Below are 57,671 nucleotides of genomic sequence, written 5' to 3'. Positions count from 1 at the left end.
TGGCATAGTCAAAAGCATTCGAAAAATTTTGACCAAGCGCGGTAAGAAACTTGCGATTATAAGTCTTGAAGATTCGACAGGAGCGATAGATGCAGTTGCTTTTTCAGAATTATTTGAAGAAAAACAAGCTAGCATTCAAACAGGTGCGGTTCTAGTCATTGAAGGAGAAATCAGTCATGATGACTATTCAGGAGGCGTAAAAATGTTGGCAAATGTGCTCATGTACTTAGATGAGGCAAGAGAGCGATTTGCTAAATGTCTTGGATTAAAATTAGTGCCTGAAGATGCCAAACTGTTGTCGACTTTACAATCGGTTTTAAAAGCCAACAAAGGCGGATGTGTGGTGCAGATTGAATATTCTAATAAAGCCGCATCGGGCTTGTTGAATTTAGGTGCGCAGTGGCGCATTAAACCCAGCGATGAGCTCTTAACAATATTAGGTGAATTATTGGATAAAACCCGAGTACAATTGCATTATTAACAAACCCTTAGCGATGCGTTACTATATATCCTTAATTCGTAGTCTACTGAGTTAAAACAAAGGATTGAGCATGATCATTGTTCGTGACGCCATTATAGTGATAGCTATCTTATTTTTGGCGTTGACGTACGCTCACGCCAAAGAAACGAGTGATGATTATTATCGCAACTTTTGGAGTCCTAAATATCACGCCGAGCTATTAGATTATTGCTCTTTTGATAAAACCAAGTGTGGCATGGATATAGCCAACCGCTACTGTCAAATGATGGGATATAAAAAAGCGAATAAAGCCATCATTGCAAACAACGTTGGTTTAACTCATTTTCTTGGAACAAAAGGTGGGTGTAAAGGGTGGGAATGCGATGGATTCAAGTTGATTCGTTGCGAAGGAAGGTTCTCAGATGAGCCGCCAAAGCCCTACTCTTATCGTTACCGTCGTTTTGTTTATCCTCGCTTTGATCATTACCGTATCGATTGGTGCTATGAAACAGATAAACAGTGCGGAAGACGTGCTGCCTATTCTTATTGTCGTCGTTTAGGTTATTTGGAAGTAAAAGAGTTTAAAAAAGAAGAGCACGTCCCTGCGACAAAGGCCTTAGGTAACCAAAAACTTTGTTTCGGTCACCATTGTGCTGGTTTTAAGTACATTACTTGTTTCCGATAGAGTATTTTTATTAAGCATAAACAATTCCTTATCTTGTTCTAGCTGTACAATATTTGACATGTAACCTTCGTCTAACCGATAATTTAGGTAATGCCATATCGAACGGGATGGAGCATGAATGGCCCGAGTACTGTGTTAGAACGAAGCTTAGTTGGAATGAGCGAAGGAATAAAAAAAGTACGACAGCTCGTGGTACAAGTTGCTTCAACGGATGCAACCGTTCTTATTCTCGGAGAGACTGGCACAGGGAAAGAGGTTGTTGCTCAAAATATCCATGCGTTATCCTCCCGTGCTCATAAACCATTTGTCCCTATTAACTGCGGTGCCATTCCTAGTGATCTTTTAGAAAGTGAGTTGTTTGGTCATGAAAAAGGTGCATTTACTGGGGCACTTGCATCTCGGCAAGGCCGCTTTGAATTAGCGGATGAAGGAACAATTTTTTTAGATGAAATTGGTGATATGCCTTTGCCAATGCAAGTTAAATTGCTGCGGGTATTACAAGAGCGCCAATTTGAGCGTATAGGCAGTAATAAAACGCATGCCGTGAATCTCAGAGTAATCGCAGCAACCCATCAGAATTTAGAATCGGCTATTGAAGAAGGGGGGTTTCGGAAAGATTTGTATTATCGTTTGAATATTTTTCCACTGGAAATTCCACCTTTAAGAGAACGTCCTGACGACATTCATTTAATTTTTGAAGTATTTTGTGAAAAGCTAAAGGCTCAAGGCCTCCCTGGGGTTACTTTAGAAGATGAGGCCATTGAAGTTTTAAAACGGTATAGTTGGCCGGGTAATGTGCGAGAGCTTGCTAATTTAGTCGAGCGTTTAACGATTTTATATCCAAATAGCAAGGTGCACGCTTCGGATATCCCAGAACGGTTTAAACGAGAAATAAATGGTATAAGTAAGAGCTTTGATCAAACCTATCTTGAACGAGAAGCCATTCACGCAGCATTTATTGAAGAAGAACCTCATCGGGTTAATCAGGGTATCGATCTTAAAGAATATCTACTGAATATTGAAATCCAACTCATTAAAGAAGCCTTAGATATGAGCGGTTGGACGGTGGCTCATGCAGCGAAATTATTATCCATACAGCGAACTACTTTAGTGGAGAAAATGAAAAAATATGGCATTAAACGTTTTGAGTCAGAAAACCAATCCTAACTCCCCCAAGCTCTGACAGACAACTTAAATTGGTTAGAGCGCGGTATAAAGCAGTAGTTGTTGTCAAAATAGGTAATTTCTTATAAATACTCACTGACTTCCATTCCAAAATTGTTCGCGATATAGTGAGATTAGACCGGTTAAGAAAAGCGGTCTAGGATTTTCTGCTTGATTAGGAATGGAGTCGTCTTATGACCAGCGAAATAGAAGGATACTTAGAAAGTGAATCTGAAATTGCAGCTCGATTAGGGGTGCATTTAATAGAAGCAATAGAGAAAAGAAGTCGACACGCCTTTCTTTATGCATTTAATGCGCTTCGAACCTCAAAAGCCTCTATTATCTATAAAGCATTAAGTTCTGTTTCTATTCATAGTTCTACTCCATTAATGTTAGCAGCCAAATTCTCGGAATCGTTTTTGCGTTATCTCTTTCTTCTCCTTGAACAGTTAAGTCAAAAAGAACAAGCTGAAATTTTAATGCATAGTAATCATCACGGGGATAATGCGTTACTGCTCACAATAAAACACAATTCATCTGTATTTTTTGAATTATTATCAAAAATTGAAACGTTAGATAAATCATATCAACATAAGATTATTCAACAACTTAACGAGCGAGGCGACAGCGCATTAGAATTAGCGATGTCTTATTATCCACTGGCGGTTTCGAAATTACTTTCAATGACGTTGGAAATGGACGAATCAGAACGCAATAAGATTCTTTCTTCTACTGCGGGATACGACTTGTTATGGTTAGTCGTGAGGTATTGTCCTAGTGATTTTTTTAAACTAAAACCCATGCTGCAAAGAGTCGCAACACTTGACAAAATGCTCTTACAGTCCTCATCAAATGGGTGGAATAGTTTAATGATAGCTTTAAACTATAATCGTCATGCGCTATTGTGGCTTTTGCCTATGATTGAAGCGTTAGATAACCCAGATAGGGCTCAAATTCTTAAACAAAAAAATGATGACGGTGAAACGCCCTTATTTCTTGCCTTTGAGGTCTGTCCTGAAGAAGTGCCTACATTAGAGCAACTCATTAGAACGTTAGACAGCGAAGATAGAATCGAACTTTATGGGCAAGTGTTGAATGCGACATTAGAACAAAATCCCCAGGCGCTAGTGACTCGCTTTAAGGTATTCAAACATTGGGAAAAAGATAAATTGGGACTTGCCTTACGCCCTATTGATAGAAGTGACGTTCTAATATTATCTGAGATAATAAGAAATCAACCAAAGGATCTTGTTCATATACTTTCAATGACCAAGCTCTTAAGTGAAGAAGATCAGGCGACCTACATGATGCCGATTAATCCGGGAGAAGACAATGCATTACTTCTTGCTGCTTCATGCCAACCACGCCTCGTTCCACATTTACTTGAAGTGGTAAACGGGCTATCTCTTGAAGTTCGAAAACGTGTGTTTGACTCTATGACAACGTTAGATAAAGCAAAACCTCAAAATAAAGAACACAAAAGTGCTCTCCAAAGCATTAAAGATGCCCGCAAACAGTGTAATAAAGAATATGATAGAACTTTAAATAAAAGCAGAAAGTCAAACCATAGAGGATTTTTCAGTCGGGGAAAAGGACCTGAGAAGACGGTTAAAGGGAGAACATATACATTAATCAATAACGACGACTGCAATGAAAACCAAGAAAATCGCATCTAATAGCATCAAATAAAATCAAAATTCTTACGTTGCATCGTCATCTCCTGCTGTGGCTTTGACCGCAGCACCTATCGGCATTAGGGTTCCTAGCATGGATGCTGTGCTTAAAGCACAGCAGGTAGGGGGTTCTGGTTTGAGTCCTATTGCCCAACATAAACCAACGTGCTTTGGCTTGACCCAAGCATCCACTTCGATGCTGGTGCATCACTGGATAACTCGTGCTGTGACTTTAACCGCAGCACCCATCAGTGTTGAGGCTCCTAGCATGGATGCTGTGCTTAAAGCACAACAGGTAGGGGTTCTGGTTTGAGTCCTATTGCCCAACATAAACCAACGTGCTTTGGCTTGACCCAAGCATCCACTTCGATGCTGGTGCATCACTGGATAACTCGTGCTGTGACTTTAACCGCAGCACCCATCAGAGTTGAGGTTCCTAGCATGGATGCTGTGCTTAAAGCACAGCAGGTAGGGGGGCTGGTTTGAGTCCTATTGCCCAACATAAACCAACGTGCTTTGGCTTGACCAAAGTATCCACTTCGATGCTGGTACATCACTGGATAACTCGTGCTGTGACTTTAACCGCAGCACCCATCAGTGTTGAGGTTCCTAGCATGGATGCTGTGCTTAAAGCACAGCAGGTAGGGGGGGCTGGTTTGAGTCCTATCGCCCAACATAAACCAACGTGCTTTGGCTTGACCAAAGCATCCACTTCGATGGTTTTGAGGCTCTTAGCAATGCCGTGCTATAGCAATCTAGGCGTTCTAGTATTCTCTTCTAGATTGCTATATGGCCGTAATGGTTTGTACTGATGGGACAATGTTGGTGAGCTCTTACAGAAGTTATTCTGGTTTGTCTTCTGTTTCTTGTTTTTTTTCTACTTCAATTGATTCTTCTGGAGCTGGTTCTACTGCTGCTGGATTCACCTCTGGTTCTGGTTTAACTTCGGCTTTCGGTGCCTCCGTTGCAGGTGTTTTAGCTTTTGCTGGTTCAGCCGTGGTCGGTTGCTCAGGTTTGGCTTCCTGTTCCTTGGCTTCTGATTCTCTCTTCTCTTTATAATCTTTAATAATTTCAGAGACACTGGTTTTTAAATCTTTAAATAATTTGCCAGTCATGGATCCCAATTCTTTTAGATCAGGCAATTTAGATTTAAAATCATTCATTGTTCCACTCCATCCTAAATTAATATGTCAGGGAAGTTCCCTAGGCACTGTTGACCTTAATATAAGTATATACATTTATTGAAATTTTGCGAGATTTAAAGACCGTTTAGTTTATCCCCATGGATGAAGAATACTCATTGCGGGCTTTAGTATTTTCTCTGCCAAACTTTGCTTGCCATGTATTTTAATTGAATAAACGTTAAACTCATTGAGCTTATCCATAATATATTCATCACTGGTTTTCAATAGATCGACTAAGCGAAGCTCAAATGCATCTTGCGCAAGCCAGTGCTCTCCTGTGGCAACTTTTTCGATATCTAGTTGTTGGCGATTGTCGAGTACGTAATCACGAAATGATTGATGAATAACTTCAAGCTCTTGTTGAAATTTTTTACGCCCTTTTTCTGTATTTTCCGCAAAAAGAGTCAGGGTTCGTTTATATTCTCCTGCTGTCATTAATTCAATATCGATGTCTCTTTTCTTTAGCCACCGATAAAAGTTGGGGATTTGGGCGACTACACCTATCGATCCAATGATAGCAAAAGGTGCTGCAACAATGCGATTGGCCACACAAGCCATTAAATACCCGCCGCTGGCGGCTACTTTATCAATGCAAATCGTAAGAGGAATATTACGATCGCGGATCCGGTGCAACTGAGAAGCAGCAAGACCATAACCATTCACAGCTCCTCCCGGACTCTCTAAGCGAACCACGACTTCATCGCCATCTTCTGCAACAGACAAGACGGCTGAAATCTCTTCCCGAAACTGTTCGACTTGTGAGGCTTTAATATCACCTGCGAAATCGAGAACATAAAGAGCAGGTTGTGTTTTTTTCTCTTTCTTTTGTTTTGATTTAGTTTTTTTAGGTTTTTCATGCAAAATTTCTTTTTGCATGGTCTCTTTAATGTCTTTCCAATGTTTATTGAGAGATTTAATTTCTAATTTTGGCCGGGGTTTTCGCCCCATTGACAAAATACCTGCTATCAGCAATAAAATTGCAATCACAACGGTGAATAGTTCTAATGCAAATAAGCCATATTGAGCAAGAAATTCCATTATTTACCTTCATTTATTTAAAACACTCATTATCGCTAGCAATATCACGCCATGCAAGCCCACTTAAAAAATGATAAACTCGAAACCCAAGAACTCGTTTTTTAAATTTTGCTCCATGCTTGAAGTATATAATCTCGATTTTGACTATCCCGATAAAACAGTTTTAAGAACGATTCAATTCTCTGTTCCTGCAGGTTCTTTATTGCATTTACGTGGCGAAAATGGCAGTGGAAAATCGACCTTATTAAAATTGCTGGCCGGTTTATTATATCCAGATCAAGGTCAAATTCTGTATCATGAGAAAGATATCCACGCCGATAGAGCCACTTATCAGCAGCACATCTGTTATGTGGGGCACAAACCAGGGATTAGCCTTGGACTCACAGTCGCAGAAAATTGCCGTTTTGATTTATATTATCCGTCTTCTACTAACAAATCTATTGAAGCCCTTATCGCGAACTTTGGGTTGCAAGGAATGGAAAATAAGCTTTGCGGTCTATTATCAGCAGGGCAACGTCGGCGAGTGGGACTTATAAAACTCCTCTTTTCTCGTAAAGCCCTGTGGCTTCTGGATGAACCATTCGTATCGCTTGATCAATCAGCAATTTTTTTATTGACTGATTGCCTGATTCAACATTTGAATCAGGGAGGAGCTATTATTATGACGTCGCATCAAGCTATCCCTTTATCAGGTATCCCTCATCAGGAGTATACCTTACAATGAATTTAACGACTTTATTTTTTCGCCAAGTTAAACGGGAATCGCTCGTATTAATTAGGCAGTTTCGCTATGTGATTAATTCCAGTTTAATTTTTTTAATGATTATGATTTTTTTTCCCTTAACCATGCCACCTGATCCAGAGTTATTAAGACGAATGGCGCCTGGATTAGCTTGGATAGCTTTGCTCATGGTTATGCTAATCTCAGCGGATCGTTTATTTCAACAAGATTATGAAGATGGGATTATTGAACAATGGCTGGTTTCAGGGCAACCAGTTAGTGTGTTGGTGCTTGCTAAAACTCTGGTGCATTGGGTAATAAGTCTAGTACCTATCATGGCGTTAACTCCTTTTTTATCCATGCTATTTGGGTTGAATGGTTATGAAACAATCACGTTAATGCAAAGCTTAGCTTGTGGCTCACCTGCGATATTATTTCTTTGTGCTTTGGCGGCTGTTTTTAGTGGCGGATTGAAGCAACAAGGAGTTTTTATGGCACTAATTTTATTGCCTTTAACGATTCCGGTGATGATTTTCGGTAGTGGGGCTGTGGCGATCGCAATGCAAGGAATGCCCGTTATAGGGTATCTTGCTTTATTAATGGCAATGTCGCTGATGACTATTGGATGTTTGCCCTTTGCAATTGCCGCGATGATGCGTATTAGCTTAGTAGACTAAGTCTAAAGACATCCGCTTAAATGCGTGTTAAAATTTTCGTCTTTTTGGGTTAAATTGCTTCCTATGTGGAAATTATTATATCAATTGGCTTCGCCAAAATTATTTTATAAGTTATCTGGTCGATTGATTCCTTGGTTTGCAAGCGGTGCGCTCGTATTTCTTGGCTTAGGGCTTGTTTGGGGATTAGTATTTGCACCTGCTGATTATCAACAAGGCGATGCATTTCGTATCATCTACATCCATGTACCTGCAGCCTTTTTATCCATGGCTCTCTATAGCTGGATGGGCTTTTTAGCTATTTTACTTTTAGTTTGGCGCATTAAGATCGCGGGCATTATGCTTAAGTCCATTGCAGAGATCGGCGCGTGCATGGCATTTTTAGCCTTAGTAACAGGCAGTATTTGGGGTAAACCCATGTGGGGAACCTGGTGGGTTTGGGATGCACGACTGACCTCTGAATTAATTTTACTATTCCTATATGGTGCAATTCTTGCCACAGGTCATGCCTTTCAAAATAAAGACCAAGGCGATAAGGTTCTCGCCATTTTAACCTTAGTGGGCTTAGTCGACCTGCCTATTATTCATTATTCTGTTTATTGGTGGAATACCTTACACCAAGGGGCTACGTTATCCGCGTTTGCAAAACCTAAAATACATTCAAGCATGTTGTATCCCTTGTTATTGACCTTGGTTGGTTTTTTTCTCTACGCAGGGTTTATTATTGTTTCTAAAGCGCGCTATGAATTATTACTTCGAGAGCGGCGTCAGAGTTGGGTGCAAGGTGTTGTAGAAGGGAGTAACGTATGAATTCGCTGCTGCACTGGTTTTCTATGGGAGGCTACGGAGTCTATGTTTGGGCGGCTTATGGGCTTGCCGCAAGCGTTTTGCTTGGCAATCTCATTGTTTGTCAGAGAAAAAAAGTAGAGACGCACAAACGATTGCATCAATGGCTTAAGGGAAGCCAACAATGAATGCAATAAGACGTCGTAAATTGATTGGTGTGTTGTCCGTGGTATTGGTTCTAATGCTTGTTAGCTTTTTGGTTTTGTATGCATTAAGACAAAACCTAAGCTTATTTTATTCTCCAACTCAAATCTCTGAAGGACAAGCACCATATCATCACGCCATTCGAGTTGGAGGAATGGTGGTTAAAGACAGCGTGAAGCGAACCGGTGAGGGTTTATTCGTTCAGTTTCAAATCACGGATTTTAAACATACGTTATCGATTGAATATAAAGGAATTTTACCGGACTTATTTCGTGAAGGGCAGGGCATTGTGGCGCAGGGCATACTCGAGAAAGCCGGTCATTTTAAAGCACTTGAAGTGCTGGCAAAGCATGATGAGAATTATATGCCACCTGAAGTCAGAGATTCCTTGGCTAAACAATAACATTTTTTTTTATAAAAACTCGGAACGTTGTATAGTATATGATTGCTGAAATTGGTTTATTTTCTTTAATCCTGGCTGGTATGTTCGCGCTACTTCTTGCCATTATCCCAGCACTAGGAGTCTTAAAGCAGAATCTTGCATGGCAAGCGGCAGCAAATGTGTATGTTTATGGCCAATTCTTCTTCGTTTCATTAGCCTATCTTTGCCTTACGGTTTGTTTTTTACAAAATGATTTCTCAGTGACTTATGTACTGGCTAACTCCAGCGTTCTTCTCCCTTGGTATTATAAGCTCTGTGCTGTATGGGGAGGGCATGAAGGGTCGATGCTCTTGTGGGTTGCTATTTTAACTGTATGGATGATGGCCGTCGCCTTTTTCAGCAATAGTCTACCTCTCGCCATGCGTGCTCGAGTTTTAGCAGTATTAGGCTGGTTAAGTGTTGGTTTTATTTTCTTTTTGCTCATAGCTTCGAACCCTTTTGTGCGGCAATTTCAACTATTAACCACACAAGGGCGCGATCTAAATCCACTGTTACAAGATTTAGGATTTTTATTTCATCCCCCTATGTTGTATATGGGATATGTTGGATTTTCCGTGGCGTTTGCTTTTGCGATAGCAGCGCTTTGGGCCGGTCGAATTGAGTCAGGGTGGTCAAAATGGACAAGACCTTGGACGCTTGCGGCTTGGTGTTGTTTGACTACGGGAATTACCTTAGGGAGCTGGTGGGCATATCGTGAATTAGGTTGGGGTGGATGGTGGTTTTGGGATCCCGTCGAAAATGCATCCTTTATGCCTTGGCTAGTGGGTACAGCATTACTGCACTCATTGGCGGTAAGTGAAAAGCGACAGCAGTTTAAAGCCTGGACTATCTTATTAGCCATTACTGCCTTTTCATTAAGTCTTATTGGAACGTTTCTAGTGCGCTCAGGGGTATTAACCTCAGTGCATGCATTTGCCGTGGACCCACAACGAGGTCTTTATATTTTGTGCTTTTTACTTGTGGTCATTGGTGGGTCACTTCTGTTGTTTTCGTTTCGCGCCCAAACGTTACAAAACGCCACTTATCCCTCTCCAATCTCACGCGAAAGCGTTTTGCTGCTGAATAATGTCTTTTTATCTGTGATCATGCTTACGGTGCTGATGGGTACAGTATATCCTTTACTCATTGATGGATTGGGTCTTGGTAAGCTATCGGTCGGTGCACCTTATTTTAATGCCGTGTTTGTGCCTTTGATGGTTCCGGTGCTGGTTTTAATGGGAATTGGCATACATTTGCGCTGGCAAAAAGATAGCTTCTCACGCATTGCAAAAACTCTAACAACACCTTTATTGCTTAGCCTTATCTCATCATGTGGTTTGATTTGGATAACAAAATCTTCGTTACAATTTCCTGTGCTTTTAGGACTTATCTTAGCAGCTTGGATTGTGTTTAGTACCTTAAAATCTTGCGTTTTAAAATTACACGAAAGAGGCTTCTCTGGGATTGCTCAATCGTATTGGGGTATGGTTGTGGCACATCTTGGTGTAGCCGTTACCGTGATAGGGATTGTGATTTCAAATGGTTATGGACTCCAAGAAGATGTAAAAATGGCGCCAGGTGAGGAAGCTAAACTTTCAAGCTATACGATTCGATTTATTGGTGAGTCTTCTTTAACTGGCCCAAATTATCATGGTGCACGCGCGCATTTTCAAGTGGAAAATCAAGGTCGTATAGCGAATATCTATCCTGAAAAAAGAATCTATGATATTGCAAATATGCCCATGACAGATTCTGCTATCGATGTGACTCCTTTTCGCGACATTTATATTGCTTTAGGTGAACCGCTGGACCATCATGCTTGGTCGGTCCGATTGTATTTTAAACCCTTCGTTCGTTGGATTTGGGGCGGTGGCTTTTTCATATTAATCGGAGGCTTATTAGCTATGACTGACCGCAGATACTATAAACAACGACAAAAACATTCCTTGCACTTTAAGGAGCTTAAGGCATGAGGGTTCGGATCATTAAATTATTACCCTTATTATTGTTTGCGTTATTGGTGCTATTCTTTTGGCGCGGGCTTTCTCTAGATCCCCACAAACTTCCTTCCACGATGATAGAAAAGCCTTTGCCTGATTTTTCCTTGCCTGAGTTAAGTCATCGTGATCGATTATTTACTCCTAAAGATTTAAACCATGAAATCTCTTTGTTAAATGTATGGGCTAGTTGGTGTGATGCGTGTGCACAAGAGCAAGTATTTTTAATGCAATTGGCTACCGAGGGCGTACCGATTTTTGGCTTAAATTATAAAGATAACCCAAACGATGCGAAGCAGTGGCTTTCAGAATGGGGAAATCCTTATAAACTTATTGGCGAGGATAAGGATGGACGCGCTGCGATTGATTTGGGAGTTTATGGCACTCCAGAAACATTTTTGATTGATAAAAAGGGACGGATCCGATATCGCCATACGGGCCCAATGACGCCTCTGGTTTGGGAGCAAGCTTTTATTCCCCGCTGGAAAGAACTCGAGGAGACCGAATGAAGGGATTGCGTTTTTTAGTGGGTTTAAGCTTAAGCTTATTTGTTCTAACCGTTTTAGCAAAGCCTTTGTATTCTTTTGACTCTCCAAAACAAGAAGCGCAATTTAATCATCTTTTGCGAGAACTGCGCTGTCTTGTTTGCCAAAATCAAGATTTATCCGACTCAAACGCGCCTTTGGCAAAAGATTTGCGTGGTGAGGTGTATGCGTTAGTAACTGCAGGGAAAAGCGATCATGACATCACGAATTATCTTTCCGAGCGGTATGGTGATTTTATTTTATTTAAGCCGCCTGTAAAGGGAATTACCTTATTTTTATGGTTTGGGCCAATGCTCTTTTTGGGTATTGGGTTTGGAATTTTCTGGAAAACCTGTTTTAAGCGACAAGCACATGAGTAATTGGCTAACGATTAGTATTGGTATTTTTCTTATAACCATCGCGTTAAGCTTGGTTTTCTATCCCTTACGTTTAAAGAAATCTTGGGTTATTAGCATCACACCGTTGTTCATTATTTTAATTACTACTGCTTATTGGCAGTGGGGTGGTTGGGTCCATTGGCAAGCTTATTTGGGTGAACAAAAAAAACAACGTCAGGTCCAGGAGGTTTTAAAGTCAATTAAAAGCCCACAGGAATTAATTTTGAAACTTAAAACTCGCGTGGATAATAATCCTTTGGATCCACGTGGTTGGTACTTATTAGGGCGATTGTACACAACTCAAGAAGCATGGGATGATGCCAACCAAGCGTTTAAAACGGCTTACGCATTGAATTCTGATGATATTCAAATTGCTGTTAATTACGCTCAAAGTCAATGGCAATTAAATCACCATCAATTTAATGATTCGATTCGAGGTTTATTTTTTTCGGTATTACAAAAGCAGCCTAATCAACCTGATGCTTTGGCAATGCTTGCTATGGATTCATTCATCAGCCATGATTATGGACAGGCCATTCAATATTGGCAACAATTATTAAGCTTGGTACATCCCGACTCGGAAGATGCCCAGGCCATCCGAAAAGCCATCGCTAAGGCCCAAAGCCTTACTCAGAAAAAGAAAGGAGATCAAGAATAATGGATAAAGTGTATCAAGTTATAGAACTCGTCGGAACATCCCAAAAAGGCATTGAAGATGCTATTAATGCTGCAATTATGAAAGCATCTAATGATTTTGGAAAATTAAATTGGTTTGAAGTGGTCGAAACTCGTGGGTTTATTGAAGACGATAAAACGAAGTATTATCAAGTGAAAGTTAAAATTGGGTATCAGTCTTAAAATTTAGTTCCTAGCATGGGTACTGCGGCCAAGCCGCAGTACGTTGTCTTTTTTAAATCGCTCAAGCCATTTCTTCCGTTTGAGCAGCAATCGCTCGAATAAACACTTCTCCATACAAATCCAGCTTATATTTTCCCACCCCAGAAATCATAATAAACTCATCTAGTGTTTTCGGTTTACGTTCGGCCATTTCAAATAAGGTGGCATCGCTGAAAATCATGAAAGGAGGTTTGCCTTCTTCATTTGCAATGGTTCTTCTTAACAGGCTTAGCGTATTAAACATAGGACTTTTAGTACGACTAAATGTCTCTCGTTCCTTTTTCTCTTTGGAAGGACTAGGCTTAGGAGGTACGCATAATTGTATTTGCTCTTCCCCTTTAAGAATAGGAATGGCTTTCTTAGTGAGACGTATTACATTAAAATGATCCAAGTCTTGATAACAGTAATCTCGGTGAATTAATTGCCAAAGTAGATGCTTCCAATAAGAGACCGCCTTGTCTTGGCCAATGCCAAACGTGGATAAGTTGTGATGCCCCAGTTGTTTAATTTTTTCAGCACTACTTCCGCGAAGCACATCAATCACATGGGTTATTCCGTAACTTTGTTTTAAACGATAAATACAGGAAAGGACTTTTTGTGCATCCACTGTGGCATCGATCATTTCAGGTGGGTGATCGCATACATCGCAATAATTGCAGGTTTCGTTACACGTTTCGTTAAAATAACGCAGCAAAATTTGACGCCGGCAATGGGTCGCTTCAGCGAAAGCCAACATATGATTTAACTTATTGGTTTCGATGCGTTTTTGCTCTTCTTGAGTTAAAGCGGCTATATGGCCTCTTAAGCGGCCACTGTCTGCTGGATCATAGAGCAATAACGCTTCTGCTGGCAGCCCATCACGCCCTGCTCTTCCTGTTTCTTGATAATAACTTTCAATCGTTTTGGGTAAGTCAAAATGTACCACAAAGCGCACATCTGGCTTGTCTATCCCCATGCCAAACGCAATAGTAGCCACCACAATATCAATGTGATCATGTCGAAAAAGGGATTGCACTTCGCGACGCTCATCATAAGGAAGCCCCGCGTGATAGGCTCTTGCGCGATAGCCTTTATCCATTAATTTTAACGAAAGACTTTCAACGCGCGCTCGTGTTCCACAATAAATAATCCCAGACTCATTGGGAAACGTTTCCAAAAACTCAGTAAGTTGCTTTAAAGCATTAGTCTTCATAGAGACGCGATAGTGGATATTGGGGCGATTAAACGAAGCAATATATTCTTTGGGCTTATAATTAAGTCGTTGAATAATGTCTTTTTGAGTCAGTCTATCTGCGGTTGCGGTTAGGGCGATAATGGGGACGTGTGGAAATTGAGATTTTAAAATGCCTAATGCAGCATACTCAGGTCGAAAGTCATGTCCCCATTGCGAAATGCAATGTGCTTCATCAATGGCAAAAAGCGCAATTTCTGAGTCTTCTAATCGCTCGAGAAATGCGCTGCTGATTAGCCGTTCTGGTGCAATATAGAGTAGATCAAGCGCTTGATTATGCAAGTCTTGTAACACTTGGCGAGACTCGCTACTGGATAATGAGGAGTTATAGTAAGCAGCACGAATGCCTAGGGATTTTAAAGCGGCAACTTGATCTTCCATCAGGGCTATCAAAGGGGAGACAATGATTCCAACACCTCCTCGAACCAAGGAGGGAATTTGATAACAAAGCGATTTGCCGCCACCTGTAGGCATCAGCACTAATAAGTCGAGACCGGCGCATAAGTCATTTACAATTTCTTCTTGTGGCTTGCGAAAATACTCGAATCCATAATACTGTTTTAGTATGCGATTGGGAGTGAGTTGGGATGGGGTGAATGTTTCCATGTGGTTCTTCTTTTTTCCTTTCGCCGGCGCTAAAAATTGGCAATAATATCATTTTACACCAGGTCATCCTATGCTTGATGATCTAAAAAATGTTTATCATCCTAAATTCGGTAGTTGACTAGAAGGAGCTAGACCATGCAATTTCATCTAAGTGAAGACCACCATGCTTTTCGAAATATGGCTTCCGAATTTGCTCAGAAAAAACTCGCCCCCAATGCCGAACGCTGGGATGAGCAGCATGAATTTCCTATTGAGGTATTACAAGAAGCAGCACAGCTTGGCATGGCGGGCATGGTCGTTCGTGAAGACATTGGAGGTGCTGGCTTATCTCGGCTCGATGGGGCAATTATTTTTGAGCAATTAGCCTCAGGCTGCATCAGCACCAGTGCTTATCTTTCTATTCATAATATGGTGACCTCACTTATTGATCGCTATGCGAACGAATCTCTTCGAAAACTGTGGGGGCCAAAACTAACGTCGATGCAAGTGCTTTCTAGCTACTGCTTGACTGAGCCAGAATCAGGCTCAGATGCAGCTTCTTTAAAGACTCGGGCTGTCCGTGATAAAGAGGATTATATCCTCAATGGCGCAAAGGCGTTTATTTCTGGTGGTGGTGTGAGTGATGTCTATCTCTGCATGGTTCGCACCGGTGATGAAACCCATCAAGGAATCAGTTGTGTTTTGGTTGAAAAAGATAGGCCAGGCATAAGCTTTGGTCAGCAGGAAAGAAAAATGGGGTGGAGAAGTCAACCGACTTCGATGGTGTTTTTTGAAGATTGTCGGATTCCAGTTTCAAATCGAGTGGGTGAGGAGGGGGCTGGATTTAAGATTGCTTTAAATGCTTTGAATGGTGGGCGAGTAAACATTGCGGCTTGCTCTCTAGGAGGTGCATTGGCTTGTTTACGATTAACACAACGCTACATGAATGAACGAAAGCAGTTCGGTTTACCTTTAACTAAAATACAAGCCTTAAGATTCTATTTTGCAGATATGATTTCAGAGTTTGAATCGGCTCGATTAATGGTTTATCGTGCTGCAGAGTCTTTAGATAATGAAGATCCTAATGCACCACTTTATTGCGCTATGGCTAAACGCATCGCAACCGATGCAGCATTTAAAATTGCAGATAAAGCCATGCAATTACACGGTGGTTATGGTTACTTATGTGATTATCAAATTGAACGCATTTTTAGAGATTTAAGGGTGCATCAAATTCTTGAAGGAACCAATGAAATTATGCGAGAAATCATAGCCAAAACGGTTCTAGATGAGGAATTTTCAATCGAATAACAAAAGCCAAGATGGCCTATACTACTTAAACATTAAAAAACAGGAGTTTAAAGAATGAGCTACATTGATGAACAGCTTGATGAGCATGGGATCCTCACGCTAACCTTAAATCGTCCTGAAAAGCTAAACGCCTTAAGCACTGAAATTTTGCATAGCTTATGGGAAAAATTCCAATTTGCACGAGAAGACAATAACGTGAAGGCTGTACTCATTACTGGTACTGGTAAGGCTTTTTGTGCGGGAGCTGACATTAATCGCCTTGCTGAATGCAATGCAAAAACAGGATATCAATTTGCTGAATGTGGTCAAGCTTGCTTTCGCGAGCTAGAAACCTTGGGTAAGCCTTCTTTGGCTGCGATTAATGGCTTTGCATTTGGAGGTGGGTGTGAATTAGCGATGTCTGCTACGTTGCGAATTGCATCTAAGAACGCCCAATTTGGACAACCTGAAGTAAAGCTTGGCGTGATCCCTGGGTATGGCGGCACACAACGATTAGCACGTTTAGTAGGTAAAGGTCGCGCACTGGATTTATGTTTGACCGGGCGATTTATTGATGCGGAAACCGCATTACAATGGGGATTGGTGAGTAAGGTGGTTGAGCCAGAAAAACTCTTAGAAGAAAGTAACAAGGTATTAAAAGAGATCTTAGCCATGGCACCTTTAGCGGTTGCCAGTACGATGGAAGTTATTGACCGAGGATATGATCTGTCCTTAACTGACGCCTTGCATCTTGAAGCCGTTCATTTTTCAAAGGTTTGCGCTAGTAAAGATAAAAATGAAGGCGTCAATGCCTTTTTAGAAAAGCGAAAACCGAACTTTACGGGAGAGTAAGTATGACGGAAGGAGTGGCCTTTTCCCGTGAAAACCATATTGGTTTAATCACCTTAAATCGTCCTAAGGCGCTCAATGCGTTGTCCTTGCCGATGATTTTAGCTATTCAAGAGCAATTACTGGCTTGGCAAGAAGATTCTAAGATTCATGCAGTCGTCGTTCGAGCTCTGCCTGGAAAGGCTTTTTGTGCAGGTGGGGATGTTCGTTGGTTATATGAAGCAGGTCAGCAGGATAATCCAGAACAAATGGATTTTTTCTGGCATGAATACCGCTTAAATCACTTCATTCATCATTTTAAAAAGCCTTATATTGCTTTGATGGATGGAATTACTATGGGGGGTGGGGTTGGCATTTCCCTTCATGGCTCTCATCCTATTGCATCAACGGCATTTACTTTTGCTATGCCTGAAACAGGAATTGGGTTTTTTCCTGATATTGGAGCCAGTCATTTACTCTCTCTTTGCCCCAACCAATTCGGCACTTACCTTGCTTTAACGGGTAATCGTTTGAATGCGGCTGATGCTTTTCAACTTGGCTTAGTTCGCTATGTGGTTGAAACAGAAGCAATGAAAGACCTATTGGATGAGCTAATTAAGCTTGATTTATCTCAGCATGCCTCAAAACAGATTGAATCATGCCTAAGTCGTTACACGACAACTTATGCCAGTAATATGGTATCGATTCAAGCAAAGGTAAAAGAGTCATTTAATTATGGAGAGGTTGAGGCAATTGTTTCATTTTTAGAAAGCAAAGAGGACGATTGGCATCAAAAAACGTTAACGATCTTGCAAGCGAAAGCTCCTTTGAGCCTCAAAGTGACGTTAAGACAAATAAGAAAGGCAATGACTATGAATTTAGCTGAATGCTTGAAGATGGATTTTAATTTAGTGAATCATTTCATGCAGGGAAATGACTTTTATGAAGGAGTCCGAGCGCTGTTGGTTGATAAGGATAAAGAACCGAACTGGCAGCCTAAATGCCTGGAGGCAGTCACTAATGAGATGGTTTCTACCTACTTTGAGCCAGCAGAAAAACCCTTGAGTTTTGAAATAACCTAGAAAATGCCTCAAGTCTTAATAAAAATGCTTTAGTTTGTTCTTGCTGCTTGGGATAGAGCTTTATTTTAAAGTATAATTAAATAAATGGGACAAGTCATATTAGGTTGTTAGATAACTTCTCGCCTTCGTGCAATGACAAAAAACTAGTATTGCATTAACAGCTAGCTAGCTCGCCATACTACATGAGGTCTTTTTCAGCAATTATTACAGAGCATTTTACAGGTTATTCAATGAGTGATTTTTATCATGATTATTCAAAGCGAAGAACATTCGCTATTATTTCTCACCCTGATGCCGGTAAAACGACCGTCACAGAAAAGCTTTTGTTATTTGGGGGAGCGATTCAATTAGCCGGTACGGTCAAAGGTCGTAAAGCTTCAAGACATGCTACCTCGGACTGGATGAAAATGGAACAAGAGCGAGGTATTTCGGTTACCACCTCGGTCATGCAGTTTGTTCATAACAATCATGTGATGAATTTATTAGATACCCCAGGCCACGAAGACTTCTCCGAGGATACCTATCGCACCTTAACCGCGGTAGATTCTGCCTTGATGGTCATTGATGTGGCAAAAGGGGTTGAAGAGCGAACGGTTAAATTAATGGAAGTTTGCCGTCTTCGTGCTACCCCTATCATGACATTTATTAATAAACTGGATCGTGAAGGTCGTGAGCCCATTGAACTTTTGGATGAAGTTGAAACCGTATTAGGTATTCAATGCGCTCCTGTAACTTGGCCAGTCGGAATGGGTAAACGTTTTAAAGGAATTTATCATCTTTATTTGGATACGGTCTTTTTATATCAGCCTGGCAAAAATGCTGAAATACAGGATGCTGTGCGCGTTAAAGGCTTAGATAATCCAGAATTAGATGCTCTTTTAGGTGATGTGGCAAAGGAGTTGCGTGATGAAATTGAATTGGTTAAAGGCGCATCCCATGAGTTTGACGTAGCGTCTTATTTAAATGGTAAGCTTACCCCAGTATATTTTGGATCCGCTATTAATAACTTTGGGATCAAAGAGCTGTTGGACGACTTTGCTGAATACGCTCCAGGGCCTCAAAAGCGCGAGGCCCATGAGCGAGATGTTCACCCAGAAGAGTCGGAGTTTACTGGCTTTGTATTTAAAATTCAGGCCAACATGGACCCAAAACATCGTGATCGCATCGCTTTTTTAAGAATTTGCTCGGGTGAATATACAAAGGGAATGAAATTAAAGCATCTTCGTTTGGGCAAGGATATCCAAATATCGAATGCTTTAACGTTTATGGCAGGGGATAGAAGTCATACTGAATTTGCTTTAGCGGGAGACATAATTGGCCTACATAACCATGGCACGATTCGAATCGGTGATACCTTTTCGCAAGGAGAATCTCTAAAATTTACTGGAATTCCAAATTTTGCACCCGAATTGTATCGCTTGGTTCGTTTAAAAGATCCTTTAAAAAGCAAAGCTTTAATTAAGGGGTTAATAGAATTATCAGAAGAGGGTGCAACGCAGGTATTTCGACCTTTAAACAGCAACCAATTGATCTTAGGTGCGGTGGGAATTCTCCAGTTTGATGTGGTGGCTCATCGTTTAAAAGATGAATACAAGGTCGATTGCATTTATGAACCAGTTAATATTTCTTGCGCGCGTTGGGTTCATTCTGAAGACGAAAAAGCAATGGCTGAGTTTCGTACCAAAGCTTACGATCATCTGGCTTTAGACGGAAGCGATACATTGACGTATTTAGCACCAACTCGAGTAAACCTAACGATGGCAGAAGAGCGTTTTCCCAAAATAGAATTCTCAGCAACTCGTGAGCACTAAATGCCGGCCTCATCCAATGAGCTCTATGAAGAAGACCTGTGGATCAGCGGTCAAAGGTGCGGCACAATGGCGAAGGGTCTTACGGTCAAGCTTTGGCGATAGGTTGTAAACATCATAAGCCACCTACCTGCTGTGCTTTAAGCACAGCATCCATGCTAGGAGCCTTAACCCCGATGGATGCCGCGGCAAAACCGCAGCAACGAGAGGTAGGGTAGTTTACCCTAAATTGGGGCCTAGAGGCATGCAAGTGGCTCTGATGACTTTTTCACCTAAATTAATGAGCTCAACTTGAGCACCTGAATCAGCAAGAATCGCTAATACTTGTTTATCTTTAACATCGAGCACGATTTTTTGATTAGGTGTTAATTTTGAGCCATTAATGGAAACAGACTTTTTGCTATTTAAGACACTGATTTTAGTTGAGCCCTCTTCGGTGCCTAGTGTACATTCCGCTGAGATAGGCCACCAGGAAACATTGGTGACGAGCTCTGGGCTGTTAGGCTTTAATTCATAGCTGATACTCACGCCGGGGGTTAAGTAATTCTCGTGAGCAGACAAGGCAGGATTGCTGCTAAATAACGAAGTCATTAATAGGGTTGTTAAACCTATTTTACGAATCATAATCATCTCCTTCTAGAAAATAGCACATAAAGATACTCTTGAATTAACTTTTAAGCAATAAAAATAATTCTAGAGCATCTCAAACCCGGCATACTCCATTTGTACCAGAGCTTGAAATTTTAGTATATACGGGTTTTGGATAATTTTTAGAATAAGATTGAAATTTTATGCTTACAGCAGTAAATCGGACTTAACGTGCTGGTGAAAGCAATTCATGTTCTTCATGCGATAAATGCGATGCCTTACTTTGCATGTACTGATTGTAATCAGATTTCATCTCGGCAAACTTCACTTCTTCTTTATAAAATCCATGCATGCTCCGTGCGCTATAAACCAAGGCTCCTGCAGAAGCAACGGCAGCCCAAGGTGCAACGGGTAAAAGAGCAAGTGTTGCTGCAAGCAAAAGAAAACCTAGCAACATATGACATAAATAGGCGCTTTCAATAACACGAAATGCAAACGAGTAATTCACTTTTTCAGGCGTTAAACATAGACTTGCCACGTTCAGGATGGTTTCTGCCTTCAATCGCTTAGATTGCAAACTATCTGGATCACTGTTTTCATAGGCATTACTAAATTCAACAGAAATTTTTCGCAAACGTCGCAATTGATCACGAAATATTAAGAGCTCTTGGCGGTGCTTATGCTTAGGTTGTTTTTCCAATTCATCAATTTTATTCGTTATCATCGTTTCCATTTGACGAACGCGATTTAAAAGCTGTTTTAAAATAACATGAATGTCGGCAATAGAGTTAAAGTCTTGGCTAGTAGAATGTTCTGGAGTATATATCCCCATGGGAGTAGCCCAATAAAGCCTATTTTTTCCCCATTCAGTATAGCAATAAAGCTTATGAGTTCTATCCGAACGATGAGTTAATAAATCCCCTGTGCTAGCTAAGCGAATGGGAGGAAGAGCGAAACGACTATAGCGAGGAAATGCTTGCTTTGCTCGTGAGGAAGCTAATAAAGCCCGCTCCTCTGAAGAAATCACCCCATTTTCAGTCAAGATATCTAAAGCGCGGTCTTTACAAGTATAAGAATGACTGCTATCAGGCCCTGTTTTGGTAAAATCCATGGTTACGTGAAATTTCTTTAGCCGGGGTAAGCGATTTTCTCTCTTGGCTTTTTCTTTTTCTAAAATGTAACGCGTATAGGCATTTTTTTTCATGCCTAATTCATCCAATTCAGCATCCAATTCTTCGATGGCATTTTGTTCTTCTGCCATACTACGTTCACAATAAGCAATGGTATTTTGAAATACATCTTCTGAAACAGTAAAACTCAAACCTTTTAAGCCATTTTCATCTAAATAGCGCATTAATTCTTGTCGCAAAACACCGTGTCCGTCTTGCAGATCAATGTTGAAACCTGCTAATTTTTTACCCACGCGAATTAAGGGGTTGGTGGTTGAAGAGGTCAAACTATAATGTCCAAAACAATTGACCACCTCAATGGGACTTTTTTCACCAGACTGTTTTGAAAAAATTAAGGAAGCGTGACCAAGAGGATTAGCTCCTGCCTCAGTGTCCATAACACAATAAGTGATGTAGTATGTATCTTTCATCCGTTTTTTAATCCGTAAAAAGAGATCTTAAGCCAAGGTGATTTAGTGCCTGTGCCAATTAGTATTTTTGGCTTCAAATTGCCGGCAGGCTCTAGAATTATATTTTATATTTTTGTTACGGTCTAAAAAAGATTGACGTTCTTATTATCCTAGTTCATCTAACGCTTTGACAACCTCTTCGATCATTTCTTTAGCATCACCAAAGAGCATATAGGTGTTGTCTTTATGAAACAAGGCATTTTCAACTCCAGCGTACCCTGGAGAAAGGCTTCGCTTAATAAAGAGCACATTTTTAGCGCGCTCTACATCCAAGACCGGCATCCCGTAGATAGGTGAGGTGGGATCAGATTTTGCTGCAGGATTGGTAATGTCATTGGCGCCAACCACTAAGGCAACGTCTGTAGCCTGAAAATCTCGATTGATTTCACTTTGCTCAAACACACGATCGTAGGGAATATTGGCTTCCGCTAAAAGCACATTCATATGTCCTGGCATTCGTCCTGCCACCGGGTGAATGGCAAATCGAACCCGCTTGCCTTGTGATTCCAGTGTGTTGACTAATTCTTTAACGGCATGTTGAGCATGAGCTACAGCCATACCGTAACCTGGAACAATGATTACGTCTTTTGCGTTGTTCAGTAAAAAAGCTGCGTCTTCACCATTGGCTTGTTGTACTTTTCCTCGCTCATGGTCAATAAATTCATCTGCACCGGAACTTTTTATTCCCCCAAAAATGACATTTAAAATGGAGCGATTCATAGCCACGCACATGATGTAACTTAAAATAGCTCCACTTGCCCCAACCAGCGCACCCGTTATCACTAATAAATGATTACTTAAGGTAAATCCAATACCCGCTGCAGCCCAACCTGAATAGGAGTTAAGCATGGATATAACAACTGGCATGTCAGCACCCCCAATTGGGATGATGAGCAACACGCCAATTAAAAAGGACAAAGTAGCCATTAAAAGCAAACTATTGAAGGGTTGATACAGCATAAAATAAATTAAAGAACCAATGATTCCCAAAGCAATGATTAAGTTGACTAGAGCTTGCCCGGTATAACGTAATGGCTTCCCAGATAAGATCCCTTGTAATTTTAAAAAGGCGATGATCGAGCCTGAAAACGTAATCGCTCCAATGATTAAACCTAAGCTCATTTCAACTAAGCTCGTTTTTGCAATATTCCCTGGCTCGCCTATACCAAAGGACTCTGGAGTGAGGTAGGCACAAAAGGCTACGAGAACCGCTGCCATCCCGACTAATGAATGAAATCCCGCAACTAATTGTGGAATGGCTGTCATATTAATGGTTAAGGCAATCAGCGTTCCTACAGCACCGCCTGCCGCAATTAAGCTAATAAGAAGCATATGATGATGAATGAAGGGCATTAATAACGTAGCAGTCACAGCAAGCGTCATCCCAGTAATACCTAGCCAGTTACCTTTTCGTGCCGTTGCGGGGCTTGCCAAGCCTTTTAAAGCCAGAATAAAACATAATGCAGCAACCAAATATAAAAACGAAATAAGCGTCATCATTTGAGTGAATTCCTTTTTATAAACTAGGCATTATCCTAAATTCGACACATTAGCCGCTCTCGCGACGGTTAAACTGCCAAATTTAGGATTGTTTTTTATACATCTTCAGCATGCGATGAGTGACCACAAAGCCACCAAATATATTAATGGCGGTAATAAAAATACCAATACCACCTAAAAGAGTTATATGTCCTATGGCGTGACTACCAGCTGCTATCAAAGCCCCAAGGATAATAATGCTTGATATAGCATTTGTAACCGACATTAAGGGTGTGTGCAAAGCGGGTGTAACTTTCCAGACGACGTAATAACCAACGAAACAGGCGAGAAAAAAAATAGTAATAATGGCAATATAAGGATTAGATAGGGTATTAATAGAGTGCATTATGCTGTCTCCTTTGTGTATTGAAAGGGTTCAAATTGACCATCGTGACAAAGCATACCCTGCTGAATAATTTCATCTTGATCGTTAAAGCTAAGATGATCTTCTGACAAATCAAGGAGTTTAAGAAAATTAGCAATATTATTTGCGTATAAATCACTAGCCGTAGCTGGAATTAGACCCGCCATGTTGCTATAGCCAATGATGGTAACCTGGTTGTGTTTTATGATTTGATCTTGCTCGCTGAGTTCACAATTTCCACCCCGAGAGGTGGCTAAATCCACTATGACAGAGCCTGCTTTCATCAGCTCGACCGTATCAGCTTTTAGCAATAGAGGTGCTTTTTTATTAGGAATGAGTGCCGTACAGATAATAATGTCTGCAAGACGGGCATAATCATGAATTAATTCCGCTTGTTTTAATCGATACTCATCACTGACTTCAGTTGCATATCCTGAAGCCGTTTCAGCATCATATTCCTCACTGACTTCAATAAATTCAGCTCCTAAACTTTCAACTTGTTCTTTTGCAGCTCGTCGTACGTCAAATGCATACACGACTGCACCTAAACGCTTAGCTGTGGCGATGGCTTGAAGGCCTGCTACACCCGCACCTAAAATTAAAACCTTAGCAGGCTGAATCATTCCTGCAGCGGTCATCATCATAGGAATGGCACGTTGATAATGAGCAACTCCTTCGATAACGGCACGATATCCAGCTAAGTTCGCTTGTGAAGATAACGCATCCATGCTTTGAGCACGAGAAATGCGTGGGATTAAGTTCATTGAAAAAACACTGACTCGATGTTTAAGGCACCATTTAATTAAACTACTTCCTGAGTTTTTATCAATTTGACCGATTAAAAGAGATTCTGGAGGTAGATCGTTAATTTCTTCCACTAAGGGCTCACCCACGGTGGCCAGAATATGGGTATGGGAAAGGAGAGTCTTGCGAAGAGACATGATCTCTGCGCCGGCTAACGTATAATCCTCATCACTAAAGCCAGCTTTTATCCCAGCATGGGTTTCAATGAGTACGTTTAAACCTAACTTTAAAAACTGCTTAACCGAAGTAGGGGAGATGGCTACTCGTGTTTCGGTGCCGCCTTCATTCAGTGCAGAGATATACATTTGATAAAATCCTTTTTATCGATAGAAGTTTATATCCTAGGGTAATCATAGAGTTTTTGCCAGAGAATTATAAGGGTAGATTAACGATCGTTTTCTTAAGAAAGCAAAATGAATTGTCAGACGGACCTAATCTCAGGTAAAGTCACGTTTTGCAAAGTCCAAGAACAAGAATATGGAAATTCTCTGCTTTTTTGCCGGTATTACAACGGCCTATTTTAAAAACGTCTATCCTTTGTCCTTATTATTTATCCTACTCTATTTTAGGCCAAATTTTCGGTATGTATTGTGGTTTAGTGCAGCATTTTTTATCGCTGAAGTTCATCAATGGCAACATCGAGAACAACATATGCCCACAACCCCGATGGTTCAATCAGCTAGGGTTGAAGGGGAAGTTGCCTCTATTCCCGTTCATAAAAATGGCAATATTCAATTTGAATTGTCTGTAACTCGATTCAACCATCAAAAGGCGAAAGCAAACATACTTCTAACTTGTCATAAGCATTGCCCAGAGATTCATGCTGGAGAATATTGGCGATTTCATGTCAAATTAAAACGACCCCGAAATTTAGAAAATCCAGGAGGATTTGATTATGTGCGGTTTTTAAAGGCGCGTCATATAGGATGGACCGGAGTGCTCCTCAAAGACCATCAGCGATTAAATCAACCGAAACCTTACTTTTCTCTCCTTCACTTACGAGAACGATTAGCTGAAGTTCTTTATAAAGCAGATCCGAATGAACAATCAGCAGGAATTACGCAAGCACTTGCTTTAGGGGTTACTCAGCATATTCAAAATAATGAATGGGACTTATTTCGGCGTACGGGCACAATCCATTTAATGGTGATCTCTGGTGCGCATATTGGGCTTATGGCAGGAATTGGGTATGCGGTGACTAAATGGATCTGGTGTCGCTTTTCTATATTATGTTTATTGATCCCAGCGCAAAAAGTAGCAAGCCTAGCGGCCTTGATGACAGCTTTTGTATATTCGCTGTTAGCTGGTTTTGGTGTTCCGGCTCAAAGAGCTTTAATTGTTTGCTTTTTTATGTTGTTAAGAAATTTTTGCCGGCAAAAATTTAGTGTGTGGCAAGCGTGGCGGTATTCATTATTGGCTGTTTTATTATTTGAGCCTCATTCCGTTTTGATGCCTGGATTTTATTTATCTTTTCTTGCGGTAGCAATTTTGTTGCTTTCGAATCAACGTTTTCAGGAAAAGGGAATAAAAAAAATTATTATTCTTCAAGTAGCATGCATGATAGGACTTATGCCGTTCACGATGTATTTATTTTCCTATGGGTCCATTAATGGCTTAATCGCAAATTTATTAGCCGTCCCTTGGGTTGGGTTTGTCATTATTCCCTTAGCCTTGGGTTCGATGGGTTTAGGCCAATGGGTTTCTATGCCTTGGATCACGTCACTGCTTAAATGGGCTATATCGTGTTTAATTTTCTATTTAAATTGGGTTGACGCGTTTTCTTTGCTCAATTTTAAGGTGGGCTTTGCTTATCTTCTTTATCCATTCGCGTTTATCATAGGAATTGCCATTTGGGTTTTTCTTCCAGTAAAAAAATTCCTACCCATTGCTTTTCTTCTAAGTCTTTCAGCCTTATTTCCTGCTTATGAATCCATTCGGAAAAATGAGGTGAAGATTGATGTGATGGATGTAGGACAGGGATTATCTGTTCTCATTCGAACAGCAAATCATAACGTGTTATATGATACGGGTGTTAAATTTTTTCAAGGAAGTGATATGGCTAAACTCGCCATTATTCCTTACCTGGAAACACTTGGTGTGAATCGTCTTGATGCGGTCATTATTAGCCACTCAGATCTCGATCATCGTGGTGGCTTAACTTCACTTCAAGAAAAATACCCAATCAAACGATTTATTGTGGATGAGCCCACTTATTATCATCGAGGTAGCTCATGTGAACATTATCCTTCCTGGACGTGGGATGGCATCGTTTTTCGTTTTTTCCCATTATCAAAAGACTTAAAAGGTAAAAATAATCACTCTTGTGTATTGCAAGTAAAAGCGCCGGGAGGGAGTGTGTTGCTGACAGGAGATATCGAGAAACCCGCTGAAGAATACTTAGTGAAGCGATTTGGAGCAGAGCTTCATTCATCTGTTTTATTAATTCCTCACCATAGCAGTAAAACATCTTCCTCGGAAGTCTTCTTACGACAAGTATCACCTAAATATGCCGTTTCTTCCTATGGCTTTGATAACCGTTATCATTTTCCTCATCAACAAACGGTGGAAATTTATAAGAAGCTAAAGATTTCGGTATTTAACACGGTGGATTGTGGCAAAATAGGCATTCATCTGACCCGCCGGTCCACCATTCAACCCATGTGTTATCATTCGTATAGCTAGGTTTCTAATCTTTTATTTCTTGATAGCGTTCTAATGCTAGTTTTCTAGCCTCTTGATGATTCACAATGGGTTCAGGGTAATCAGGTATTTTTTGGTCAAATTTCCAAGGGGTATGAATCCATTTGGTCGGGATGTCACGAAGCTCGGGAACCCATTGTTTGATGTATTCGCCATTTGGATCAAATTTCCCACTTTGTAAGACTGGGTTAAAAATTCTAAAAAAAGGAGCGGCATCTGCCCCAGAACCAGCGACCCATTGCCACCCCATGGAATTATTAGCTAAATCGGCATCAAGCAAGGTATGTAAAAACCAATCCGCTCCTTTTCGCCAATCAATCATTAAGTCTTTCGTGAGGAAAGAAGCCACAATCATTCGAGCACGGTTATGCATAAAGCCTGTTTCCCAAAGCTCACGCATACCTGCGTCCACAATGGGATATCCCGTTTGACCTTGTTGCCATCGCTTTAATGCCTCAACGTCTTCCTCCCATGGGAAATCATCAAATTTGGATTGAACATTTTTTTTTGGCAATTTAGGAAAATGATACAGAAGATAATAAGAAAATTCTCGCCAACCAACTTCTGCTAAAAATTTATCGATCGCTTTATCATTAATACGTGAATCATTTCGAGCCATTTCCATTGCACGCCAAAGTTGACGAGGCCCAATTTCGCCAAAATGAAGATGGGGAGATAGCTTTGAAGTAGCGTTAACATCTAGTTTATCCCGTTTAACAGCATAGTCTTCTAAAACGTTATTAATAAACTGTTCCAATTGATGTTGCGCGCTCTCTTCGCCTGGGGTCCAATAGTTATGAAACTTTTTGACCCAGTTAGCGCTTTGGGGCAATAATTTTAATTCAGATAAATCCTCAGAAGACTTAATTGGCGAATCGGGCCATTTTGATATGGTTTTAGCTTTAGGAACCTGGATTTTTTTGAGGCATTGCTTCCAGAAAGGGGTGAATACCTTATAAAAGGAACCCTCTTGGGTTTTAATGTCATCTGGTTCAATCAATAAATGTGCATTATATGTCTTAACCGTTAGGCCTTCTTTCTTAAAATACGCTTCAATTATCGTATCTTTCTCTAAATGTGCAGGTTCATACACTTTATTCCAGTAAATATGAGTCACGTTATGAAGTTTAATAAACTCGCGAAGTACGGCGAGCGAATCCCCATATTTAAGGCAGAGCGTTAATGAATGCGACAGCAATGTTTTTTGTAACGAAGCTAACGAATGATGTAGCCACCAGGTTTGAGCATCCCCTAAAGTCAAAGGAGTATTTGGATCTTGAATGTATAGAAGAATCAAACAATCCTGTTCTTCACACGCTTTCGACAAGGCTGGGTTATCTTCAAGTCTTAAATCATTTCGAAACCAAACAATGCCTGTCATGAGTTATCCTATGATTTTTTTTAGCGAACTAGAGTTTTATTAGAAATGCTTATTACGTTGAGAATTTGACACAAATATAGCCATAATGTATGCTCCATATAACGAATACAACGGATTTTTTTATGTCTCGAATGCTTGTGTTGTTGATTTGTATTGTTTCATTTTTCGGCAACATTGAAGCGTCTACCCCAAACACCCAAGCATGTAAACCAGACTTATGCGTTGCAGTGGTTGATGCAGGAAGCACTGGAACCAGATTACACATCTATTCCTTTGAGCGCAACGAAAATAACTTGCCGATAAATATCCAAGAAATATGGTCTAAAAAGATACGACCAGGCTTTGCAACCTTAGAACCCAGCCAAGATACGGTTAATGCCTATTTACATATTTTATTTTCTGATGCCCCGGCTTCCAATTTACCTGTTTATTTTTATGCCACAGCTGGCATGCGACTTTTGTCAGGTCCTAAACAAGATACTTATTACAACGCATTAAAACAATGGTTTAAGCACCATCCCCAGTGGAGGCTGGTTGATTCAAAAACGATTACTGGGCGTGAAGAGGGATTATTTGGTTGGTTGTCGGTTAATTACCAACTTAAAACGTTGCAAGAGAATAAGCCCGAAGCCTATGTTAGTGTAATGGATATGGGGGGTGCCTCGGTTCAAATCGTTTTCCCTGTAAAAAATACAGAAAATATCAACCCTGACGATTTAGTTGAAGTCGATGTGTATGGCCAAAAAACAAAGCTTTTTGTCCATAGCTTTTTAGGGCTAGGTCAAACGGTGTTTGCCTACCAGTTTTTAGATGAGAAAAGTTGTTTTGCGGATAATTATAAACTTCCAAGTGGGGTATCCGGTCAAGGCGATGCCCAGGAATGCCAAGCTGATGTTTCTAAACTGATCAATGAGGTTCATCAAGTAAGCACTAAAGTTCAACCAGCGCTCGCTGAAAACCAGGCCGAAAAATGGTACGTATTAGGTGGAATTAAATTTCTCTTAGAGGATAAACCCTTTCATTTCGAAGGAGATAAATTTAATAGCGAAGAGTTACTGGAGCAAGGAAACATAGAAGTTTGTAACAAATCATGGCAAGAATTAACAACCCAGAATCCTCATCATGAATTCTTATATAATTACTGCCTACTTCCATCCTATTATTATGCATTAATCGTTAACGGCTATGGGTTAAACGCCGAAGAGCCGATATACATGCTTCCCGGACAAAATAGCGCAGATTGGACCTTAGGCGTGGTCTTGCATCAACACTAAACATAAGTATATACTTCACGCACTCACTGCCGTTGTAGCTCAGCTGGTAGAGCAATTGATTCGTAATCAATAGGTCGGAGGTTCGACTCCTCTCAACGGCACCAGTAGCAGCAAGAGTTTTCGGGTCTTTCCCATTTACGGGGGCACTATCTCACGAGCATAGCACTCTAACTCTTATTCTATAAAAAACGTTCCCCTAAACGTTCTTTTTTGCTTTGCACTAATCAGTTTAAATTGATAAGTTTATAAGCCTTAAATCTAGTTCATGACTATTAGTTTATCGGGCCTTCCCAAGTGAGAATAATGCATAGTATCTGAAAATCGACACTCTCTTATAAACAATGTAACTAATTCCTCATATTTTTTTCCACTTGCTTCCGCTAATGTTCTAAATACAATTTCAAACCAATTTGGATTTTTATCATACATAATATTAATTTGGGCTTTTATCAAAATATCTTGTGATTGATTTTCATTAATAAGATTTTTAATTTCAAAATAATTTAATATATCCTGAACGTACATACTTCTCATTATGTCTGATACTATGTCTCTCCAGAGCGTGAATGTGGAATGTTTTTCCTTATCAATTGCTAGATAAAAATCTATCCAATGAAGAAATTTACTAATAAATATAGCCGAGTGATCTGCACTAATAGGTAATAAAGTAGCAAGAACAGAATGGGCGCCAGTTGAAATTAATCCATTTGCAACGCTAGTGTTTGATCCATCAATCGGATGAGTGCTACATGCGCTTAAAAGAAATATGGGCGGTATTCTAAAATCAGCTTTTAAGTTCCATACGTTAACCTTGTCATCACCAACATTTAGCCAAGCTTCCTTTTTATGCCCTCCATGGTTACCGTGGCAATCAATAATTACGATTTTTCCAGTAAAATTTCTTAATGCCTCGATAAATTCATTTTCAGATTTTACGTCAACAATATTTATATTAAGAAATCTTAACATTCCATTATTTTTTCTGGAGTGTATTGCTTGTTCAAGAAAATATTTTATTGGATCATCGGCTTCAAAAGATCTTATGACTAATACATTTTGTAAGGAAGAAGGGGGTATAATTAAATTATGTAGGTTACAAATTTGGTGAATTAAAAGATCCCCTGGTGATGAATTAATTCTACAGATATTATGACTGATATTCAGTGGAATTACTCCAGATAAGGTAAGCCATTCTAATGGATAGTCAGATACAATTATTCCATTATTACCAGAATTATTTATAGAATTAATCATTGAATTATCTAATTTATTTTTCCAACCCTCTACTAGTTCCGAATAAACTCTATTCACTTTAACTTTATTTAATTGCTGTTGTTTAGTTAATGAAACTAAACAATCATATTTACTATGGCTAAGATTTAAGCTGTTTGGCAGCCTATAAGTGGGTGAAAAATTCTCAGTAGATAATATCGATAATAATGAAGTAAATAGAAACAAATCATTTGAAATAATTGAGCTGAGTTTAAATATTGCAAAATCATTTAAAATACCTTCATCTTCTGTTTTTAATTCTGTTACATATTCAGATCTTTTTATTGTTCTCTCATAAAATTTCTTTACTTCTACTCCATAATAGTCCTGTATCATTTTTAAAAACTCTTTATCTCTATATAAAGAAGAATTTAATGATGGAACTGCGAGGATAAAGTGATTTTTCGAGTATTTAGTATCATTCTCTTTTTTTATATCAATAATAAAATTCGCTGAGCTGGCTATATATTTCTGATATTTTTCCTTCATATTTGGAAGGATATAGAATTTTCTCTTAGAGTATATACCTTGGGAAATTAGGGCAGTTCTGTTTGGGTTTGTAATATTATGATAGTAATGGACTATATTTTTAAGGAAACTAATATCTTTAACTTGTTGTTTAGGGATAGATATTTTTGGATCTTTATTTGTATCTTTATTGTTGTTTAAATATGTTGCTATTCTATATAGCTCATTTCTAAATTTATTTTTTTTAATTTTATTTATATTAATTGCGTGGCTATTGGGTTTGGTTGTTATATGAATAGGCTTGGGTTTAATATTTTTTATAAAAGCACTTACTGCTTCATAAGTATTTGAAGTTGATAAAAAACATAAAAAAGGAAAACCTTCAAATTTATTCATTTGTTCTTCAGGATTTAATTCACAAACAAATATGCAGGTATCTCCTCTATACAAACGGTAATTAATATTATTAGATGTGCTTTCCAGTAGGTCATTAATATCATTTGGCAGTTCTGATACAAGCTGTAATAGTGGGTATAGCTCATTTGAACAATTAAATCCGCTGAGAGAAGTTACTAAATTACCGTTGTCTTGGCTTAGAGGAACTATGTAGATAATACTAGAAGGATTAAATGAAAAAACCCATTCGTAATTTTTTTCATACAAGCTCATAAATATTTATGTCCCTGCATCCCTATATCCTTATTTATAAGTTTAGTAAAAATTTATGAGCAGGTTTGGTATTAGTGCTATCTTTGATTAATTTTGTTATAGATTAATCAAACGCAAAAGCCTGCGTAGCCTGGGAGTAGGCCAGAGGCCGTATCCCAGGTTTTCATACACCAATCATTCATTCTCCGAATTCTCCTTGGACATCATCATATCCCCAGTTTTCTTTTAATACGCCATTTTGGACATACGAGAAAAACTGGAATGAGGCCATTCTTTAGCTGAAGATAGATTTCTCAAAGCAAGAGAAAAAAAATAAGTGCCGCCAGGTGTAATATCTCTACGAAAATAAACCACGATTATTTATGAAGTTGGATTTTCTATGGATGGAATTTTATAGTGGTTTATTGAAATTTGAAAGAAAGGGAAAACCTGGGATACGGGCAAAGCCCTACTCCCAGGCTACGCTTGCTTGTCAATTAGACTCAAATATTTATTTATCAAATTCTCGACAGTGATTATAGAAAAGCCTGGACAATAACGAGGGTATTCCCGATCTAAGCCATAGGAACGTTTTTCTAAAAGCTCTAAGTCATATTCAATCATGTCCTCGATATTAAATTTATCGCTATACTTTTCTTCACTATGAACTCCGTGGCCCCCATCATAAAGCAACCCATTAGGTAACCGTATAAGAACATGCCAGCATTCATCAGAATTTTTAAGCATAATAAACACGATATGTACTTTTTGAGTAAATTTCATATTCCATAGCCTGAAAAAAGCATTGGCAAATGGACCACATGGACCTGAATTAATAGCTGGTTCACCAAAATTATCACCAGCTATTTTAACGTATCCATAGAGTTTGTTGATTTCATCAGACAGTTCACCAAGATAAGTATCGAGGATATTTTTATTCATATACTACATTCTCAATAATTCTTTTTTGCATAAGCGCCTCTGGGCTATTTTTATCTGTTATTTGGCACAATTCGAAAGTAGCCTTCCATAAAGCCCAGGCTTTTGCACGAAGCCAAGTGCTTTCATCTAAGTCCATCTCTTGGAAAAAGATGTCACGCGCTTTTCCATTAAGAAAAGTCCAGGCAATCACAAGATCACACGCAGGATCACCTAAAGCCATACCACCAAAATCGATAATAGCGGATAGTTCGTTCTCTTTAAGCAGCATATTACTGATTGCAAAATCGCCGTGAATCCATACAGGGGATTTATTCCATTTTGTTTTGCAAGCTTGTTCCCACAGCTTTATCGCTTTAGTTTCATCGATAATAGTTGATAGTTCTGAAATTTGTTCTCGAGCGCCTTTATCGTAAACACTGACATGATCGCCTCGCCACCAATTATGCTGGCCTGGAGCTAGTCCCTCAACATTGTTGATGCCTTGCAGCTCTTTTAAAAACCTTGCTAAATCAGATGCAAGCTTTTCTAGACAGTCATCATCCAAAACAAGAAGGTTAATACTCCTTCCGTCTAACCATTTATAAATGGAGAATGGATATGGATAACCTTGTGAGGCAGCACCCATTTTGATTGGAGCAGGAATACTGATGGTTAAGTAAGGTGCTAGCTTCGGTAACAGAGCTTGTTCTTTAGGCACTTTCAAAGCATACGATTCCGCCGTTGGCATGCGAATTAACATTTCTGTTCCTAGGCGGTATGTACGATTATCGTGCCCTTGTTTTTCAACCGATGTAATGGGTAAATGAGCATATTCTGGAAATTGCTCGGCTATGAGCTTACGTGCGAGATCAGGGGTGATGTTAAATGATTCATCGATAGGCTCAAATTGTCTAATCAATAAATGATGCGGTTTACCAGCGCCAGAAACATCACCGGACATTACAAAGTCAGCAACATGCTCAAAGCCTGCTTTCATGTAGACATTTTTGGCTCTAGGGTTATCGCTAGCAGGGTCGATTATAAATGTATCTGCTGATGCGTCGAATTCTTTCCTGAAAAAATCAAGAAATGCTGTTAATGTTTTGGCGCCGCAGCCTTTGCCAAAATAATTTTTATTCCCAATCATATAATCGATACCGTAAGTACGACCTGTTTTTGAAAGGTAATGTAATTTAATGTCATCCATGTGATCCTCTGCTGTTTCTTCAATCGTCATCAGCATTGCAAAGGGTTGACCATCACAGCTTGCTATCCAATAAACATACTTGCCATCACAATAATTCGAAGGCTCTTTTCTGCCATTAACAAAATTTAAAATATCGTCTTTATGACCTTGCGTATTATCCCAAAACTCCTGAACAAAAGGCTCAGCAAGCCAACTAAAGATAATATCAATATGTTGAAGGCTTATTTTTTCAAAACTTAGTGTCATAGCTGATCCCTTAAATAAATTCTTTGGATCATGCCATCCATCAAGGGCTGTTCATTTGTTAGATAGAATTTGTTGAAGGACAAGCCAAGTGGTATGCCTTCACCTAAAGTTTGAGGAATGATTGTGAGAATTATTTCATCGATTAGCCCGACTTCAGCAAAGCTTTTTGCAAGATTAGCGCTGCCAAGTAGCCAGATATCTTTATTATTATTGTTTTCTCTTATCTTCTGTATGAATTGGTTTGGACTATCTTTTGTAATTGTAATACAAGGGATCGGTGCTTCTAAATCTTGTTTGCTAAAAACGTAAGTTTGTTTATCAGTCCATCCCCAATTGCCAAAACCTATAATTTGCTTAAAACCACGTCTTCCCATCAAAATTATGTCGATACGCTGCATCAATTTTTTATAACCAACGATTTCCAAATCGTGATCGTCTTTGGGGGGTGGTAACCAATCAACATCGCCGGTTTTATCTGCTATAAAACCATCCTGGGAAGTGGCAATATATAGGATGATTTTGCTCATAGTATCAGTCTTTTTTTAACAGTTAATGGTCTCTTTCGCGTTTTTATGATACTACAAAACTCCATGGCTCAGTGGGCATCCAAAAACGATTTGTATTCTGTATTAGTTATAACATATGATATGCATCAGTCCTCGGACAATTCCTCTCCTTATTCTTAGTAGATAGGTGATGAATCCAGGGGTTTTTAGTTATTTTCATGAATATGATGATAAAATTTCTACGACGCCCGATATTGACTATTTTTTAATCAAAATTAAGCTTGACAAGAATTTTAGATATTCGCTATAATTCAGATACATAGTCTTTGTACCTGAACCGGCACCGGATGGTGTACCTCTCTGGAGCTCTCTAGAGTAGGGTACATAAGACGACCTACTTAAAATCCCATATATTTTTTATCTTCCCATTTCTTCTAAGCACATCTAACCAGCGGCTGGAATCTTTGCGTGTTTCGCTATAACTTCTTGCTATTGCTCCTACAACCATATCTGCCATTTGAATAAGATTATCTTTTTTTGAGTCGATAAATTTAAACTTTTTAATTTTATGTTCCCCAATAGATTTTCGTAGATAGGTATTTAAGGCATTTTTAAACTCCTTATCCCCACTACCATCTATTTTTATAGATGCATCCTGCAATACATCGTCGTCATATTTCATTAAAGTTTTTACAAAATAATTATAAAAATAATCAGTATCATTTCTGAGCATCTGACTATAGATTTTGCTCTTATCAACAACCAATGCCCTCACTTCAAAATCATATTGGCATACTTCATCAAAAAACTTATCTTTAATCGATGGATGCGTTTTACTAAATTTAAATTCTGGGTTGACTCGGAGGGTCTGGCGTAGTGCGGTAATAGATTTGCTCACATTTTCTGCTTGAGTAAAATCTTTAAAAATAATCATTCCCACAATAAAATAGGGGGTGGAACCTTTAGTTAATTTAAATCCTGGGCAACCGCTTTCATCAATTAATACTAACAAATTAAATCCTTACATAAAAAACCATGTTTATGACTGTTATTCTACAACAGCCTGCGTAGCCTGGGAGTAGGCCAGAGGCCATATCCCAGGTTTTCATTCACCAATCACTCATTCTCCAAACTCTCCTTGACTACCCTCATGCCCCCCAATTTTCTTGTAATATCCCTTTCTGGACATAACGAGAAAAACTGGAATGAGGCCATTCTTTAGCTGAAGCTACATAACCATGTTTAACGGGGTTAAAGTGGATATAATCGATATGTGTTTGAAAATCTAATTCATCACGTATTCGGTGCTCCCAAAAACGGCGCTGCCATAGATGATACTCTCCTCGTTGGTCTTTTATCATCGTTAGACCTTCTTTGATTAAACTTTTTGTAAAATATGATTTGATCTGATGCCAGCGTAAAGAGTAATTAAAATCATTCTCTGGTAGTTTCCATACTGCATGCAAATGATCAGGCAATACGACTATAGCCTCTGTACTAAAGGGATGTTTTTGTTTTACTTTTCGATAAGCGTCACCCAACAACTCAATATAGTTGATTAATAATTGCGATTTCCGATTTCTCAAAGCAAGAGTAAAAAAATAAGTGCCGCCAGGTGTAATATCTCTACGAAAATTAACCACGATTATTTATGAAGTTGGATTTTCTATGGATGGAATTTTATAGTGGTTTATTGAAATTTGAAAGAAAGGGAAAACCTGGGATACGGGCAAAGCCCTACTCCCAGGCTACGCTTGCTTAAAGAAAGGATGGAGTCCTGAGCAAATTTCAGGAAGGATGAAATATCAGAAGCTTACGATATATGTCTGTCCAGAAACCATTTACCAATATGTATATAAATCAAAAAATAAAGAGCTTTATCATTGTTTACCTTATAAACAACCTAAAAGACACAAACGTTATTCGAGAAAGCAGCATCAATGTCGTTTTGGTGGCGATATACGCTTAATTACTGAAAGGCCTGCTGATATTAATACAAGGACACGTTTTGGTCATTGGGAAGGAGATACTATTCAATTTATGGGTAACAAAAAGCAAGTAATTACAACGCTGGTCGAGCGTAAATCAAGAATGGTTTTTCTTATTAAGAATAACAGCAAACACTCCCAAGGTGTTATGGAAAAGATAGGCAATAAATTTGAAGACTTACCCCAACAGATGCTTAAATCAATAACCTTCGATCAAGGCGTTGAATTTGCTGCGTATAGGCATCTGGAAGATAAAACAAAGTGCCATGTCTACTACTGCGAAACTCACTCTCCCTGGCAAAAAGGAAGTAATGAAAATATGAATGGCCGATTAAGACGATATTTACCAAAAACAACTATAATTGATAATGTAACACAAACAGAGCTTGATTCATTAGCTGATAAAATGAACCTATGCCCAAGAAAATGTTTAGGGTTTAAAATGCCTAAGGAAGTGTTTATACAGCAACATAAAAATGACTGTCGCACTTGGAGCTAGAATGCGCTTTGATAAAATCAACATAAGTGCTTGATTTTATTGGTGAGCCAACTAGGACTCGAACCTAGGGCCAACGGATTATGAGTTTAACCTTCACCAACTAGCTCCCACTCTATTTATCAAATGTCCCATTTATCCCATCATTGTTTTTAAAACTGGGGACGCCTATAATCCATTAATAGTAAGGCTGCCCAGTTGTCCCAAGCGTCCCATCATTTAAACAAGATGTAAAAAGTATTTGGGTTGAGAAGTTAAAAATATGTTATAATTAAAATTATGAAAACATTATCAGAAACAAATCCTTATCTACAGGATAAGGAGCTTGCTAAGCGCTTAAATGAACGATCTACTCGGACCTCTTGCGGGGTTGAGGGTATTGTTGTTAACGACAGACCCTTATCAATAAAAATTGATCATTCTCGATCAAACTCCGTGTATGCCAAGATGAAAAAAAGGCTGCAATCAAGCTAGGACGCATTTAATATTTTTGCAAAAACTTGTTTGATTGGTTGGTAATTTCCATCAAAACCAGCATGTATTGCTTCAATGTATCGATTAAATCCATCCGTATTTTCTGTTTTATCAATAGGCTCAAAATTTAATTGTGGGAATCCCGCCTGCATTGCCATTAAGTTTGCGAGCAGTCGGGATACTCTGCCGTTACCCTCTCTAAAGGGGTGAATAATGATCAATTCAACATGCACAATACCCAATGCGTATGTCAGTTCATCGCCATTAAATTTACAAGGAGTGTATTGATTTAAAAATTTAGTCTCTAATTCCTGAATTAATTTATCTATTAAAAAAGATGCTGCAAATTGAAAACCACCTTTACTCATGTTTACAGTTCTATATTGCCCTGCAAATGGATAAATATCAGCAAGCCAAAGCTCATGGATTTGTTGAATATCCAAGGCTGTAAACTGATGGTCAGGGCCATATAGCCCTGGTAATTCATTTCCGACTCTTTCTAATTCCTTTCCTTCAATTTGTTCAATTGTCTCTTTATCCTTAATGCCTAACAAATTTCTTAAAACTTCATTGTTGGAGCCAGGTTCATAATCTTCATTCTCAGGTACAGAATATCGGTTTTTATCATCCATATAAATTGTCCAATTCAGCTTGTAGTAAGGCTCAATAGTGTATCAGATTAATTTGGACCGCAGTGCGGTCCAAATTGGAGAGGATAAATGAGCACAGAATGATTAAGGAATTTTTTCAGTCATACCTTTTCCATGGGTTGTATTTCAATAACATCAGCGGACTTCACGACACCTACACACTTCAAAATATAATTTGTAATGAGTTGCATCGGTTTTCTTAACCGTTCGACATCAACAATAATGTAACCAGCGGTCACGTCATTCGTCATTTTATGATTCATTAAGCGTTTTAAAGCATAAGCGGGTATATCAAGGCTTTCTGCAATGGTGATAAACGTTCGCCGTAAGTCATGGACAGTAAATTCAATGCCTGTCGCTTTGGTAACCTGCGCCATTTGTTTTCTTGGCTCAATAATATGACCTGCGGCACCTGTGCCGGGAAAGACATAGTCGTTGATTCTATTTTCTTTTCTTGCAATCAGCAAATCGCATAGAAAATCAGATAGGGGCAAGGTATGTGTTTCATGGTTTTTAGTTTGAAGGATATGGATTGTTTTGCCCTCTAAGTCGACCTGTTGCCATTTTAATGTAGCTGCTTCCTGTCTCCTTAAGCCTGTGAATATAATTAACAGCAAGTAATCGCGCAGTATGTGATTTTCAAGATTGTTTACAGCTGAATACCAATTCGCTAACTCATGCGGTTTGATGTAACTTTTTCGCCGTTCAATGCGATACCATGAGCGGGTTTGTGATAAACGGCGGACATATGTATCGACTGCAGGGCATAACAAAACAATTTTTTGGAAATTGAGTAAAGAATTCTTATCTACAGGGGCGAAGCAATGTATATAGAAAAAATAAGTATATACCTGGGTAGTTTATTCATTTTTGGAATATTGCATGCGATGCCGCCAGTTGAAGTGATTCAATCCTGTAAAAACAATAATCCAGCAAATAAATCCGTCATCATGACGGAGATTGAGGGGATTGGTTATAATAAAGATTCAGAACCTAATTGCAAAAATCAGTTTGACACGGAAATTGATGGTAAGTTCTATGGTTCTGTAACATGCGATGATAAACCTTATTTAATTATTGCGGATCATAAGGTGGAATTGGAATCAGCTAATAATTATTCAACTAACCCGGCTATAAAACCAACGACTGCAATTGCTCAGGTTGCGGGATGGTGGAAAATAATCGACTCAAAGAAACACTCATATATTTGTATAGAATCTCCATTATCTAACACCGGCACCGCATCAAATGCTTATCAATATTTTATCGTTGAAAATCCCTTCAATCTAAAAAAATCAAATTATGACGTATCTTTCTATTTTTTTGAGAAAACGAACAGCCAGCGTAGTTGCTATGGTTGATAACAATTTTTGATGGGACAAGTGGTACAACCGGGACAGCCTTGTAACGAAAGGGCTAAAAACGTCCCATAATAAAAATATTCTGTGGTACAACCGGGAAAAAGTTAATCGTTATCAGACCAAATCTTACTAGTGAATACATACACCGTGGAATTCCAATGCATTTGATTCTAAGTTTTTGAGATGCATTGCCATCTTTGGCAGGCTCAATCTAGCCGGCATTTAGCGAGTAGCCTGGGTGAAACGAAGTGGAACCCGGGGTATCACATAATGGAATATTCAATTTTCTTTCAGGATTATTGGAATTTCACTGGGACATAAGGGACAAGTGGGACACTCGCACTGCTTATGGGCTATATACCAGTAATAGTAAGGTTGCCCATGTTATCCCATGCGTCCCATCGATTTTATTTGGGTGGTTTTCTTTCCAATTGCTGGCCGCTAAGACAAATTCATTTGGTATCCTGTTTTTCTCTTTGCGATTATCGGGAGATTGTATCTTGCTTATTTGCATTTTTGGCCGTAATCTTTGTTCTATAAATCCTTCTAGTTATATTTGATTACAGGAGTATTTTCATGATGAAATTTAAGTTTTTTTTGCTTCAAGCTTTATTGAGTTCAAGTTTGGCATGTGCTGGAGTGATGGGAGATAAGCCCGAAACTGAAACACCTAATAGGTTATTTTTTGCAGGTCTTGGCGGTAGTTATAATTCAGTTAAATTGGATCAATATTTTAATCCACTTATCGGAACTACCAATATATATAACGGGGGAACATTAGTTGCTTTTGGTACAGCAAATGGCCCTGCTGTTCCTTTTCATACAACGCAAACTACTTTTGCCCCTGAAGCGCAATTAGGATATTTGCAAAGCTTCTCTAATCAAGATTGGTTATGGGGTATTAAATTAGCTTATAACTACTTATCCATAACAATGACAGACTCAGACCTTGTTTCTCCACAACTTGGTACACTCACAGCTGTAACAGGAGCAGGCACTGGCTTTACAGGGCGTGCGACCATAAGCTCTATACAGACACGCATAGAGCATGAATTTGATTTGATGGGAATAATTCAGCACTCTTTTAAAAACATCCATGCGTATTTAGGATTGGGTCCAACCACCTTTGGAACTCGAACCAATATCTATAATGTAACAGGTTTTGCTGATATTGATGGCACTCATGTAGATGTTTCGGGTACCCCTGTTAATTTTGCTAGCACAAAATGGGTTTGGGGGGGTGTTGTAGAATTAGGGATGACCTATTTTTTTAACCCTACTTGGTTTTTAGATATCAATTATCGCTATGCTCTGTCCCCACATAATAAAACCAATTACACCTCCGCATTTGCCGGTACATTGGCTAATGGTTATACTAAATCAGGTACTCTTTTTGGTACAACAAACCAGTATATAACTGTACAAGGGTTAACTTTTACAATAAACAAGGTCTTTGATTTTGTTTGAAATTTTATTATGAAGCAAATAGGTTGGGCTAAACGAAGTGTGGCCCAACAAAGCATGGGAGTCTGGGAGGATGAGGGCAAAGGCTGTGTCCTAGGTTTTCTATTTGCTTTTAAGCTTCAATAAACGACAATAAAATTCCATTCATAGGAAATCCAACTTCTTACAGAGACGCGCCAGGAGACATTTATTTTTTACCCTTGCTGGCAAAAAACACATAAACCAATTAACTTAAACCATCCATCAATGACGTGAACTTCATAAGCAATGAATAAAGCAACTAACTACTCTGCTCGTTTTCTATTAAGAAAGTAAATTCATCCGATCAGCCATTAGTCATGAACTTGATTTATAAGCTACACATTAATGAGTGGCTTCATGGTGATGGTTTAAAAATACCATCGAAGATCTAGACCGCTTTGTAAAAGAAAGAGAAGTGTGGGCAAATCATTGGCTTGCATTAGATGATCATATTCCGTTTGCATACTTATTATGAAATAGAAGACGCTTATTAATTATTCTCGATCAAACTCAGTGTATGCCAAGATGAAACTCAAAATTATCTAATCTACAATAAACAAAAATCAATTAAGATCAAAAAAATGAATAAAGGATTATTATTATGTATAAAAAAATTAAATTTGAACATCGTATTGTAATGATCGGTTTTGGAACGGTTGGCCAAGCCACTATTCCGTTGCTTTTTAATCATTTAGACATTCAACCCCATCAAATTCAAATCATCACCAAAGATGATCCTGGTAATGCAATCGTTGAACGTTATGGTATTTCCTTAATTTTAAACGTGATCACCAAAGAAAACTATCTTGAAGTGCTTGCCGCAAATCTTAAACCTAAAGATGTATTGCTCAATTTGTCCGTCGGCATATCGAGCGTTGAGCTCATAAAATATTGCCAACAAAATGAGGTTCTTTATTTGGATTTATGCACCGAGCCTTGGGCAGGATTTTACGATAATGAGAATTTGGCGCCTAAACAGCGCACCAATTATGCTTTACGCGAAGCAGTATTGAAGTTAAAAAACGGACCCAGCACTACAGCTTTGGTGACACATGGAGCCAACCCAGGTTTGGTATCGCATTTTGTAAAGCAAGCTTTAATCAATATTGCCAAAGACAGTGGCCAAGAACTCCATGCACCCACATCATCACAAGAATGGGCAAGTTTAGCAAAGTCTTTAAACATCAAAGCCATCCATATTGCGGAAAATGACACTCAAAATATTTTAAGATACAGACAAGCCCAAGAGTTTATTAATACTTGGTCTGTGGGAGGATTTATTGGTGAAGGCTTACAGCCAGCGGAGTTGGGGTGGGGTACGCATGAGCGGCATTGGCCAGAAGATGCAGAGGGATATGATTATGGGGAAAAATGCTCGATTTACTTGAATCGTCCCGGAGCGAGCGTAAAAGTACGCACTTGGACTCCAAGCCGAGGTCCTTTTCATGGATTTTTAATTACCCATTCAGAAGCGATTTCAATTGCCGATTATTTAAGCTACAAAGAGAATAATCGTGTCATTTATCGACCGACCGTACATTATGCTTATCAACCATGCCCATTAGCGAGATTATCTTTATTGGAACTAGCCGGCAATGAATGGCAAATACAATCGAAACATCAGATCATCATAGATGAAATTGTCGATGGCAGCGATGAATTAGGAGTGTTGTTAATGGGGCATCAACGAGGAGCTTATTGGTTTGGCTCAACGCTATCCATCCAAGAAGTTCGTAAGATAGCCGATTATAACAATGCCACTACCCTGCAGGTGGTTGCAGGTACAATCGCGGGATTACTCTGGGTGATTGAGCACCCTAAAGCTGGGTTGGTGGAGCCCGAAGACATTGATTTTCAATATGTATTAACAATAGCGAAAGATTATTTAGGACAATTAAGTGGCCATTATACCGATTGGACACCGCTGACTAATCGTGAGCGATTATTTACTGAGGAAGTGGATCATAGCGATCCTTGGCAATTTAAGAATATAAGGGTTACTTAAATAAGATGCCAACTTACGCTCAAACAAAAATAATTCTACCAAGCCTACTCGCCAGAACTTTAAAATGCCAACCTATTTTCATTTTTGGAAAAATGAATTATTTTCGATCATGCGTTTCATATGTTACTTTGTTTTAATACCGAAGCCGAATCTAATCCAAATTTTTATGGTTCAGTTATGAAGCATGCTAATCGTATTTCAAGTGGAATTTATAATGCCTTGTTTCATTTAGAAAAGTCAGTTGATATTGTCATAGTTGGAAAAGGTGAGCTTCTAAGCATCCATTGATATTAACATAAGAGGTAAGAAAAACTTATTCAAACCTATTGGTTTAAATTTGTGGCTTTAAGGACTAAAATAATGAAAAAAATAGGGATAATGATTCTATACGCTGTGATGTTTTTTCTCGGGCAGGCATCCTTTGCAGGTACGGGGAATTTATTTGAAGTCACCAGCAGCGGTACACCAGCAACGTTAGATATAATACTTTGTTTGAATGGCAGGGGGCCTTTGAGCTGTCAAAATTACACAGTAACCCGCCGCACGTTAAGCATTCGTACCATCGCCCCCAATCATATATATCCTGCAGTTGGTATTAAGGTAAAAACCCCTGGATTTTCATTGACTGGATGTACATTTATTGCGAATGGCTTCTGTATTTTTTCAGCGAGTAACACCTCTTTTGCAACAGTGACTGTGACGTCTTTAGAGACGGAAGCAACATTAACTGAAATTAATCCACCATCTGGCTCGGCCGCAGGCGGTACCGGAGTTATCTTAACGGGAACTGGATTATCGGGAACAACTGGTGTGACTTTTGGTGGAACAGCAGCAATCGGTGTCAATGTCGTGAACTCCACTACGGTGACTGCTGTCACTCCTGCTCATGCAGCGGGCGTTGTAGACGTCGTCATTACTACCACGAATGGAGATTCTACACTTGCAAATGGTTATACCTACCTGCCGACAGCAGTTGGGCAATCTTCCAATGGAGGCACTATTGCTTGTCTTGGGGCTGTAATTCCAAATCTAAATCTGATTGCATCCATTGCCGATAACAGCACAGGCATTCAATGGGGAGGTAATGGTGTGATCACGAATGCGCAAAGCACTACCAACGGCGCTGCCAATACCACGACGATCATTGCTACGGTTGGCAATAATGGTGGTATCCCTTATGCAGCCCAACTATGTAATAACTTCGAAGTGGATTCACGAGGCAATACCCCTTGTCAGGCAGGAAACATATGCTATAACGACTGGTTTTTGCCAGCCAAAGATCAACTCAACTGTTTATTTATTAATAAAGATTTAATTGGTGGGTTTTCTATGGGGGATTACTGGAGTTCCACAGAGTTTTTTCCTGAGGGTTCTGAGTTCAACGCTTGGTCCCAATCCTTCAATAATGGGAGTGTGGGTGGTAATTCTAAGAACGACACCTGGCGAGTAAGGTGCGTCAGGGCTTTTACCCCTTAAGTCCTTTTGCCACTTTTATAAGTCAGCAATATGGATGCTGCTTATCGAATTGACGTAAATAAAAAGAAAGATGATATCTTAGAAAATTATTTTCATTTAATTTCGGCCGTTTGGATGATACAGTTGACTTGAATATCGCCTGGCTTCAACATGGAATTAAGCATGGGAAAATTCTTTTATAAACTATTTATTTTGATGTGTCTTTTAATTTCTAGCTGCGATTTACCGAAAGATCCGAAACAAACCTTAGAAAAAGTTAAAAAAAATCATATTTTAAGAATAGGGGCAATTTACAATCCTCCCTGGGTTAACAATAATGAGACTGGTATTGAGCTCTTACTTTTAAATCAGTTTGCAAAAGAGCTCAATGCCCAACCAAAACTTTTTTATTTGCCTGAATCTCTTGCCATGAAAGCGCTTATAGAACACCAAGTAGATGTAGTGATTGGTGGTATTAATGAAAACACGCCATGGAAAAAAGAAATCGGCTTAACTCGACCTTATTATAAAGAAATTTATTATATAGGCCGACCAGAAAAATCTTCCAAAAAATCTCTAATCGCCATTACACCTGCTAACTGGATAAAAAAATATCTCGATACAGAAAATTACCAAATTATTGAAACAATCAGTCCTTTTTCAACTGGATTGCCTGTAGCAGCTCCACAATGGGAGCTGGAAAATCATCATTATCAATTAATTACCAAGCTCCATAAAGTGAATCATGTGATCGGAGTTCCGAGAGGGGAGAATCAATTTTTGATAACGCTTGAAAAATACCTTAAAAATCAAAAAAAACAAATTAAGCATGGTTTGAGAAAAATAAAAGATGAAGCTAACTCCTCAATATGAATTTACTGATGAACAAACCCATTATTTGCACAAGGCACGAAAACTAGCCTGGATGACTATTGTATATCTTACTTCCGTAGCATTTCTAACATACTTAGTAATGGGAAGTTCTCAAACCATGAAAACGGTATGGCTTGATGATGTGTTGAGCATGATACCTTCCATATCGTTTTTAATCAGTAGTTATATTTGTTGGAAAAAACCAAATCGTACTTATCCTTATGGATACCATCGTGCCATTTCAATTTCTTTTCTTTGCGCTTCTTTAGCCTTGTTCGTTATGGGGGGCTATTTATTGCTCGATGGTTTTTGGGTATTAATCAATAAAGATTACCCGACCATTGGTTTATTTAATATTTGGGGATATGAAATTTGGCTGGGCTGGCTCATGATTTTAGTTTTGTTATATGGCGTTCTCCCTCCTATTTTCTTAGGAAAAGCAAAATTAAAAATTGCCCCGGTACTTTATGATAAGGTGCTTTATACAGATGCCAAAATGAATCGTGCCGATTGGCTTACCGCCTTTGTTGCGATTATAGGTATATTGGGCATAGCTTATGGGCTGTGGTGGAGCGATGCAGTAGCTGCGATGATTGTTTCTATGAGTATTTTACGTGACGGGATAAAACAAACTTTTGAAGCCGTTACTCTTCTAATGGATAAAGCTCCTTGTGATTTAGAAGGAAAAGAATTAAATTTGCCTCAAAAAGTAATCAAATTATTAGAAGATTTTTCATGGATCAAGAAAGCTGAGGTTAGATTTCGAGAACAAGGGCATTTAATTTTTGGGGAAGGATTTCTCTATACGACTGATGGTACAATTACGGATAAACAAATTAAAAAGGCAACTGAAGCAGTTATGGAACTCGATTGGCGATTAAAGAATTTTGTTTTAACCGTAGTTGAGGACTGAATTCGCTGAATATAATGCTAATCCAATTCCAAGAGCCTGTTTGTATTCACCATGTTGATTTTGTTTTGTAAAATCAACAAATTTACTCTCTAGCATCGCGGTGAAATCTTCAGTGCCAGAGCTAATTAAAAATAAAGGATTGGACCGGTGCAAGGTAAATTTATTGCAATTACAAAACAAGACTCCTCAGTAATTGTTCATTCTTTTGGGAACTTCCTGGACTCAAGCAGAGCATGGATTTATTGATATCTTGGATTTACCGTTTCTTAATATGTTTAGGATTAAGTTCTATGTTGCACGCTGCTAAAGCCGTTCCATACACAATGTTACTTACAGATAAAGATGGTAATTCTTATTTTAAGACCGCTTCAGAAGAATTAAATCCTGACAAAGTGGGTTTAACCACACGCATGATCCCAGTGAACAATGTATTTTTTGGTGAGGGGCCTGGTAAAGAACAAGATTGGCATAACCCATCTCAAAGATTATTTATCATTGTTTTATCTGGGGTTATGCAAATTGAGACAAGTAGTGGTGAAACAAAAAATTTTAGATCAGGCGAGATAGTGTTACTGGAAGATTTAACTGGCAAAGGCCATAAGACACGGAATCTCAATGAACAACCAGTAAGTTATCTGGCACTTCCACTAAAATAAATGTATTTCTGGTTTTAAGGCAAACCCTAAGTACTCTTGATCCTCGAGAAAAATAATGTGTAACTTGGCCTTCAATCCCAATTTTTTTATTTTGACTGGCGGTCCTGGTTCTGGAAAAACCTCTGTTTTAAACGCCTTAGCTCAAAGAGGTTTTTTGACAGTGCCAGAAGTTGCTCGAGCTATTATCAAAGAACAACAGGACAATGGCGGGAATGCGTTTCATACCGGGGATAGAGATGCATTCTTAGAACTCATGTTGGACCACTCCCTTCATGATTATCGAAAAATGCAGCAAGAAAGAACCGCCGTTTTTTTTGATAGAGGGATACCTGATTTGTATGGTTACGCAAAATCTTTTTGTCACAAAGAGCATCATGAAGTGAATTCCGCAGTAAAACAATACAGATATTGTCAAACCGTCTTTATATTCCCACCTTGGGAAGAAATTTATATCAAAGATAGTGAACGACAACAGGATTTTGCAGAAAGCATACAAACTTACCACGCCCTTAAAGAAGCATACCTGCACTATAGATATACATTAGTCGATGTCCCATGTTTACCGATTGAAGCTAGAGTTAATTTTATTCTAAAAACACTGACTCAAATAGTATGATGGGATGACTAACTCTTGAAGTGATTTCATGAATCAGAATGAATACAGTGGGTTGGATTATCCTGTTATCAAAAAGATTTGTGAGGAGGTGTTCGAAATCTATGTTATCTTGGGTCTAAAAAATCGTTTGAATATTTAAGGGAACATGATGAGAATGCATTAAATCACTATGCGAAATACACATGATACGAATGCATCAGAGCGGCTAATTAAAACCTTTTTAATAAAAAAATAGGATTAAAGAGAATCATTCAATGACATTGCAATTATCGATTTTAGAAAATCCAGATCCCGATGATGTTCAAATATTAACGAATGGGATTAAGGCATATGCCAAACAAGAAAGGGGCTTTGAATCGTTAGACTTCTTTGCATGCTTTATTCGTGATGCAGATAGTAGCATTGTGGGTGGTTGTAGTGGCGGAACACTCTATGGAGGTCTTCATGTAGATAATCTTTGGGTGAGTGAGTCCTTCAGACATCAAGGATGGGGAACAAAGCTCATGCATGAGGCATTGAAGTATGGTAATGAAAAAGGTTGTGCTTTTGCAACAGTCAATACTATGGATTGGGAAGCTCTGGAATTTTACAAAAAATTAGAATTCGAGGTTGAGTTTGAGCGGCATGGGTTTCAGAACAATTCTGTTTTTTATTTTTTGCGTAAATCATTGCTAAATTCTTCTATTTAAATAAGAAAAGTTTTTCTCCCATCTCAAGCAACTCTCTAAATAATGTGAACGTTGATTGATACGGTGGAAGCAGGAGTAATCGCTTTTTTCTTGTGCAGATAATGTCTCTATATCATGAGTGGTGATAGGGAATGCATGCTATTGGCAAGATTGCGATTCCCAATGTAGAATTTAGACCTTTTGACTATTTTAACCTAGCGGAGTAGCTTTTAAGCTATGCCTAGTGTGGTGGGCACAGTGCTTGCTCGCAGTGCCCAGGTGAAATATAACCATTGTCATGGCAAAGACTAATCATCTTGACTGCTGTGCCCAAAATTAGGTTTGAATCGTAGTGGATAAACAATATTGGCAGCAACGATGGCAATGCAATGAAATTGGATTTAACCAGTCGCAACCTAATCCTTTAATGCAACGTTATTTTCCTAAGTTAAATCTAAAACCCGGTGATCGAGTTTTTGTTCCCTTATGCGGTAAAAGTATTGATATGATTTGGCTTGCTGGTCAAGGATATAAAGTAATTGGTGTAGAACTTAGCGAGCAGGCATGCAAAGCATTTTTTAACGACAATAAAATTCGTTTCAAGGTGTCTGAAAGGAATGATTTTGTGGTTTACATGAGTGATGAAATTACTTTGTTTGCCGGTGATTTTTTTAATTTTAATAAAAATCTACTGGGTAAAGTTGAGGCCGTATATGACCGAGCAGCCTTAATTGCTCTACCACGAGAACTAAGGAAACTTTATTCAGAACAACTGGATAAATTGCTTGCGCCTGATACAGAAATATTGTTAATCACCACCTCATACGATCAAAAGGAAATGCAAGGGCCGCCGTTTTCTGTGAACGAAATAGAAGTAAATGAGCTGTTTAAAACGAACTTTGATATGACACAGATTTATAATAAAGTGGTGAAAGATATACCCGAACATCTTAAAATCAAAGGATTAAAGCATGCAATCGAGCAAGTTTATTCCTTGGTAAAGAAAAAGCACGAGACTAAGTCTTAGATTTGTGCAAGTCAGCTAAGGGTAAAGCCCCCGGTATCCATCTGACAGGGGCTCGACAAACTAGAGTTCGTCTTCCTTAAAACCTATATCGAAGAGAAAGTTAGCTTTTCTTAGGGTAGTGGATAATATCATGAAATGTGGCTGCTTCTGACATGAGATTTCGGTAACCATGTGATTGGTTAGCATTAAATCGAATACCCTCGCCATTTGAGAGCTTGTGCCATTTTCCCTCTGTTAATACCTCCATGCTCCTTGAACAACTACTACATGCTCAATTACTAGTTCAAAATTCAAGAGTGGATCGAAAGGAAAAAGCGAGAGCACTCGTATTTTTTTATCGTCAGGATGAATCGTTTTTACTTGTCCGGTGCGATACATTGCTGCGCTAAATCTTGACGAGTCTATCTCTAGCTGAAAATATTTTGTTAAATGATTTTACAGATACTATGACGATAGGTACTTATCAAGAGCAAATTGAAAGAACTGCTGAGACGAAAGAAGATAATCTTATTTATTATGGCATTGTCTTATTTGGTAACTGGGAAAAGGTAACCCAATTAACAAAAAAATGCTCTTTATGGCGATAGCGTTAAGAAGAGGGAAGGTAAAAATGTGTTCTATTTAACCTTGTATTTTTTTACTAGCCTTCAGATGCAATGGAATAAAACCACTATAATTATATAATCAACCAAAAGGAGTTTAACCATGTTTATTGAGCAATTTTATGATGAAGGACTCGCTCATTTATCTTATATGATTGGTGATGAAGACAAAGCAATTGTAATCGATCCTCATCAAGATGTTGGAGATTACCTCGACCTAGCACTTAGGAAACAGGTACGGATAACGCATATTTTCGAAACACATCGAAATGAAGATTATGTTATTGGCTCTCGCTCCTTAGCTGAGCAAACCAATGCAAAAATTTACCATGGAAACCAGTTGAACTTTAAATATGGCAATAGTGTTAAGGAAAATGATGAATTTCAATTTTCAAATATTCTCATTAAAATCTTAGAAACACCAGGACATACGCCCGAAAGTATTTCTCTAGTTCTTTACAATACTACCTCTAGTGATTCACCCTTTGCTGTATTTACAGGGGATGTATTATTTGTCGGGGCCGTAGGTCGTACTGATTTATGGAAGTCTCGTAAAGAAGCCGCTGGATTTCTTTATGATAGTATATACCAAAAGCTATTACCCTTGGGCGATCATGTTTTAATCTATCCTGCTCATGGGGCAGGCTCAGTTTGTGGTGAAGGGATGGGAGAACATAATTTCTCAACAATTGGCTATGAGAAAAGTTATAATAAATCTTTACAAAATCTGAGCAAAGAAGAGTTTATAAAAGATCAATACCAAAGACAATTTGATCATCCCCCCTATTTTGAGGAAATGGAAAAAAGAAACTTACAGGGCCCTGAAATATTAAAAACTATCCCACACCCAAGCCGGTTAAATGTTGATGATATAGCAAATAATAAGTCGGCCCAACTTGTTGATGTGCGTTCACCTGAAGCCTATGCTGGCGTCTCAATACCCAATAGTATTGCTATCCCGCATGATATGATCTCTAAATTTGCTGGATGGTTTTTAAATTATGAAAAGGACATTATTTTAATTGCAGAAAATGAAGAAGATATGGAATCAGCAGTTGTTCAGCTCATTCGCCTGGGCTATACACGAATAAAAGGCTGGTTGCCTAGTATTCACGCTTGGGAAATAACAGGTAAAGAATATTGGCACTTTCCTGTTGTGCACGTACAGGAAATTAAAAAACGTCTTCAGAACAATAAGCAGTTCATACTTCTTGATGTGCGCTCAGACAATGAGTGGAACGAAGAGCATTTACCTGGCTCAAAGCATATTTACATTGGTGATTTACCAGAACATATAAAACAATTGCCTCAAGATTCATTTATTACAACCTTTTGCGGCAGTGGTCGTAGAGCCACGATAGCTGCTTCTTTATTAAAGCAAAGAAACTTTAAACAAGTGGAAATTTGTTTCGGTTCTATGGCTGCTTGTAAAGCAATCGGATGCGAAACTGAATAAATCAAATTTCGTAGACAAAATGATTGGTAAATCAATTTTCTATGGCCTGTAGCTTTCTGTTACAGGCAAAGAGGTTATGTTGATAGTTATTTTTTCAGTATTCCAGACACCCCAACTACAAGTAATGTTTGACCCCTGGCCTATGCGTATACCAAAGCCTACGAAAAAAACGCTTAATAGGACAAGCCCCCCTGAGATTAAAACGTGTTCTTATTTTTTTATATAAGAAATAAATAAAAAAATAAACCTACTACCAGCCATAAGATTGCCATTATTGCTACTATAAATAAGCTTTTTTCTATCCAGCCATCGCTACGGAATTGCACCTTTTTATAAGCCAAATGCCAAACTAGAAATAAAATAGACATTAAAATAAAAAGCATATTGAGAAATAAAGTGTAATCAATGGCAAAAAATGTTCGATCGATGATTTGCTTGGCTTGGCTGCCTTGAGGTAATAAGTCAAACAAGGCAAAACCGTAATGCAAAACTAAAGATGAAATCACCAGTACAACTAGAAAAATAGCTAGAATGTACATAGCCATCTTCAACCCATAATATTTGGTTTGAATCCGCAATACTGGAAAGACGATCAGATCACTAAAAATGAATGCCATAATACCTGCAAAGCTCACGCCGTTACTGAATAATACTGCGGCCAAGGGTATGTTTCCCATAGAACCAATAAAAGTAAAAAATGCAGCGACAGGGCCAACGAGTGTTTGTAACAAGATTTGCCAAAATGCAGGGTTATCTGTAGATGAGCCAACAAATAGAGTTTCAAAAAATGCTTTTGGAACGAAAGCTGCAATAATACCTGCCACAGTAAATCCTATGGTGATATCTTTCCAGACCATTTTCCATTCCATAAGATACTGTTTCGAAACCCGATACCAACCTTCCTTGTTGACAATTAATTCACGCCAATTTTGAGGTGGTTCTTCTATTTCTCCCTCTTTTAGTGATTGCACGTGTTCACGCGCTTTTTTTTCTAAACGCTTCGACAAGGTCAATTTTACTAATACCCACATAAACAGTATAAGTAGTATCCCTCCAAGATACTCTCCAACTACAAATTGCCAGCTTAAAAAAACTGCAATGACAATACCCAGTTCAATTACTAAATTGGTAGATGCCAGCAAAAAAGCCAAAGAAGGAATTAATCCCGCCCCTTTAGAAAAAATAGCGCGAGTCGTAGCTAGTGCTGCAAAGGAACATGAGCTGGATATAAATCCAAAAAACGTACCAAGCGCTACACTTTTTACGCCTGTTTTACCCATTGCTTGCTGCATACGCTTTCGGGTAACAAGTACCTGAATCATGCTACTGATGAGGTATCCAAATGCAAACGCCCAAAAAGCCATCCAGAATAAGCCAAAGCTGGTTTGAGCAGACTTCGCCCAGAGAGTAAAAAACTGGTTCATTAGATAATCCTTTTCTATGAATCTAATTAAGTTAAATAATAATGTAGAAACCGACCTACAAGATAAGCAAGTGCTGCTGTGGCTGAACCGAGCAAGATGGATTGCCCATAACTTAACCTATTCCAATGATTATCCGTAAATATGCTTAACCTTCTATTTTATTCGCAGTAATGTTGCATTGATGGCAACAATCACTGTACTTAAAGACATAAGAATCGCTGCAATTGCGGGGGATAACAAAATGCCATAGGTATAGAGTGCACCGGCGGCAATAGGAATCGCAAAAGCATTATATCCAGTGGCCCAAATGAGATTTTGGATCATTTTATTGGTGGTTGCACGTGCTAAAATTAATATGGCCAGGGCATCCTTGGGGCTGGATTTCACAAGAACAATATCTGCTGACTCAATAGCCACATCGGTTCCTGCACCAATGGCTATACCAACATCAGCCTGTGCCAATGCCGGTGCATCATTGACGCCATCTCCCGTCATGGCTACAAGTAACCCCTTCCGTTGTACTTCTTTTATTTTTTTAACTTTATCCTGTGGTAAGACTTCAGCAAAATAGTCATCGAGCCCAATTTCTTTCGCCACCCATTTAGCTACCTGCCTGTTATCACCAGTGAGCATCAGGCACTTTATACCCATTTCTTTGAGCTGACTAATGGCTTCTTTAGATTCAGGACGAATGATATCCGCTAAAGCAATGGCTCCGGCTAACTGGTCGTCAATAAGCACATAAATCACGGTTTTTCCTTGTGCGCTCAGTTTTTCAATCTGTTTGTCAGTTATTTTAATTTCTTTTTCTTTTAGATAACCTGGGCTTACGGTTTTAACTCGTTTTTCCTTTACAGTTCCTTGAGCTCCTTTACCAGGAAGAGACTTAAACTCCGCTATACCCCATTGTTCTTTGGCAGATTTCACGATGCCCTTTGCAATAGGGTGCTCAGAATGGGACTCCACTGCCGCAGCATAATGAAGAAGATCATCGTTTGAATATTGCTTATTAAAAACTAAAACATCCGTTACTCCAAATTCACCTTTTGTTAAGGTGCCTGTTTTATCAAATACAATGGCATTTATTTTTCGAGCTCGCTCAAATGCGGCGCGATTTCGAATTAAAAGACCATTACTTGCAGCAATAGATGTGGAAACCGCAACCACTAAAGGAACGGCCAACCCTAAAGCGTGAGGGCAGGTGATGACCATCACCGTAACGGTTCGCTCTAATGCAAAGGCAAAATCTTGAGCGGTGAATAGCAGCCAAATCATTAAGGTAATGGCCCCACCTGACAATGCAATGATCGTTAACCAAAAAGCTGCGCGATTTGCAAGGTCTTGAGATTTTGATTTGCTTTCTTGTGCTTCACGTACCAGCTCAATGACTTGTGATAAAAATGAATCGCTCCCTGTTTTTTTCACTTCCACTTGAATAGAGCCTTCTCCGTTGATGGAGCCACCAATAATTTCAGCGCCTTTGGATTTAGATACAGGCTTTGACTCACCGGTTAACATGGATTCATTGACACTGGTTTCACCTTGAACCACTTCGCCATCTGCTGGAATTTTTTCACCGGGTTTAATTAAAACCATATCGCCTTTTTCAAGTTGATCAATAGGTATATCTTTTACCGCACCATCCGGCATGATTTTATGTGCTTCTGAGGGCATAAGTTTTACCAGCTCTTCCAGAGCGCGGCTTGCCCCTAAAATAGAACGCATTTCAATCCAATGGCCTAAAAGCATGATGTCAATTAAGGTTGCTAATTCCCAAAAGAATATTTTGCCGGCTACGCCAAAGGTCACAGCGCTGCTATAAAGGTAAGCAACTGTAATAGCGGTGGCAATTAATGTCATCATGCCAGGATTAGAATGACGAATTTCTTTGTAAATGCCTTTTAGGAAAGGCCAACCACCATAAAAGAAAATAAAGGAAGACAAACCAAATAAAAAATAAAGATCACCAGTAAAGGTGAAGTATTCTCTAATGCCTAGAACAGTTTGAATCATTGGTGACAGAAAAAGAATGGGAACTGTGAGAAAAGTCGATACCCAGAAGCGTTTGCGAAAATCGGACACCATGTGTTGATGGTGACTAGTGTGATTTTTTTGATTTTTATGCTGCTTTGCTTTCATTATCATCCTTGGCTGTTTTCTTGAGGTTTAATTAAAGTTTAAATTAAGAACGATAATCTAAAAATAAAAAAAACTTCCCGTGTTGTTTCGTTTCATAATATTGTTCAATAATAATAAACATTAAACAAGTTTTTTTCTGTCGTTAAGTGGCCACTAAAACAACACTGACGTTTGACCGACCAAGGGTATTAACCTGGTATATTATTCAAGATGTTTTATGTATTTGTTGCTCCCCCTAACCTTATTGTTGGCTTATTGCTCTACATCCATGATACTATTGGTTCAAAAATAATCACATTGAATTGAGCAAGACTAAATATTTCAGTGTGAGTGCACTATATTTCAAGGAAACAATATGAGTTTTAAAGCGTTAGGCTTGATTGATCCGTTGCTACAATCCATTAGTGAATTAGGCTACCAAGATCCATCCCCGATACAATTCCAAGCTATTCCCGCCATTTTAAGAGGAAAGGATGTTCTGGCTTCAGCGCAGACAGGCACTGGGAAAACAGCAAGCTTTGTTTTACCCATTTTACAAAAACTCGTTGATAAACCACGCGCCACAAGTAATCGGGCTCGAATTTTAATAGTAATACCTACTCGAGAGTTGGCTGCACAAGTTCACGAGAGTATTTTACAATATGGACATTATTTAAATTTTCGCTCTGCAGTTGTATTTGGTGGAGTGAAAATTAATCCGCAAATGATGAAATTAAGAAGTGGTGTGGAAATCCTAGTGGCGACCCCAGGCCGCTTATTAGACTTACATCAGCAACGTGCGGTAAATCTGGAGGAAGTAGATACTTTGGTTTTGGATGAAGCCGATCGCATGCTCGATATGGGTTTTATTCATGATATTAAACGAATTATCAAATTATTACCCAAAAACAGACAAAATCTAATGTTTTCAGCTACGTTTTCAGAGGAAATTCGCATTTTAGTGAAAGGAATTTTAAATCATCCGCTAGAAATTGAAGTAACGCCTCGTAACACGACGGTCGCTGCAATTAAACAAATTATCCATCCCGTCGACAAAGGCCGTAAATCAGCACTTCTCAGTCATTTAATTCATAAAAACAAGTGGGGACAAACGCTCGTATTTTCGCGTACCAAGCATGGGGCAAATAAGCTTGTGAAACAACTCGCTGAAGCACATATTTATGCCGCAGCTATACATGGCAATAAATCACAATCTCAACGTACTAAGGCATTGGCGGATTTCAAGTCGGGGGAACTGCATATTCTGGTCGCTACAGACATTGCTGCTCGAGGTATCGACATTGATCAATTACCCTGTGTGGTTAACTATGATTTACCTCAAGTGGCTGAAGATTACGTTCATCGCATTGGAAGAACAGGGCGTGCCGGTGCGTCAGGACGCGCTATATCCTTAGTGAGCGCCGATGAAATCGGGCAGTTAATGGCGATAGAAAAATTAATAAAGCGCAAATTAGAGCGAATTGAAATCGAAGATTTTGAACCTAATCACAATTTACCAAACAGAACTCACTCTTCTCAACCTAAGAAAAATTTTTCCGCTAATAAAGTAAGTCCCGGAGCTAGAAAACCTAACCTAAAATCCTTTGGTAAGCGCAACTTTAAGAATTAACGAAGAGAAAGATTTCTGAAAGTCTTCCCTTGTCGTTAAAAGAACCCGTCATGATCACGACCGGGAGGCTTCCTGCGTCCAGGTCGTATTTTTTTATCTTCTATATTGATGAGTTGACGTCATTAAATTAAATTCGGCAAGAAATTCAAGCGTTACTTCGATGCAATTGCAAGTTAAAATTTTTACAACTTCATTTTTTTCATCTTCAGAAAAAGAATTAATCGCTTTTCTAAATGCCTCTTGATTCATTTCTTGGGATTCACCTTGATAAAAATTTTCTTCGAAATATTGGGGATAAGTGACCAGCAGAACGGAAACTTTTGCAAAATCTCTAGTATTAAGGCAATGGATTAAAATGTCTTCATTATCTTGGTTAAGATAGGTAAATAATTCTTTATAGGATGTACCTAACGTTTGAGATAGCCAATGCATGACTTCTTCGAAATCATCGGTGTTTAAAATTGAGCATGCCTTATGAATAAATGTCCTATCTTGGCGATCATGAACCGTAACCTTGGCTTGATTGGCGATTAGAATTTTTATGATATCAACATAAAGCATTTTTTG

General features: G+C 38.9%; 56 protein-coding genes, 2 tRNA genes and 3 pseudogenes (2 of these 61 running past the window's edge). 40 read left to right on the top strand and 21 right to left on the bottom strand.

All coding sequences use genetic code 11. The features are described from left to right. The 7 genes and pseudogenes from dnaE to E1O41_RS02140 all read left to right on the top strand — a co-directional run. On the top strand, positions 1 to 481 hold the 3' end of the coding sequence (gene dnaE, locus E1O41_RS02165) for a DNA polymerase III subunit alpha (RefSeq protein ID WP_131775656.1). Its footprint begins 2,963 nt before the window's first position; only the last 481 of its 3,444 coding nucleotides appear in the window; its start codon lies beyond the left edge, outside the window; its stop codon occupies positions 479 to 481. 70 nt (positions 482 to 551) lie between these two features. Next, positions 552 to 1,145 (top strand): hypothetical protein, encoded by a 594-nt coding sequence (locus tag E1O41_RS02160; RefSeq protein WP_131775655.1) that lies wholly within the window; start codon positions 552 to 554, stop codon positions 1,143 to 1,145. A 129-nt stretch (positions 1,146 to 1,274) separates the two neighbouring features. Continuing rightward, positions 1,275 to 2,312 (top strand): annotated as a pseudogene (locus E1O41_RS02155) (sigma-54 interaction domain-containing protein); the annotation flags it as partial. A 191-nt stretch (positions 2,313 to 2,503) separates the two neighbouring features. Continuing rightward, complete coding sequence (locus E1O41_RS02150; protein WP_131775653.1) at positions 2,504 to 3,985, top strand: hypothetical protein; 1,482 nt, start codon at positions 2,504 to 2,506, stop codon at positions 3,983 to 3,985. Between the two features lie 91 nt (positions 3,986 to 4,076). Further along, entirely contained in the window at positions 4,077 to 4,295 is a 219-nt protein-coding gene (locus E1O41_RS02145) for a hypothetical protein (protein ID WP_131775652.1), read from the top strand. Further along, positions 4,292 to 4,468 (top strand): hypothetical protein, encoded by a 177-nt coding sequence (locus tag E1O41_RS11705; protein WP_165481073.1) that lies wholly within the window; start codon positions 4,292 to 4,294, stop codon positions 4,466 to 4,468. The genes E1O41_RS02145 and E1O41_RS11705 overlap by 4 nt, the downstream gene beginning before the upstream one ends. Next, positions 4,465 to 4,794 carry a hypothetical protein gene (locus E1O41_RS02140; RefSeq protein ID WP_131775651.1) on the top strand — a complete coding sequence of 110 codons (330 nt, stop codon included), beginning with the start codon at positions 4,465 to 4,467 and terminating at the stop codon, positions 4,792 to 4,794. The genes E1O41_RS11705 and E1O41_RS02140 overlap by 4 nt, the downstream gene beginning before the upstream one ends. Positions 4,795 to 4,824: 30 nt before the next feature. Here the strand turns inward: E1O41_RS02140 and E1O41_RS02135 are convergent, their stop codons facing one another. After that, positions 4,825 to 5,145: a hypothetical protein gene (locus E1O41_RS02135; protein WP_131775650.1), complete on the bottom strand. Its 321-nt coding sequence runs from the start codon at positions 5,143 to 5,145 to the stop codon at positions 4,825 to 4,827. Positions 5,146 to 5,256: 111 nt separating this feature from the next. Further along, positions 5,257 to 6,204: a protease SohB gene (gene sohB / locus E1O41_RS02130; RefSeq protein WP_131775649.1), complete on the bottom strand. Its 948-nt coding sequence runs from the start codon at positions 6,202 to 6,204 to the stop codon at positions 5,257 to 5,259. Positions 6,205 to 6,319: 115 nt separating this feature from the next. On the opposite strand from sohB, the gene ccmA reads away from it, so the two are divergent. From ccmA to E1O41_RS02080, 10 genes are read left to right on the top strand one after another with little or no spacing between them, the layout of a single operon-like run. Beyond that, positions 6,320 to 6,928: a cytochrome c biogenesis heme-transporting ATPase CcmA gene (gene ccmA / locus E1O41_RS02125; RefSeq protein ID WP_131775692.1), complete on the top strand. Its 609-nt coding sequence runs from the start codon at positions 6,320 to 6,322 to the stop codon at positions 6,926 to 6,928. Then, positions 6,925 to 7,602, top strand: a complete 678-nt coding sequence (ccmB, locus tag E1O41_RS02120; protein WP_131775648.1) for a heme exporter protein CcmB — start codon at positions 6,925 to 6,927, stop codon at positions 7,600 to 7,602. Before ccmA ends, ccmB begins: the two co-directional genes overlap by 4 nt. 24 nt (positions 7,603 to 7,626) lie before the next feature. Next, on the top strand, positions 7,627 to 8,409 hold the full coding sequence (gene ccmC, locus E1O41_RS02115) for a heme ABC transporter permease CcmC (protein WP_268237617.1): 783 nt from the start codon (positions 7,627 to 7,629) through the stop codon (positions 8,407 to 8,409). Then, positions 8,406 to 8,573 carry a heme exporter protein CcmD gene (ccmD, locus tag E1O41_RS02110; RefSeq protein ID WP_131775646.1) on the top strand — a complete coding sequence of 56 codons (168 nt, stop codon included), beginning with the start codon at positions 8,406 to 8,408 and terminating at the stop codon, positions 8,571 to 8,573. Before ccmC ends, ccmD begins: the two co-directional genes overlap by 4 nt. After that, positions 8,570 to 8,992, top strand: a complete 423-nt coding sequence (gene ccmE / locus E1O41_RS02105) for a cytochrome c maturation protein CcmE (protein WP_131775645.1) — start codon at positions 8,570 to 8,572, stop codon at positions 8,990 to 8,992. Before ccmD ends, ccmE begins: the two co-directional genes overlap by 4 nt. Positions 8,993 to 9,030: 38 nt before the next feature. Further along, complete coding sequence (locus E1O41_RS02100; protein WP_131775644.1) at positions 9,031 to 10,983, top strand: heme lyase CcmF/NrfE family subunit; 1,953 nt, start codon at positions 9,031 to 9,033, stop codon at positions 10,981 to 10,983. Then, positions 10,980 to 11,516 (top strand): DsbE family thiol:disulfide interchange protein, encoded by a 537-nt coding sequence (locus E1O41_RS02095; protein WP_131775643.1) that lies wholly within the window; start codon positions 10,980 to 10,982, stop codon positions 11,514 to 11,516. Before E1O41_RS02100 ends, E1O41_RS02095 begins: the two co-directional genes overlap by 4 nt. Then, the gene (locus E1O41_RS02090) at positions 11,513 to 11,911 is read left to right on the top strand and encodes a cytochrome c-type biogenesis protein (protein ID WP_131775642.1); all 399 of its coding nucleotides are present in this window, start codon (positions 11,513 to 11,515) and stop codon (positions 11,909 to 11,911) included. Before E1O41_RS02095 ends, E1O41_RS02090 begins: the two co-directional genes overlap by 4 nt. Further along, entirely contained in the window at positions 11,904 to 12,587 is a 684-nt protein-coding gene (locus E1O41_RS02085; RefSeq protein WP_131775641.1) for a tetratricopeptide repeat protein, read from the top strand. Before E1O41_RS02090 ends, E1O41_RS02085 begins: the two co-directional genes overlap by 8 nt. After that, positions 12,587 to 12,787, top strand: coding sequence for a dodecin (locus E1O41_RS02080; RefSeq protein WP_229669300.1), 201 nt, complete (start codon positions 12,587 to 12,589; stop codon positions 12,785 to 12,787). Before E1O41_RS02085 ends, E1O41_RS02080 begins: the two co-directional genes overlap by 1 nt. A gap of 61 nt (positions 12,788 to 12,848) precedes the next feature. Here the strand turns inward: E1O41_RS02080 and recQ are convergent, their stop codons facing one another. Further along, positions 12,849 to 14,663 (bottom strand): DNA helicase RecQ, encoded by a 1,815-nt coding sequence (gene recQ, locus E1O41_RS02075; protein ID WP_131775639.1) that lies wholly within the window; start codon positions 14,661 to 14,663, stop codon positions 12,849 to 12,851. 135 nt (positions 14,664 to 14,798) lie between these two features. On the opposite strand from recQ, the gene E1O41_RS02070 reads away from it, so the two are divergent. From E1O41_RS02070 to E1O41_RS11700, 5 genes are all read left to right on the top strand, one after another. Continuing rightward, positions 14,799 to 15,953: an acyl-CoA dehydrogenase family protein gene (locus E1O41_RS02070; protein WP_131775638.1), complete on the top strand. Its 1,155-nt coding sequence runs from the start codon at positions 14,799 to 14,801 to the stop codon at positions 15,951 to 15,953. Between the two features lie 54 nt (positions 15,954 to 16,007). After that, a complete protein-coding gene (locus E1O41_RS02065; protein ID WP_131775637.1) occupies positions 16,008 to 16,784 on the top strand; it encodes an enoyl-CoA hydratase/isomerase family protein in 777 nt (258 codons plus the stop codon). Positions 16,785 to 16,786: 2 nt separating this feature from the next. After that, a complete protein-coding gene (locus tag E1O41_RS02060; protein WP_131775636.1) occupies positions 16,787 to 17,842 on the top strand; it encodes an enoyl-CoA hydratase/isomerase family protein in 1,056 nt (351 codons plus the stop codon). Positions 17,843 to 18,072: 230 nt separating this feature from the next. Then, positions 18,073 to 19,653: a peptide chain release factor 3 gene (locus tag E1O41_RS02055; protein ID WP_131775635.1), complete on the top strand. Its 1,581-nt coding sequence runs from the start codon at positions 18,073 to 18,075 to the stop codon at positions 19,651 to 19,653. 38 nt (positions 19,654 to 19,691) lie between these two features. Continuing rightward, the gene (locus E1O41_RS11700; RefSeq protein WP_165481072.1) at positions 19,692 to 19,868 is read left to right on the top strand and encodes a hypothetical protein; all 177 of its coding nucleotides are present in this window, start codon (positions 19,692 to 19,694) and stop codon (positions 19,866 to 19,868) included. Position 19,869: 1 nt separating this feature from the next. Here E1O41_RS11700 and E1O41_RS02050 read toward each other — a convergent pair whose 3' ends face one another. The 5 genes from E1O41_RS02050 to E1O41_RS02030 form a co-directional block, all read right to left on the bottom strand. Continuing rightward, positions 19,870 to 20,274: a hypothetical protein gene (locus E1O41_RS02050; RefSeq protein ID WP_131775634.1), complete on the bottom strand. Its 405-nt coding sequence runs from the start codon at positions 20,272 to 20,274 to the stop codon at positions 19,870 to 19,872. 190 nt (positions 20,275 to 20,464) lie between these two features. After that, positions 20,465 to 21,838: a hypothetical protein gene (locus E1O41_RS02045; protein WP_131775633.1), complete on the bottom strand. Its 1,374-nt coding sequence runs from the start codon at positions 21,836 to 21,838 to the stop codon at positions 20,465 to 20,467. A 144-nt stretch (positions 21,839 to 21,982) separates the two neighbouring features. Continuing rightward, a complete protein-coding gene (locus E1O41_RS02040; RefSeq protein ID WP_131775632.1) occupies positions 21,983 to 23,377 on the bottom strand; it encodes an NAD(P)(+) transhydrogenase (Re/Si-specific) subunit beta in 1,395 nt (464 codons plus the stop codon). 82 nt (positions 23,378 to 23,459) lie between these two features. Continuing rightward, entirely contained in the window at positions 23,460 to 23,762 is a 303-nt protein-coding gene (locus tag E1O41_RS02035) for a proton-translocating transhydrogenase family protein (protein ID WP_131775631.1), read from the bottom strand. Next, positions 23,762 to 24,889 (bottom strand): Re/Si-specific NAD(P)(+) transhydrogenase subunit alpha, encoded by a 1,128-nt coding sequence (locus E1O41_RS02030; protein ID WP_131775630.1) that lies wholly within the window; start codon positions 24,887 to 24,889, stop codon positions 23,762 to 23,764. The genes E1O41_RS02035 and E1O41_RS02030 overlap by 1 nt, the downstream gene beginning before the upstream one ends. Positions 24,890 to 25,061: 172 nt before the next feature. On the opposite strand from E1O41_RS02030, the gene E1O41_RS02025 reads away from it, so the two are divergent. Further along, a complete protein-coding gene (locus E1O41_RS02025; protein WP_131775629.1) occupies positions 25,062 to 27,266 on the top strand; it encodes a DNA internalization-related competence protein ComEC/Rec2 in 2,205 nt (734 codons plus the stop codon). A 4-nt stretch (positions 27,267 to 27,270) separates the two neighbouring features. Here the strand turns inward: E1O41_RS02025 and E1O41_RS02020 are convergent, their stop codons facing one another. Beyond that, complete coding sequence (locus E1O41_RS02020) at positions 27,271 to 28,665, bottom strand: cryptochrome/photolyase family protein (protein WP_131775628.1); 1,395 nt, start codon at positions 28,663 to 28,665, stop codon at positions 27,271 to 27,273. Positions 28,666 to 28,787: 122 nt separating this feature from the next. Between E1O41_RS02020 and E1O41_RS02015 the strand changes: the two genes are divergently transcribed. Together E1O41_RS02015 and E1O41_RS02010 are read left to right on the top strand one after the other, a co-directional pair. Then, positions 28,788 to 29,939 carry an acetate and sugar kinases/Hsc70/actin family protein gene (locus E1O41_RS02015; protein WP_131775627.1) on the top strand — a complete coding sequence of 384 codons (1,152 nt, stop codon included), beginning with the start codon at positions 28,788 to 28,790 and terminating at the stop codon, positions 29,937 to 29,939. Positions 29,940 to 29,967: 28 nt separating this feature from the next. Continuing rightward, positions 29,968 to 30,043, top strand: a tRNA-Thr gene (locus tag E1O41_RS02010). A gap of 154 nt (positions 30,044 to 30,197) precedes the next feature. Here the strand turns inward: E1O41_RS02010 and E1O41_RS02005 are convergent. The 6 genes from E1O41_RS02005 to E1O41_RS01980 form a co-directional block, all read right to left on the bottom strand. Continuing rightward, positions 30,198 to 32,348 (bottom strand): hypothetical protein, encoded by a 2,151-nt coding sequence (locus tag E1O41_RS02005; protein WP_131775626.1) that lies wholly within the window; start codon positions 32,346 to 32,348, stop codon positions 30,198 to 30,200. Positions 32,349 to 32,807: 459 nt separating this feature from the next. Continuing rightward, positions 32,808 to 33,269: a hypothetical protein gene (locus E1O41_RS02000; RefSeq protein WP_131775625.1), complete on the bottom strand. Its 462-nt coding sequence runs from the start codon at positions 33,267 to 33,269 to the stop codon at positions 32,808 to 32,810. Next, positions 33,262 to 34,701, bottom strand: coding sequence for a GNAT family N-acetyltransferase (locus E1O41_RS01995; RefSeq protein ID WP_229669299.1), 1,440 nt, complete (start codon positions 34,699 to 34,701; stop codon positions 33,262 to 33,264). Before E1O41_RS01995 ends, E1O41_RS02000 begins: the two co-directional genes overlap by 8 nt. Then, positions 34,698 to 35,228, bottom strand: a complete 531-nt coding sequence (locus E1O41_RS01990) for a dihydrofolate reductase family protein (protein WP_131775624.1) — start codon at positions 35,226 to 35,228, stop codon at positions 34,698 to 34,700. Before E1O41_RS01990 ends, E1O41_RS01995 begins: the two co-directional genes overlap by 4 nt. A 373-nt stretch (positions 35,229 to 35,601) precedes the next feature. Further along, positions 35,602 to 36,219: a DUF3800 domain-containing protein gene (locus tag E1O41_RS01985; RefSeq protein ID WP_131775623.1), complete on the bottom strand. Its 618-nt coding sequence runs from the start codon at positions 36,217 to 36,219 to the stop codon at positions 35,602 to 35,604. 136 nt (positions 36,220 to 36,355) lie between these two features. Continuing rightward, complete coding sequence (locus E1O41_RS01980; protein WP_131775622.1) at positions 36,356 to 36,850, bottom strand: REP-associated tyrosine transposase; 495 nt, start codon at positions 36,848 to 36,850, stop codon at positions 36,356 to 36,358. A gap of 115 nt (positions 36,851 to 36,965) precedes the next feature. Between E1O41_RS01980 and E1O41_RS01975 the strand changes: the two are divergent. Further along, positions 36,966 to 37,694, top strand: a pseudogene (locus tag E1O41_RS01975) (IS30 family transposase); the annotation flags it as partial. A 40-nt stretch (positions 37,695 to 37,734) separates the two neighbouring features. Here the strand turns inward: E1O41_RS01975 and E1O41_RS11695 are convergent. From E1O41_RS11695 to E1O41_RS01960, 3 genes and pseudogenes are all read right to left on the bottom strand, one after another. Next, positions 37,735 to 37,801 (bottom strand) — tRNA-OTHER (locus tag E1O41_RS11695). Between the two features lie 360 nt (positions 37,802 to 38,161). Continuing rightward, positions 38,162 to 38,797, bottom strand: coding sequence for a Fic/DOC family protein (locus E1O41_RS01965; RefSeq protein ID WP_131775620.1), 636 nt, complete (start codon positions 38,795 to 38,797; stop codon positions 38,162 to 38,164). A gap of 119 nt (positions 38,798 to 38,916) precedes the next feature. After that, a pseudogene (locus tag E1O41_RS01960) lies at positions 38,917 to 39,573 on the bottom strand (tyrosine-type recombinase/integrase); the annotation flags it as partial. Positions 39,574 to 39,639: 66 nt separating this feature from the next. Between E1O41_RS01960 and E1O41_RS01955 the strand changes: the two are divergent. From E1O41_RS01955 to E1O41_RS01895, 13 genes are all read left to right on the top strand, one after another. Beyond that, positions 39,640 to 40,176, top strand: a complete 537-nt coding sequence (locus tag E1O41_RS01955; protein WP_229669297.1) for a hypothetical protein — start codon at positions 39,640 to 39,642, stop codon at positions 40,174 to 40,176. A 576-nt stretch (positions 40,177 to 40,752) separates the two neighbouring features. After that, positions 40,753 to 41,643 carry a hypothetical protein gene (locus tag E1O41_RS01950; protein ID WP_131775618.1) on the top strand — a complete coding sequence of 297 codons (891 nt, stop codon included), beginning with the start codon at positions 40,753 to 40,755 and terminating at the stop codon, positions 41,641 to 41,643. 619 nt (positions 41,644 to 42,262) lie between these two features. Beyond that, positions 42,263 to 43,666 (top strand): homospermidine synthase, encoded by a 1,404-nt coding sequence (locus E1O41_RS01945; protein WP_131775617.1) that lies wholly within the window; start codon positions 42,263 to 42,265, stop codon positions 43,664 to 43,666. Between the two features lie 120 nt (positions 43,667 to 43,786). Continuing rightward, positions 43,787 to 43,954, top strand: a complete 168-nt coding sequence (locus E1O41_RS11690; protein ID WP_165481071.1) for a hypothetical protein — start codon at positions 43,787 to 43,789, stop codon at positions 43,952 to 43,954. Positions 43,955 to 44,026: 72 nt separating this feature from the next. Next, the gene (locus tag E1O41_RS01940) at positions 44,027 to 45,142 is read left to right on the top strand and encodes an Lcl C-terminal domain-containing protein (protein ID WP_131775616.1); all 1,116 of its coding nucleotides are present in this window, start codon (positions 44,027 to 44,029) and stop codon (positions 45,140 to 45,142) included. A gap of 162 nt (positions 45,143 to 45,304) precedes the next feature. Continuing rightward, positions 45,305 to 45,994: a transporter substrate-binding domain-containing protein gene (locus E1O41_RS01935; RefSeq protein ID WP_165481070.1), complete on the top strand. Its 690-nt coding sequence runs from the start codon at positions 45,305 to 45,307 to the stop codon at positions 45,992 to 45,994. Beyond that, positions 45,972 to 46,907 (top strand): cation diffusion facilitator family transporter, encoded by a 936-nt coding sequence (locus E1O41_RS01930; RefSeq protein ID WP_131775614.1) that lies wholly within the window; start codon positions 45,972 to 45,974, stop codon positions 46,905 to 46,907. Before E1O41_RS01935 ends, E1O41_RS01930 begins: the two co-directional genes overlap by 23 nt. Before the next feature lie 290 nt (positions 46,908 to 47,197). Continuing rightward, positions 47,198 to 47,563 carry a cupin domain-containing protein gene (locus E1O41_RS01925; protein WP_165481068.1) on the top strand — a complete coding sequence of 122 codons (366 nt, stop codon included), beginning with the start codon at positions 47,198 to 47,200 and terminating at the stop codon, positions 47,561 to 47,563. Between the two features lie 55 nt (positions 47,564 to 47,618). Beyond that, entirely contained in the window at positions 47,619 to 48,179 is a 561-nt protein-coding gene (locus E1O41_RS01920) for an AAA family ATPase (RefSeq protein WP_131775612.1), read from the top strand. 254 nt (positions 48,180 to 48,433) lie between these two features. After that, positions 48,434 to 48,868 carry a GNAT family N-acetyltransferase gene (locus tag E1O41_RS01915; RefSeq protein ID WP_131775611.1) on the top strand — a complete coding sequence of 145 codons (435 nt, stop codon included), beginning with the start codon at positions 48,434 to 48,436 and terminating at the stop codon, positions 48,866 to 48,868. Positions 48,869 to 49,199: 331 nt separating this feature from the next. Next, positions 49,200 to 49,874 (top strand): thiopurine S-methyltransferase, encoded by a 675-nt coding sequence (gene tmpT / locus E1O41_RS01910; RefSeq protein WP_165481067.1) that lies wholly within the window; start codon positions 49,200 to 49,202, stop codon positions 49,872 to 49,874. A gap of 392 nt (positions 49,875 to 50,266) precedes the next feature. Further along, a complete protein-coding gene (locus tag E1O41_RS01900; protein WP_229669295.1) occupies positions 50,267 to 50,461 on the top strand; it encodes a DUF2000 family protein in 195 nt (64 codons plus the stop codon). Between the two features lie 118 nt (positions 50,462 to 50,579). Next, entirely contained in the window at positions 50,580 to 51,932 is a 1,353-nt protein-coding gene (locus E1O41_RS01895; RefSeq protein WP_131775609.1) for an MBL fold metallo-hydrolase, read from the top strand. A gap of 218 nt (positions 51,933 to 52,150) precedes the next feature. Here E1O41_RS01895 and E1O41_RS01890 read toward each other — a convergent pair whose 3' ends face one another. Both E1O41_RS01890 and E1O41_RS01885 read right to left on the bottom strand, forming a co-directional pair. Beyond that, positions 52,151 to 53,296 (bottom strand): permease, encoded by a 1,146-nt coding sequence (locus tag E1O41_RS01890; RefSeq protein WP_268237621.1) that lies wholly within the window; start codon positions 53,294 to 53,296, stop codon positions 52,151 to 52,153. A 213-nt stretch (positions 53,297 to 53,509) separates the two neighbouring features. Beyond that, positions 53,510 to 55,495 carry a copper-translocating P-type ATPase gene (locus tag E1O41_RS01885; protein ID WP_229669294.1) on the bottom strand — a complete coding sequence of 662 codons (1,986 nt, stop codon included), beginning with the start codon at positions 55,493 to 55,495 and terminating at the stop codon, positions 53,510 to 53,512. 355 nt (positions 55,496 to 55,850) lie between these two features. Here E1O41_RS01885 and E1O41_RS01880 point away from each other — a divergent pair, with 355 nt between their 5' ends. Next, positions 55,851 to 57,104, top strand: coding sequence for a DEAD/DEAH box helicase (locus tag E1O41_RS01880; RefSeq protein ID WP_131775607.1), 1,254 nt, complete (start codon positions 55,851 to 55,853; stop codon positions 57,102 to 57,104). Between the two features lie 93 nt (positions 57,105 to 57,197). Here E1O41_RS01880 and ankI read toward each other — a convergent pair whose 3' ends face one another. Continuing rightward, positions 57,198 to 57,671 carry the end of a Dot/Icm T4SS effector AnkI/LegAS4 gene (gene ankI, locus E1O41_RS01875; protein WP_131775606.1) on the bottom strand. Its footprint extends 981 nt past the window's final position, so only the last 474 of its 1,455 coding nucleotides appear in the window; its start codon lies beyond the right edge, outside the window — the gene reads right to left on this strand; it ends in the stop codon at positions 57,198 to 57,200.

This window comes from Legionella impletisoli, from assembly GCF_900639875.1.
Taxonomy (GTDB): domain Bacteria; phylum Pseudomonadota; class Gammaproteobacteria; order Legionellales; family Legionellaceae; genus Legionella_A; species Legionella_A impletisoli.
Note: the sequence above shows the minus strand (reverse complement) of the source record. Positions and strands in the feature narration are given on the sequence as shown.

What these genes read in the sequence shown, in the direction of transcription:
- E1O41_RS02160 (WP_131775655.1), top strand. Translation starts at nt 552, where the DNA reads ATGATCATTGTTCGTGACGCCATTATAGTGATAGCTATCTTATTTTTG.
- E1O41_RS02150 (WP_131775653.1), top strand. Translation starts at nt 2,504, where the DNA reads ATGACCAGCGAAATAGAAGGATACTTAGAAAGTGAATCTGAAATTGCA.
- E1O41_RS02145 (WP_131775652.1), top strand. Translation starts at nt 4,077, where the DNA reads ATGGATGCTGTGCTTAAAGCACAGCAGGTAGGGGGTTCTGGTTTGAGT.
- E1O41_RS02135 (WP_131775650.1), bottom strand. Translation starts at nt 5,145, where the DNA reads ATGAATGATTTTAAATCTAAATTGCCTGATCTAAAAGAATTGGGATCC.
- sohB (WP_131775649.1), bottom strand. Translation starts at nt 6,204, where the DNA reads ATGGAATTTCTTGCTCAATATGGCTTATTTGCATTAGAACTATTCACC.
- ccmA (WP_131775692.1), top strand. Translation starts at nt 6,320, where the DNA reads ATGCTTGAAGTATATAATCTCGATTTTGACTATCCCGATAAAACAGTT.
- ccmB (WP_131775648.1), top strand. Translation starts at nt 6,925, where the DNA reads ATGAATTTAACGACTTTATTTTTTCGCCAAGTTAAACGGGAATCGCTC.
- ccmD (WP_131775646.1), top strand. Translation starts at nt 8,406, where the DNA reads ATGAATTCGCTGCTGCACTGGTTTTCTATGGGAGGCTACGGAGTCTAT.
- ccmE (WP_131775645.1), top strand. Translation starts at nt 8,570, where the DNA reads ATGAATGCAATAAGACGTCGTAAATTGATTGGTGTGTTGTCCGTGGTA.
- E1O41_RS02100 (WP_131775644.1), top strand. Translation starts at nt 9,031, where the DNA reads ATGATTGCTGAAATTGGTTTATTTTCTTTAATCCTGGCTGGTATGTTC.
- E1O41_RS02095 (WP_131775643.1), top strand. Translation starts at nt 10,980, where the DNA reads ATGAGGGTTCGGATCATTAAATTATTACCCTTATTATTGTTTGCGTTA.
- E1O41_RS02090 (WP_131775642.1), top strand. Translation starts at nt 11,513, where the DNA reads ATGAAGGGATTGCGTTTTTTAGTGGGTTTAAGCTTAAGCTTATTTGTT.
- E1O41_RS02085 (WP_131775641.1), top strand. Translation starts at nt 11,904, where the DNA reads ATGAGTAATTGGCTAACGATTAGTATTGGTATTTTTCTTATAACCATC.
- E1O41_RS02080 (WP_229669300.1), top strand. Translation starts at nt 12,587, where the DNA reads ATGGATAAAGTGTATCAAGTTATAGAACTCGTCGGAACATCCCAAAAA.
- recQ (WP_131775639.1), bottom strand. Translation starts at nt 14,663, where the DNA reads ATGGAAACATTCACCCCATCCCAACTCACTCCCAATCGCATACTAAAA.
- E1O41_RS02070 (WP_131775638.1), top strand. Translation starts at nt 14,799, where the DNA reads ATGCAATTTCATCTAAGTGAAGACCACCATGCTTTTCGAAATATGGCT.
- E1O41_RS02065 (WP_131775637.1), top strand. Translation starts at nt 16,008, where the DNA reads ATGAGCTACATTGATGAACAGCTTGATGAGCATGGGATCCTCACGCTA.
- E1O41_RS02060 (WP_131775636.1), top strand. Translation starts at nt 16,787, where the DNA reads ATGACGGAAGGAGTGGCCTTTTCCCGTGAAAACCATATTGGTTTAATC.
- E1O41_RS02055 (WP_131775635.1), top strand. Translation starts at nt 18,073, where the DNA reads ATGAGTGATTTTTATCATGATTATTCAAAGCGAAGAACATTCGCTATT.
- E1O41_RS02050 (WP_131775634.1), bottom strand. Translation starts at nt 20,274, where the DNA reads ATGATTCGTAAAATAGGTTTAACAACCCTATTAATGACTTCGTTATTT.
- E1O41_RS02045 (WP_131775633.1), bottom strand. Translation starts at nt 21,838, where the DNA reads ATGAAAGATACATACTACATCACTTATTGTGTTATGGACACTGAGGCA.
- E1O41_RS02040 (WP_131775632.1), bottom strand. Translation starts at nt 23,377, where the DNA reads ATGATGACGCTTATTTCGTTTTTATATTTGGTTGCTGCATTATGTTTT.
- E1O41_RS02035 (WP_131775631.1), bottom strand. Translation starts at nt 23,762, where the DNA reads ATGCACTCTATTAATACCCTATCTAATCCTTATATTGCCATTATTACT.
- E1O41_RS02030 (WP_131775630.1), bottom strand. Translation starts at nt 24,889, where the DNA reads ATGTATATCTCTGCACTGAATGAAGGCGGCACCGAAACACGAGTAGCC.
- E1O41_RS02025 (WP_131775629.1), top strand. Translation starts at nt 25,062, where the DNA reads ATGGAAATTCTCTGCTTTTTTGCCGGTATTACAACGGCCTATTTTAAA.
- E1O41_RS02020 (WP_131775628.1), bottom strand. Translation starts at nt 28,665, where the DNA reads ATGACAGGCATTGTTTGGTTTCGAAATGATTTAAGACTTGAAGATAAC.
- E1O41_RS02015 (WP_131775627.1), top strand. Translation starts at nt 28,788, where the DNA reads ATGTCTCGAATGCTTGTGTTGTTGATTTGTATTGTTTCATTTTTCGGC.
- E1O41_RS02005 (WP_131775626.1), bottom strand. Translation starts at nt 32,348, where the DNA reads ATGAGCTTGTATGAAAAAAATTACGAATGGGTTTTTTCATTTAATCCT.
- E1O41_RS02000 (WP_131775625.1), bottom strand. Translation starts at nt 33,269, where the DNA reads ATGAATAAAAATATCCTCGATACTTATCTTGGTGAACTGTCTGATGAA.
- E1O41_RS01995 (WP_229669299.1), bottom strand. Translation starts at nt 34,701, where the DNA reads ATGACACTAAGTTTTGAAAAAATAAGCCTTCAACATATTGATATTATC.
- E1O41_RS01990 (WP_131775624.1), bottom strand. Translation starts at nt 35,228, where the DNA reads ATGAGCAAAATCATCCTATATATTGCCACTTCCCAGGATGGTTTTATA.
- E1O41_RS01965 (WP_131775620.1), bottom strand. Translation starts at nt 38,797, where the DNA reads ATGGATGATAAAAACCGATATTCTGTACCTGAGAATGAAGATTATGAA.
- E1O41_RS01955 (WP_229669297.1), top strand. Translation starts at nt 39,640, where the DNA reads ATGTATATAGAAAAAATAAGTATATACCTGGGTAGTTTATTCATTTTT.
- E1O41_RS01950 (WP_131775618.1), top strand. Translation starts at nt 40,753, where the DNA reads ATGATGAAATTTAAGTTTTTTTTGCTTCAAGCTTTATTGAGTTCAAGT.
- E1O41_RS01945 (WP_131775617.1), top strand. Translation starts at nt 42,263, where the DNA reads ATGTATAAAAAAATTAAATTTGAACATCGTATTGTAATGATCGGTTTT.
- E1O41_RS11690 (WP_165481071.1), top strand. Translation starts at nt 43,787, where the DNA reads ATGTTACTTTGTTTTAATACCGAAGCCGAATCTAATCCAAATTTTTAT.
- E1O41_RS01940 (WP_131775616.1), top strand. Translation starts at nt 44,027, where the DNA reads ATGAAAAAAATAGGGATAATGATTCTATACGCTGTGATGTTTTTTCTC.
- E1O41_RS01935 (WP_165481070.1), top strand. Translation starts at nt 45,305, where the DNA reads ATGGGAAAATTCTTTTATAAACTATTTATTTTGATGTGTCTTTTAATT.
- E1O41_RS01930 (WP_131775614.1), top strand. Translation starts at nt 45,972, where the DNA reads ATGAAGCTAACTCCTCAATATGAATTTACTGATGAACAAACCCATTAT.
- E1O41_RS01925 (WP_165481068.1), top strand. Translation starts at nt 47,198, where the DNA reads ATGTTGCACGCTGCTAAAGCCGTTCCATACACAATGTTACTTACAGAT.
- E1O41_RS01920 (WP_131775612.1), top strand. Translation starts at nt 47,619, where the DNA reads ATGTGTAACTTGGCCTTCAATCCCAATTTTTTTATTTTGACTGGCGGT.
- E1O41_RS01915 (WP_131775611.1), top strand. Translation starts at nt 48,434, where the DNA reads ATGACATTGCAATTATCGATTTTAGAAAATCCAGATCCCGATGATGTT.
- E1O41_RS01895 (WP_131775609.1), top strand. Translation starts at nt 50,580, where the DNA reads ATGTTTATTGAGCAATTTTATGATGAAGGACTCGCTCATTTATCTTAT.
- E1O41_RS01890 (WP_268237621.1), bottom strand. Translation starts at nt 53,296, where the DNA reads ATGGCTTTTTGGGCGTTTGCATTTGGATACCTCATCAGTAGCATGATT.
- E1O41_RS01885 (WP_229669294.1), bottom strand. Translation starts at nt 55,495, where the DNA reads ATGAAAGCAAAGCAGCATAAAAATCAAAAAAATCACACTAGTCACCAT.
- E1O41_RS01880 (WP_131775607.1), top strand. Translation starts at nt 55,851, where the DNA reads ATGAGTTTTAAAGCGTTAGGCTTGATTGATCCGTTGCTACAATCCATT.